Consider the following 57,671-nt stretch of genomic DNA (forward strand, 5'->3'; position numbering starts at 1 on the left):
ACGGACGCTTTCCGTGGGGTGAGTGATGAGCCTTCACCGCCGCTTGCGCGTACGTTGTGAAGTCTCATCTTACTCAGGCAGAGGAACAAAGGCTAAGAACGCCACATCGTGTGGCAACGCCTTCGTGACCAACATCGTGTTGGCCTCCATTGATTTTCGCCGCCCAGCAGTGAAAATCAATGGAAATTGCTAAAATATTGGGATCCTATATTAACAATAAATGGTTGAACGCGACAATCTCCCTTTGAACACGGCAAACTAGTCGAGTAGATGCCGGCCAGACGTGTTCGGCGGGCTTTAAGACATATAATTCCTATAATAGGTCGGAATTATAGTTGTCTCACATCGAGTAAAGAGCCTTTTTGAGAATTGGTCGCCTTCACGAGTAATTTGGTTGCTCTCGTGCTGAATTGGTTGCTTTCACGAGTAATTTGGTTGCTTTCGTAGTAGAACTGGTTGCTCTCAGTGATCGGTTGGTTGCCCTAAGCCATTTACTGGATGCATACAATGGAAAAACTGGGAAATTTTTTGTTTTTTCAACTGGTCTGCACTGATAAGTATGTAGTATCCATTAATTTTCACTTTAACCGGTGGATGTCGTCCTCCCGGCAGTGAAAATCTTAGCGGTTAATAAGATGCTCTATCTCAATAATACGTCTCAATCCTAGTAAACTTGCCATTTTGAGAATTGGTTGCCTTCACGAGTAATTTGGTTGCTTTCGTGTTGATGTAGTTGCTTTCCACATAGAATTGGTTGCTCCCAGTGATCGGTTGGTTGCCCTAATCCATTTATTGGATGAATCCAATGGAAAAACTGGTTGAAACTTTGTTTTTTAATGGGATGGTATTGATAATTGGGTAATTTCCATTGATTTTCGCTACAGGCGTCGACTCCTACCGGATAAGTGAGCAAAATGAGACATCCCAACGTACGCCTAAGGGCGGCGGGGATGGCTCATCGCTTACCCGGTGGAAAGCGTACGACTGTAGCGAAAATCCTTGCGGTCACCTTACCACGCAGTATCCCTATACTGCGCGAGCTAGCCAGTTAATATTGATTGTTACTTTCTTATTCTGTTTTTTTACGAAATGTTGCATTGTATGGTAAACTAGGGAAGATTCTTTTAAATCGGGGGAATTTGATGTGTGGAAATTTTATGGACTAGCGGCAATTGTCATTGCCCTTGATCAGTGGACGAAATGGTTAATTGTTAAAAACATGGAACTATACGAACGTATACCTATATGGGACCCGTATATCGCACTACTTTCCCATAGGAACAAGGGAGCGGCATGGGGAATGCTTCAAGGGCAGTTTGGTATATTTACCATTGTTACGGTTATCGTCATTATCGGGATCATTTATTATTTTCATAAAGAAGCAAAAGGCAAGCCGATGTTTCAAGCCGGTTTAATGATGCTACTTGGTGGCGCAATAGGAAATTTTATCGATCGTTTATGGAGAAAAGAAGTAGTCGACTTTGTCGATGTGTTAATACCAATCATCAATTATGACTTTCCAATTTTTAATGTGGCGGATGCGGCGTTATCAATCGGTGTTGTGATGGTAATACTATTCATCATAAAAGAAGAACGAGCAGAAAAGAAAAAGGTGAAGTAATGGAAGAACTTACATTTGTAATAGAAAAAGAACAAGAAAAAGAGAGAATTGACAAAGCACTAGCCACTTTTGATACGGATTGGTCACGAACGCAAATCCAAAACTTTATAAAAGATGGACATGTGTTGGTTAATAACGACACGGCTAAATCGAATTATAAAGTTAAAGAAGGGGACGTTATTGTTGTTGCGCCTCCTGAAGCAATTCCACTTGATATTGTTGCGGAAAACTTGGATTTACACATTGTCTATGAAGATGAGGATGTAGTCGTTGTTTATAAACCACGTGGAATGGTCGTTCATCCAGCGCCAGGTCATGTAAGTGGTACGCTTGTGAATGGACTTATGTATCAAGTAAAAGATTTATCGGGCATTAACGGCGTATTACGTCCTGGAATTGTTCACCGTATTGATAAAGATACGACTGGATTATTAATGGTTGCCAAAAATGATGTGGCACATGAATCATTAGTTGATCAATTAGTGAAGAAAACAGTAACACGTAAATATACGGCACTTGTACACGGACATATACCGCATGACAAAGGAACAATCGATGCTCCTATTGGACGTGATAAAAAAGAGAGACAAAGCATGGCGGTAGTGGACAACGGGAAGCATGCAGTGACGCATTTCCGAGTATTAGAACGTTTTAATAAATATACACTAGTAGAGTGTCAATTGGAGACGGGCAGAACACATCAAATCCGTGTGCATATGAAATATATTGGGCATCCATTAGCAGGAGATCCAAAATATGGACCGAAAAAAACAATCGACTTTAACGGTCAAGTGTTACATGCAGGCGTATTAGGATTTATACAGCCAAAAACAGGAGAGTATTTAGAATTTTCTTCTCCACTTCCGGAGGATTTCGAAAATTTGATACAAGATTTGAGAAAACAATCCTTGCTAAAAGAAGACTAGTAGCTTATACTGAAAAAAAGAAAATCGAATAGCTTCACCTTTAATAACAGTCCAGAGAGGCTGAGAAGGTATATGTGAAAGTGATTCACTATAGGTCTGCGGACTTTTTTAGTGTAATTCACCCTATTTAATTGCGCGCATACAACCTCTTGGGCAACTCTTGCTCAAGAGGTTTTTTATATTTTTAAAAGGAGGAAATGATTGACCATGGCAGAAAAAGCAAATATTTTAGACGAACAATCGATTAAACGAGCACTTACACGAATTGCACATGAAATTATCGAACGAAACAAAGGGATTGAACAGTGCATTCTCGTCGGGATTAAAACAAGAGGCGCCTTTTTAGCAGAACGACTTGCCAAAAGAATTGAACAGATAGAAGGCACAGCTATCAAAACAGGAGAACTCGATATAACTTTATATAGAGATGACTTATCATTAAAAAATGGTACAGACGAGCCATTAGTTCAAGACGTCGATATCACACATGATGTGACGGGAAAAAAAGTAATACTAGTGGATGATGTGCTATACACGGGACGAACGGTTCGAGCAGCGATGGATGCAGTAATGGATTTAGGGAGACCTGCACAAATCCAGCTAGCTGTTTTAATAGACAGAGGACATAGAGAGCTTCCTATTCGGGCTGATTATGTTGGGAAAAACATTCCGACATCTAGCAGTGAACGAATTATTGTCAAAGTTTCAGAAAAAGATGGTATAGACACTGTCACCATTTTTGAGTAATAAATCTAGGAAAAGGTAGGAAGAATACATGTCAAATACCATATTAGATGTAAATGAAAAACCGTCTGGAGGTCAACTGATCACATTAAGCTTCCAGCATATGTTCGCCATGTTCGGTTCCACCATATTAGTACCACAGCTAGTGGGCTTAAGCCCTTCTATTGCACTACTTACGAGTGGTATAGCGACAATCATATTCTTACTGATTACGAAATTTCAAGTCCCTGCCTATTTAGGATCATCGTTTGCGTTTATCGCTCCTATTATTATTGCGACAAATGGTAAGACAGAACCGGGTAACGCGATGATTGGCGCCATGTTTGTTGGTTTAGTATACGGAATCGTGTCCCTTATTATTTGGAAGAGTGGATATAAATGGATCATGAAGTTATTGCCCGCTATTGTAGTTGGACCGGTAATTATGGTTATTGGTTTAGGTCTTTCAGGGGTTGCGGTAGATATGGCGATGAATATTCCTGTTGAAGGCACAGATTTAAAGGAATATAGTTTTCTACACTTCTCAGCAGCCTTAGTAACACTGTTTACGGCAATCTTCTGTACAATCTATTTTAAAAATATTTTAAGTACAATGCCGATTTTAATCGGATTAGTAGTCGGATATATTTACTCCATAATCATTGGGATCGTTAATTTTGAACCAATAAAAGAAGCAAAGATATTTGCTTTGCCAGACTTCTTAATACCTGGAGTGCATTATGAATTTGAAGTGACTTCTAAGATTCTTCTAGTCATGGTACCGATTGTTATCGTAACGATTTCAGAACATATCGGTCATCAACTTGTACTCGGGAAAGTGGTCAATCGTGATTATATTAAAGAACCGGGTTTACATAGATCTTTGCTCGGTGATGGTTTTGGTACATTTGTCAGCGCATTAATCGGTGGTCCACCAAAGACAACGTATGGTGAAAATATCGGTGTACTAGCAATTACACGAGTGTACAGTGTATATGTCATCAKGGGTGCAGCGGTAATCRCTATCTTACTATCATTCTTTGGAAAAGCAATGGCAGTTATTGCAACCATTCCAACAGCAGTTCTTGGTGGAGTTTCCATTCTTTTATTCGGAATAATAGCTGCAAGTGGTCTAAGAATGCTAGTAGAAGCAAACGTAGACTTTGGTAATAGTAGAAATTTAGTTATCGCATCTGTTATTTTAGTAATCGGAATCGGTGGAGCAAAATTCGTTGTGTCTGAATCTTTAAGCATAGAAGGTATGGCACTAGCCGCGATCATTGGGGTTTTACTAAACTTATTATTACCAGGGAGAAAAGAAGCAGAAAGACAGGATTTAAGAAAAACTGAATAAATAACCTTTTAATGAGTTGAACAGAGAGTCAACAAAAGGTTCGGATAGATTGGTTGGAACTTCACTAAGAGATTCCTAGACTTATCTATGCTTAATCGAACCTTCTTGAGACTTCTCAAGAAGTTTTTTTTATAAAAAAGAGGGGGATTAAGATGGAAAACTTAGTATCGATGAAAGATTTATCCGTAGAACAAATAATAGCTTTATTAAAACGTGCAGAGGATTTTCGAGATGGCGCTACCTCGACTTTGAAAAATAACTATACAATGGCAAATTTATTTTTTGAACCGAGTACTCGGACGAAAATGAGTTTTGAAATGGCAGAACGTAAATTGCAGCTAAATGTGCTCCCTTTCGATTCAGGATTTTCAAGTACATTAAAAGGCGAGACGCTTTACGATACAGTGAAAGTTTTAGAGGCAATTGGAATAGATGCTTTAGTAATCAGACATGAACAAAACAATTTTTTTGAAGATTTAGTAGGGAAAACGAAAGTAGCTATTATAAACGGAGGGGATGGGACTGGGAATCATCCAACCCAAAGCCTTCTCGACATCTTCACTATGTGGGAAGAATTTGGGACAGTACAAGATAAAGTTATTACGATAGTCGGAGATATAGCACATAGTCGAGTAGCAAGATCGAATGCGGATGCCTTAACAAGACTTGGAGCAAAAGTACAATTAGTTTGTCCGACCGAATGGCAAGGAGAGTTCGACTGCCTTCAAAGTTTCGATGAAGTAATTGAATCTAGTGATGTTGTGATGATGCTTCGGGTACAACATGAAAGACATGTAGGAAATGGGATATTTTCCAAAGAAGACTATCATCAAGCATTCGGTTTAACAGTGGAAAGAGAACGAAAAATGAAAGATGGCGCGATTATCATGCATCCAGCTCCATTTAATCGAGACGTTGAAATCGCGAGTGAATTAGTAGAATGTGACCGGTCCAGAATTTTTAAGCAAATGGAAAATGGTGTGTACGTCCGTATGGCAATCACAGAAATGATTTTGAAAGGGAGAGAATAACATGACAAAAATTATTCAAAACGTTCAAATAGTCAACAATGCAGGAGACTTCGAAAAAACTTCGGTTGTTATAAAAGAAGGAAAAATTGCAGAAATCGGAGCAAATGTAAGGGCTGAACATGCAAATGTCATTGATGGAAAAGGAATGCTTCTCTCTCCCGGATTTATCGATGTTCATGTACATTTACGAGAGCCAGGTGGCGAGCAGAAAGAAACGATAGAAACCGGAACGAAAGCCGCTGCTAAAGGTGGATATACAACGATTTGTGCAATGCCGAATACACGACCTGTACCTGATACTGCAGAAAACTTTTCACATGTACTAGATTTAATAGAAACAAATGCATTAGTACGAGTACTGCCATATGCATCGATTACGATACGTCAGGCTGGAAAAGAAAGAACAAATATTGAAGCGTTGAAAACTCTTGGTGCCTTTGCATTAACGGATGACGGAGTTGGGATACAAGCGGCAGGTACAATGCTTGAAGCAATGGAGGAAGCAGCGAAATTTAATATCCCGGTTGTTGCACATTGTGAAGATAATACACTTATTTATGGTGGTGTCATGCATAAAGGAAAAAGAAACGAGGAATTAGGGTTAAAAGGAATCCCTTCCGTTTCAGAATCAGTACATATTGCACGAGATATTTTACTGGCAGAAGCAGCAGGAGCCCACTATCATGTGTGCCATGTAAGCACTAAAGAATCAGTGCGCGTGATAAGAGATGCTAAAAAAGCCGGAGTTCATGTAACAGCAGAAGTAAGCCCTCACCACTTGCTACTTAGTGAAGACGATATTCCATCCAATGATGCTATTTGGAAAATGAATCCTCCGCTTCGAGCAAAAGAGGATATGTTGGCACTTCGTGAGGGTTTACTTGACGGAACGCTAGATTTCGTTGCGACGGATCATGCACCACATACAGAGGAAGAAAAAGCAAACGGCTTTGAGAAGGCTCCATTCGGAATTGTCGGACTAGAGACGGCTTTCCCACTTTTATACACACATTTCGTCAAAACGGGAGAATGGTCATTAAAGCAATTACTCGAATATTTTACGACGAAACCATCGGACGTTTTCGGCTTTGAGTTTGGGAAGCTAGAAGTTGGAGCACCAGCAGATTTAGTTTTAATAGACTTAGAAAAAGAACAAGCAATTGATAAAGAGGCATTTTTATCTAAAGGGAAAAACACACCGTTTGACGGATGGGTATGTACGGGGTGGCCGCAAGTAACCATTTATAAGGGAGAAATCGTTTGGCAGGAGGAGCGCGTATGCCAGTGAGATATTTGCTACTAGAAGATGGAACAGTTTTTAAAGGGAATGCATTTGGAAGTAAAGAAGGAACAGTCGGAGAAGTTATTTTTACTACTGCAATGACTGGCTATCAAGAATCCATTTCGGATCCATCAAACTGTGGACAAATATTAACTTTTACGTATCCAATGGTCGGCAACTACGGGGTTAACCCGGAAGATATTGAATCTATTGATCCTGCACTTTCAGGAGTCGTAGTAAGAGAGCTTGCAGCACAGCCGTCCAACTTTAGAAGTCAAAATACATTACATGAATTTTTAGAAGCAAAAAATGTCCCGGGAATTGAAGGAATAGATACACGTAAATTAACACGTATTATCCGCAATCACGGTTCTTTAAAAGGAAAGCTTACAAAAGCTGGAGAAGAAGTGAATATAGCGCAAGAAATAGAAAAATTAAAAGCAACAGTTATTCCAACAAATGTCGTTCAACAAGTTTCCATCACTCGTCCATACCCAAGTCCAGGCCGTGGAAAAAGAGTCGTGTTAGTTGACTTCGGTATGAAACACGGTATTTTAAGAGAATTAAATAAACGAGATTGCGACATTATTGTTGTTCCATATAATACATCTGCAAAAGAAATTTTAAGCATGTTCCCAGACGGTGTGATGCTATCAAATGGACCTGGAGATCCAACTGATATTCCGGAAGCAATAGAAATGGTGAAAGAAATTATCGGGCAAGTTCCGATTTTCGGAGTATGTCTTGGGCATCAGCTAATTTCTCTTGCAAGTGGGGCTACTTCATTCAAACTGAAATTTGGGCACCGCGGAGGCAATCATCCGGTAAAAGATTTGATAACCGGAAGAACAGAGCTTACATCTCAAAACCATGGCTATGCAATTGATGCAGAATCTATTGCGGGTACTGGTTTAGAAATTACCCATATTGCCTTAAATGACGGTACTGTAGAAGGAGTAAAACATAAAAAATTCCCAGTTTATTCTGTACAGTTCCATCCAGAAGGTTCATCTGGCCCTGAAGATTCTACGCACTTATTTGACCAATTTATCGAATTAATGAATGCCAATGAGCAAAAGGGGAGTTCTTATGCCTAAACGTAAAGATATCGAAACAATTTTAGTAATTGGTTCTGGACCAATTATCATCGGTCAGGCTGCAGAATTTGACTACGCTGGAACGCAAGCCTGCATTTCATTGAAAGAAGAAGGATACCGAGTAATTCTTGTAAACTCAAATCCTGCCACGATTATGACGGATACAGAAATTGCAGAAAAAGTATATATCGAGCCAATTACTTTAGAGTTTGTAAGCAAAATCATTCGTAAAGAACGACCGGATGCAATTTTACCTACGCTAGGTGGTCAAACAGGATTGAATATGGCGATTGAACTTGATGAATCTGGTATTTTAGATGAATTAGGGATTGAAATTTTAGGTACGAAGCTAGAAGCAATTCACAAAGCGGAAGACCGTGATTTATTCCGAAAATTAATGAATGAACTTGGGGAACCGGTACCAGAGAGCGATATTATTCATAATATGGACGAGGCCAAAGCATTCGTTGAACGAATCGGATACCCAGTAATCGTACGTCCTGCTTTCACTCTAGGTGGAACAGGTGGCGGTATTTGTCATAATGATGCAGACTTATTAGAAATCGTAACAAGCGGCTTAAAGTATAGCCCAGTAACACAATGTTTACTTGAAAAGTCAATCGCAGGATATAAAGAAATAGAATACGAAGTAATGCGCGACTCTGCGGATAATGCAATCGTCGTGTGTAATATGGAAAACGTCGATGCAGTAGGAATTCACACAGGAGATTCAATCGTAGTTGCTCCGACGCAAACACTATCTGACCGTGAAAACCAAATGCTGCGTAATGTATCACTAAAAATTATTCGAGCATTAAAAATTGAAGGTGGATGTAATGTGCAATTAGCACTTGATCCGCATAGTTTCCATTACTATATTATCGAAGTGAACCCACGAGTTAGCCGATCATCGGCACTGGCATCAAAAGCAACGGGTTATCCAATTGCAAAACTTGCGGCAAAAATTGCAGTTGGGCTGACATTAGACGAAATGATGAACCCTGTTACAGAAAAAACATACGCATGTTTTGAACCGGCACTAGACTATATCGTAGCGAAGATTCCAAGATGGCCTTTCGATAAATTCGAGTCAGCTAAACGTAATTTAGGAACTCAGATGAAAGCTACTGGAGAAGTAATGTCTTTAGGTCGTACTTTTGAAGAAGCAATTTTAAAATCAGTTCGTTCGCTTGAAACTGGACACTTCCATCTCGAGATGAAAAATCCCGAATCCATTACAGATGAGTGGATGGAAAAGCGTATTCGCCGAGCTGGTGACGAGCGATTATTTTTCATCGGTGAAGCACTTCGCAGAGGAGTATCTGTGGAACAAATTCATGAGTGGAGCCAAATCGATTTATTTTTCTTAAATAAACTTCAAAATATTGTGCAGTACGAAAAAGAAATTCAAGCAAATCCATTTGATCAAGAAGTCTTATACAAAGCAAAACGTATGGGCTTTGCAGATAAAACAATAGCAAAATATTGGGATGTAGATGAGATTGAAGTGTATAACTTTAAAAAAGAAAATGGCATCGTTCCCGTTTACAAAATGGTGGATACTTGTGCAGGAGAGTTCGAATCAGAAACCCCATACTTTTACGGAACGTATGAAGAAGAAAATGAATCCGTCCGCACAGAAAAAGAAAGTGTCATCGTACTTGGTTCAGGTCCGATTCGCATAGGTCAAGGGGTGGAATTTGACTACGCTACGGTTCACTCTGTATGGGCTATTAAAGAGGCAGGATACGAAGCAATCATAATAAACAACAACCCAGAAACTGTTTCGACAGACTTCTCCATCTCAGATAAATTATACTTCGAACCATTAACGGTGGAAGATGTCATGCATATCGTAGACTTAGAACAACCAAAAGGTGTAGTCGTACAATTCGGTGGGCAAACGGCGATCAACTTAGCTGCTGCTTTGGAAGAAAGAGGAGTAAAAATTTTAGGTACAGCACTCGAAGATATTGACCGTGCAGAAAACCGAAATGAGTTTGAAGCTGCTTTACATGAAATGGATATTCCTCAGCCACTTGGTAAAACGGCGGTTTCAGTAGAAGAAGCAGTAGTGATTGCAAATGAAATTGGCTACCCGGTTCTAGTTAGACCTTCTTATGTACTTGGTGGACGCGCCATGCAAATCGTCTACACTGAAGAAGAGATTAAACATTATATGGAGCATGCAGTAGATGCAAGTCCAGAAAAACCAGTGTTAATCGACCGTTATTTAACTGGTACAGAAATCGAAATAGATGCCATTTGTGATGGAGAACATGTATTAATACCAGGAATTATGGAGCATATCGAACGCGCAGGAGTCCACTCTGGTGACTCGATTGCAGTTTATCCGCCACAAAAGCTGTCACAGCAGCATGTTAATACACTAGTGGACTATACAACGAGACTTGCAAAAGGGTTAAAAATTGTCGGGTTAATGAATATCCAGTACGTCATCTCAAAAGATGAAGTATATGTCATTGAAGTAAACCCACGTTCGAGCCGCACTGTACCATTTTTAAGCAAAATTACATCCATCCCAATGGCCAATATCGCAACAAAAGCGATTTTAGGTCAATCCATTGTCGAACAAGGCTACACTCCAGGACTCGCACCGAATAGACAAGGTGTATATGTAAAAGTACCAGTATTTAGCTTTGCCAAGCTTCGCCGAGTAGATATTACGCTTGGACCAGAGATGAAATCGACTGGGGAAGTAATGGGGAAAGACATCACGCTAGAAAAAGCATTATATAAAGGCTTAGTAGCAGCTGGTATGGAAATAAAGGATCACGGCTCCGTTTTAATGACCATTTCAGATAAAGATAAAGAAGAAGGAACGGAAATCGCAAAAAGATTCCATAATATTGGCTTCCGCATAATTGCGACAGCTGGAACTGCAAAAGCAATTCAACAAGCGGGTATTCCAGTAGATATCGTTGATAAAATTGGGTCCAAAGGGACAACAATATTAAATGTTATTCAAAAAGGAGAAGCCCAATTTATCATCAACACATTAACCAAAGGAATGCAACCAGAACGTGATGGTTTCCGCATTCGAAGAGAATCGGTTGAAAACGGTATTCCATGCTTAACATCTTTAGATACGGCTGAAGCAATGCTACGTGTCATTGAATCCATGACATTTTCAACAGAAACAATGAAATTTGAGGAGGTTCGTTCATGATTAGACAAGGACAAATGCAAGTCGTCAAGCAGCAGCAAATTGCGACGAACATATTCGAATTAACATTAATTGGACAACAAGTATTAGATATGAAGCAACCAGGTCAATTTGTCCATTTACGTGTGTCTGATCAAATGGAACCATTGCTTAGAAGACCGATTAGTATTTCGTCCATCGATAAAGAAACGTTAGAGTTTACAATGATTTATCGTGCAGATGGAAGAGGAACGATGCTTCTTTCAGAAAAAAAATCAGGAGACCAAGTCGATGTACTTGGTCCTCTTGGAAATGGGTTTCCGATAGATGGGATAGAACCTGGTCAGACTGCCTTACTAGTTGGAGGAGGAATTGGCGTACCACCACTTTATGAGTTATCGAAAAGACTTGTAGAAAAAGGCGTAAAACCAGTTCATGTACTCGGATTCCAATCAAAAGATGCAGTGTTTTACGAAAGGGAATTCAGGCAGCTAGGAAAAACGCATATTGTAACAGCTGATGGTAGCTATGGTCATAAAGGGTTTGTCACAAATGTATTAGAAACACTTGAAGATGATTTTGCCGTTTACTATAGTTGTGGACCAACGCCAATGCTTAAAGCACTTGAAGAAATGTATCCAGGAAAAGAAGGATATTTATCTTTCGAACAGCGCATGGGTTGTGGAATTGGTGCTTGCTTTGCATGCGTATGTGAGACGACAGAAAAGACAAAAGCCGACTATGTAAAAGTTTGTTCAGATGGTCCAGTATTTCAGTCAGGAGTGGTTCGAGTATGAATAGATTAGCGGTTGAATTGCCAGGACTATCATTGAAAAATCCAATCATGCCAGCTTCTGGTTGCTTTGGTTTTGGAAAAGAATATGCAAAATTGTATAATCTATCTCAGCTAGGTGCAATTATGATCAAAGCAACAACATTAGAAACAAGACTTGGAAATCCGACACCACGTGTAGCAGAAACACCTGCGGGAATGTTGAATGCAATCGGGTTACAAAATCCAGGTTTAGAAAAAGTAATGGAGAATGAACTTCCTTGGTTAGAGCAATATGATGTGCCTATTATCGCAAATGTAGCTGGAACATTAATGGAAGACTATGTTGCTGTTGCGAAAAGCATTTCACAAGCACCGAATGTGCATGCACTTGAGTTAAATATCTCTTGTCCAAATGTGAAGCAAGGTGGCATTACATTTGGAACGGACCCAGTAGTTGCAGAAGAATTAACTAGGGCTGTGAAAGAAGTTTCATCTGTGCCGGTTTATGTAAAACTTTCACCGAATGTGACAAATGTACATGAAATTGCAAAAGCAGTTGAAGCAGGTGGAGCAGACGGAATTACGATGATTAATACATTACTTGGCATGCGTTTAGATACGAAAACAGGTAGACCAGTTATAGCGAACGTAACAGGAGGATTATCTGGTCCAGCCATTAAACCAGTTGCTCTACGTATGGTCTATGATGTGGCAAAACAAGTGTCGATTCCGATTATAGGAATGGGCGGAATTTCAACGATTGATGATGTAGTAGACTTTTTATCTGCTGGAGCAAGTGCGGTTGCAGTAGGTACAGCAAACTTTGTCGATCCATTTATTTGTCCGAATTTGATCGAACAGCTTCCAGAAAAATTAGATGAACTAGGATTTGAAACAGTTTCAGAATTAGTTGGAAGGAGTCATCGATTATGAAAAATAGTCCAATTATTGCATTAGATTTTGCTTCAGCAGAAAGTGCATACCAGTTTTTATCCCCTTTTGGGCAGTCGTTATTTGTGAAGGTAGGGATGGAACTTTATTTACAAGAAGGTCCTGCTATCGTCTATAAGTTGAAAGAAATGGGACATGATGTGTTTCTCGATTTGAAATTGCATGATATTCCAAATACAGTAGGGCAGGCCATGAAAGGGCTCGCTCGATTAGGAGCAGACTTAGTTAACGTCCACGCTGCTGGTGGTGTGGCAATGATGGCCGCAGCTCGAGAAGGAATAGAAGCAGGCACAACAGCTGGCAATAAAAGACCATCTATTATCGGTGTAACACAGCTAACGTCCACATCTGAAAAACAAATGCAAGAAGAGCAACTGATTCAAACAACAATTGATGCATCCGTAGTCCACTACGCGAAATTAGCAAAAAGTGCTGGTTTAGATGGCGTCGTAAGTTCAGTTCTTGAAGCGAAGAAAATTGTGGAAGCATGTGGCAATGAATTTTTGAGAGTAACACCAGGAATACGTTTAGCAGAAGGGGAGGCACACGATCAAATTCGTGTAGCGACACCGTCAAACGCTAAAACACTAGGTTCATCGCATATCGTCGTAGGGCGTGCAATTACAAAAGCAGAAAATCCTGTACAAGCTTATGAAAACATATTAAAGATGTGGGAGGAACAAGCATGACATTAGAGAACACAATAGCAAAAGCATTGCTCGAAGTAGGAGCAGTCGAATTAAAACCAAACGATCCTTTCACATGGGCATCCGGCATCAAATCACCAATCTACTGTGATAACCGTATTACGATGTCATCTCCTGCAATTCGCAAAGAAATTGCAAAAGGGCTAGCCGAAGCAATCGAGAAAAACTTCCCAGAAACTGAAGCGGTAGCAGGCACAGCGACAGCGGGTATCCCACATGCAGCATGGGTAAGTGATGTATTGGAACTCCCGATGATGTATGTTCGTTCGAAAGCAAAAGAACACGGTCGCGGCAATCAAATTGAAGGAAAAATCATCGTAGGACAAAAAGTAGTGGTTATTGAAGATTTAATTTCAACTGGAGGAAGCAGCTTAGTAGCCGTAGAAGCACTACAAAAAGAAGGTTTCGAAGTGCTTGGAGTAGTAAGCATTTTTACATACGGACTTCCGAAAGCAGAGCAAGCTTTTAAAGAAGCAGGCATTTCATTTGTGAGCTTAACGAATTATGATGCATTAACAAACGCTGCCAAAGATGCGGGTACAATTGCAGAATCAGACTTGCCAATGCTTTCAAAATGGCATAAAGATTTAAAAGAAGGATTGTTGAAATAAATAGTAAAGACATTCACTTATAGACTGGTGAATGTCTTTTTTTAGATTGTAAATTATTCTATTAGATAATAATAAAAGAAACTAAACTTAATCGAACATTTTTCCAAAATGTAGTATAGTGAAAGAGAAGATTATAGAAAATATGGAAGTATGTTATAAGGTTCTTATTGAATTAAATACAAAATAAAAAATGGGGGAATGTTTGAAAATGTCGACACCGAAAGTATTAAAGTGGGTAACAGGTGGACTTGAAGCACTTTTAGGTATACCAATTCTAGGAGCTACCATTATAATAAGTTTTTTATGGACACCTTTGCTTCTTATGCTAATACTTCATATTATTACGCTAGTTTTCACTAAAAAGGAAGACGGATCCATAACAGGTAGTGTATTAGGCATTGTTACGTCTTGTATTGCATGGAGTCCATTTGTTGGGATGATTATGCATATACTTTCTGCAATATTTTTAATGATTGATGCTGCTAAACCGGAAAATAGGAATACTGATTTTGCATAACATGGTACTTTTATAGAAAAGAAAAAGACGTTCACTAGCTTCATTTTTGAACGTCTTTTTTGCGCTTCATTTATTAGCTATTGACTTACCTATGCTTCGAGATGTTAAAGAATCATTTAAAAATAGGCAATTTCTTTAACACAGCACAAACTGGAAGAGCTATACACATACCTACAACAACTTGAACTAGATTTCCAGGAATAGAACCTAATGGTATAATCCAACTACCAAATATAACCCGTTCGCAAATATAATATACTGCTAACATAAAAGGAACCGAACAGATTGTTCCGACTAGATTGAAGACATAACTGTTTCCATTACGGCCATTTGACCAAGCAATTTTCCCCACAATATATCCTTGTAAACCGCGAGCTACAATAGTGAAAGGCGCCCACAATGTCCATCCCATCATTAAATCGAATAACCCCATCCCAACAGCTCCCGCAATTGCCCCTTTTTTAGGCCCAAATAAAATAGAGGCGATAAAGAGCATGCCAGTTCCAAGATGAACTAAACCGCCGTTTGCTGAAATAGGCAATTTAATATTTAATAAAACTGTTGCAACAAACACGAGCGCAATTAACATGGAAGTGATGATTAAGTCGGTCGTATTTGATCTCGAATAAGTTTTTATAGTGTTCATAATTTTATACCTTTCTTTCCTTTTGTRTTTGTCAATAACTTTATCAAAGTTTTGGCACTTGTAAAAGCGTCAGTTTGAAACAAAACTTAATGGTCAGTTTTTTCATCCGATGAAATAAAATCATTTTTAAAACAATTAAAAAAGCGAGATATTCAACAATTAACTTGTCGAATATCTCGCTAAAAAAAGCAGTATTATTTTGTGTAGTTATCAAAATAACCTTGGATGAAAACGATAGGCGTCCCTTTGTCGCCGCTTCCAGAAGTTAAGTCAGATAAGGAACCGATAAGATCTGTTAGCTTTCTAGGAGTTGTCCCTTGTGCTTCCATCGATCCTACAAGATCTTCATTTTTGTTGTTAATAAACTCAGAAATAGCTTGTTTCAGTTCTTCGCCTCTTAAATCCGCAAAATTATTATCTGCAAGATATTTTAATTTCACTTCATTTGGTGTACCGTCAAGACCTGCTGTATAAGCAGGGGATACAACTGGATCTGCAAGTTCCCAAATCTTACCCACTGGATCTTTAAATGCGCCATCTCCGTACACCATAACTTCTACGTTTTTACCTGTTTTTTCTTTTAGTATTTGCTGTATATTATCAACGAGTGGTTGACAATTACGCGGGAAAAGTTTCACGCTATCTTCTGTTGATTTATTTGATCCTAGTAGACCATATGCTTCATTAAATCCACTACCATCAATAGATGTTGATAAGATGTCATCAAGGCCGAAAATTTTCTCTCCACCATTTGCTTTCAAAATTCTCTTCGTTCTGAATCTTGTGTGGATATCACAAGTAAGTACATTTTTTGTGTAATCTAAAATGGTTTTCGCATTATTGGAGAAAATAACTTCACAATCCACACCGAATTCTTCGATTAATGATTTATAATACTCAATATAATCGACTCCAGTAAAGGTATGCTTAATATAGCCAAAATGATCACGGAATTGTTTTTCAGTTAGAACATCCGTCCAAGGATTAATGCCCTTTTCGTCAAGTAAATCTATGTCTACCAAGTGATTGCCAACTTCGTCCGATGGATAGCTTAGCATTAATACAACTTTTTTAGTACCTTTCGCTATTCCGCGAAGGATGTTTGCAAATCGATTACGACTTAAAATAGGGAAGATAACACCAACTGTTTCCTCTCCAAATTTCGACTGTACATCTTGTGCAATATGATCAATCGTTGCATAATTTCCTTGTGCACGAGCAACAATGGATTCTGTTAATGTAACGATATCTTTATCTTGAATCGTAAATCCTTCTACCTCTGAAGCTTTTAGCACGCTATCTACAACGATTTCTTCGATTTGATCTCCCTGATTGATAATTGGGCAACGAAGGCCTCTTACAACTGTTCCAACAACTCTTTCCAAAATGATCGCTCCTTAATAAGCATAAAAGTAAAAGCCTCCGGCGAATGCCACAGGTTTTTCTCGAGCAAGATCAAGAAAAATTTGGGCGGCAAATACGCCGGGGCACATTTGATTAATTCCTACTTGTACTATACATGAAATTAATGGTATAAGTAAAATGAATATATAATATAGTAGATATAAGAGGTGCTTATATGGTAAGTAAATTAGATTTATATAAAGTGTTTTTTAAAGTCGCTCTTTGTAAAAGCTTTTCAAAGGCTGCAAAAGATCTCTATATGACACAACCAGCTGTTAGCCAGTCCATCATGCAGCTGGAAAGAGAATTAGATATCCGTCTTTTTAATCGAACACCAAGAGGAGTAACATTGACAAATGAAGGGAGTCTTCTATTTGAGTATGTGAGCTCCGCTATGAATTTAATCGATGTTGGGGAAGAAAAGATGTTTGAATTTAAGCATTTAACAGCTGGGGAATTGAAAATAGGCGTCGGGGATACTATTTCTAGATATTATTTGCTTCCATATTTAGAAGCTTTTCATATGAAGTATCCGAATATTAAGTTCAAGATTGAGAACGGCACGACACTGGAGCTTTGTTCGCTATTAAAATCAGGAGCAGTTGATATTGCGATTTGTAATTTTCCCCTGGAAGATTCTACATTAGAACAAATTCCATGTATTGATATTCATGACGTGTTTGTGTGTGGAGAAAAATATAATAAGCTATTATCTCACCCAATAAGTCTAGAAGAAGTTGTGAAACTTCCATTAATATTGTTGGAACCAAGTTCAATTTCTAGAAAATATGTGGAAGATTATATATTATMCAAAGGGATAAAAATAGCTCCTGAATTTGAATTAGGATCTCATGATTTATTATTAGAATTCGCTCGAATCAATCTAGGGATAGCATGTGTAACAAAAGAATTTTCCAAGGAGTATATAAACAAAGGATTATTATATGAAGTACCTTTAGTGGAAAAAATTCCAAAAAGAAATATTGGTGTATGTTATTTAAAGAGTGTGTCCTTATCCCAAGCGTCGAAAAAGTTTGTGGAGATAATAGAAAATAGACAGACTTAATAAAGTGATGCAATAGGTTATTCATGTTTTAAGTACTTGTAGAGTATACTTTATTAGGGTATTATTACTAATATTTAACGGGGAATTTAGAAGGCGAGAGAGATAAATATGAAAATCATAACAGTTGAAAATATCGTCCGTACATTTTCATTTAATGTGTTAACAGGATTGGATCAGTTACATCGTGTACTGAAAAAATCGAAAGTCCGTCGACCAGGGTTAGAGTTTATGGATAAATTCGATTTTATAGCCAATGAACATGTCCAAATATTAGGGAAAAATGAAATTAATTATTTACATACACTTTCAGAAAAAGAGTGCAAACTACGCATTGGCAATATCGTTCAATACGATCCGCCGTGTATTATCATCACATCCAATCAAGAAGAGCCACTTGGATTAATCCATTATTGTGTGGAAAAAAAGATTCCAGTATTACGAACGAAGGACTCGACAAGTGAGGTAAGTGCGAAACTAGATGCTTATGTGGTAAAAGCGATGGCAGAAGAAATTGCCATTCATGGTGTTTGTGTGAATGTAGCTGGAATGGGTATTTTGTTGCGCGGCAAATCAGGTGTTGGGAAAAGTGAAACGGCTCATACGCTAATCGGACGTGGGCATCGTTTAGTAGCAGATGATATCGTCGTGTTGAAAAAGCTAAGCCCGCAAACATTACTCGGCTCGCATAATGAAAAAAACAAAGAATTTCTTGCTTTGCGAAGTATTGGTTTACTAAATGTCGTACGTTTATATGGAAGAGCTGCATTCCAAGATGAAACACGAATTGCACTAGATATCGAGTTAACTAAATGGGAACATAATGCATTAAATAACGAACTAGAATTGGAAACGAAATTTATAGAATATATGGGAGTACAAATTCCACATATTCAAATTCAATTACAGCCAGGTCGGGATGTTGCTGGATTAATAGAAGCAGCGGCAAATAACTGGTATTTGAAGCAGCAAGGCTATAGCGCGGCCGAAGAATTCGTGAAACGTTTAGAGCAAGATTTCGATAAGTAAAGCAAATTGTAAATAAGATACTAGACAAAAGGATAAATCAGTAAATACTTTCTAAAACGGGACATCCTCGAAAGTGCGGGATGTCCCGTTTTCTACTTAATCAACTGTAACGGAAAGTTCTTTTACTCGTAAGGATGGGGAACCGTAACCGCCCGGCCGGAAATTTAGGTCGGATCCAATCTCTTCGATATCATTGATAAAATCGAAGAAGTTACCAGCAATTGTCATCTGTTTAACAGATGTTGAAATTTTGCCGTCTTTAATATGGAATCCGGCTGCAGCAACCGAAAAATCTCCAGAAACCGTATTTGTACCCGAATGAAGTCCCGACAAATTCGTAATGAGAACTCCGTTTGCTATGGATGCAATTAGATCAGCCTTGCTTTTTTTACCTGGTGCAATGTACATATTCAGCGGTGCTATAGTGAGTGTGCTTTTATAAGATGCTTTATGTGCATGACCTGTTGTTTCTACACCATCTAATTTTGCCGTTTTTCGATTATGGAGTAGTGTTTCAAGAAGGCCATTTGAAACTATATTCCTTGTTTTTGCAGCCACACCTTCTCCATCGAAATTCGATCCAGCAAAAGCGTCTGGGTGGAAGGGATCATCGAGCAATGTAAAGACATCAGATGCAATTTTTTGCCCGACTTTTCCTTTTAAAAGCGATTGATCTTTTTGCGTGTTTTCAGCTGAAAAAATTGGTGTAAACGTTGCAAGTAACGATGCGGCTGCGTCATGTCGCATAATAATTGGATATCTTCCAGCTGGAATAGATTGCTCGCCAAGATTAGCCAAAGCTTCTTCTGCCGCTTCTTTTGCAATGTTATCTGCATCGAGAGAACTAAAATCACGCGTCAACTTAATGAAACTACCTGTTTTCATTTCTTCTCCATCTTTTACGACTGTGGATAGGAAAATGACTAATCCATTCTTTTTTTCTTTCAATGAAAGACCTTTATTGTTTGCCAGCATGCGGTCTCCTGAGAAATCTTGTAGAACGCAGTAGTTCAGAGTTACAATCCGAGGATCGTATGCGAGCACTTTCTTTTCAATAGACTTAATAAGTTCAATCTTTTCTGGAATTTGAATTTTGGCAAGTTCTTCACTGTAAAACGAATGATTATTGTATTTTATACTGCCTCCGAAAATATCTGATCCATCGTCTTCATCAAGGACGTCTGCATTTGCTTTTGCACTATCAATTAAAAATAGGATTGAATCTTCATCAATTTTTTCCGTATAGGCATAGCCCATTTTTCCGTTATAAAGGCCTCGCAACCCAAGACCGCCATCTTCAGAGGTTTCGTAGCTATCGATTTCTCCTTCAAAAATCATACATTGGAATGATTCCGAACGTTCATAATACACTTCAGCTTCCTTGAAACCAGCGTCTATTGCCTTACTTAGTAATTTTTCTTGAAACTCAGTGATATGCATGTTTTATTCCCCCTTTGTCCCACCGACTGTAATTTCACTAATGCGAATCATCGGCTGTCCGACATTTACTGGAAGGCTTCCACTTATAGACCCGCACATTCCTGCACCATGGGCAAGATTATTGCCGACTTTATCAACTAGCTGCAATGTTTTCGCTCCGTTTCCAATAAGTGTTGCCCCTCGTACTGGGCGATCAATTTTCCCGTTTTTCACAAGGTAAGCCTCCGAAACAGCGAAATTATAATCTCCTGTTGCTGGATTTACGGAGCCTCCACCCATATATTTTGCATATAGCCCCTTTTCAGTCGATGTAATAATTTCTTCTGGGGTCGATGTCCCCGGTGCAATATACGTATTTGTCATACGAGATGTGGGGTTGAATCGGTACGACTCACGTCGGGAAGATCCAGTTGCTTCTGCATTCATACGACGGGCATTAAATTTATCGATAAGATAACCTTTTAAAATGCCGTTTTCGATTAAGACGTTTTTGGGTGTCTTTTCGCCTTCATCATCGATATTTAAGGAACCCCATTCATTGGGTAGAGTACCGTCATCAATGTAGGTCACGATTTCGGGCGCAACTTTTTCACCTATCCGATTTGCGAAAACAGAATTATTTTTTGCAACAGAAGTAGCTTCTAGTCCGTGTCCACACGCCTCGTGAAAAATAACGCCACCAAATTCATTATCAATAATGACAGGGAATTTTCCACTCGGACATTCATCCGCTCCAAGCATCGTTATAGCAATGCGTGATGCTTCTCCCGCATAATGATCTAAATCTAATTTTTCGATAAATTCAAATCCTGCATGTGCTCCTGGTCCGTAAAATCCTGTCTGCATTTCCACACCGTCAGAAGCAGTTGCTTGTATAGATAGTCTACTATGGACTCGAGTATCTTCCACAAATTTTCCTTCTGAATTAGCAATTAGTACATGTTGTTCTTCGTCTATATAGCGTAGCCCAACTTGTCGTATTCGTTCATCGTAATTTCTAGCAATCTCGTTTGCCTTTCTCATTACGGCTACTTTCCTAGCATGTTCCACAGTTTTTGGCATTTGTTCAATTTGGTGAATAGGCTGGAATATTTCTTTTCGGAGTGGGTGAAGCGTTCCATTTACTCCATCTTTAATAGCAAGTGCTGCCCGTTTTGCTGCTAGTAGCAAGCCTTCTTCTGAAAAATCAGTCGTATAAGTGTAGATACTTTGCAGACCTGAAAAAATACGAATGCCAACTCCAAAATCACGACCAGATATACTTTTCTCTAACTTTCCGCTTTGCAATTCCAGTCTGTTTACATACTTATCTTCTATGAATACTTCCGAAAAATCACCGCCATTGGAGAGTGCGGCTTCTAACACATTTTCAATGATGGATTGTTTGATCATATTTGTTTCCCCCTTCAACTTATAATTATAGCTCAATGCTTATATGAAAACACTTAATAGAAATATAATTCAGTATTTTCAGTTACTATGTGTTGTGGTTTTAACGCTTTCTTTTTCAGTTTCGTCGCTTAATTCGATTTGAGCTTTCCGGAAGAGGGGGAGCAGTTGTGGTTAATTGTAGATTGTAGCACGGCGGTTTTCTTTTAATGGACTATCAGAATCCCGCCATGTCTCTTCAAAAGAAATCATACATATTTGATTTTGCTATTACTTCAGTCATTGGAATTCCCAAGTGTTGCGCCGTCTCTTGATAGGACATTGGACAGGAGCTTGAAACTAGTTCATGAATATAATCCATTTGGGATTCCCATTCACTAGTATCCATCCTATCATATCTATAAAAATACACTTCTTGCAATGCAGCATGATATTCTGTTGCTTCCGTTTTAACATCGACGGAAAACTTTTCAAGAAATTCATGCCCTAGGAAATTCGAATCCTTTACTCTTACTACTTCCATTTTCATTGAAAACTCCTCCTCTTTTTCATTATTATAGAACACACATTCCATTTATTCGAATATTTCGACATATACATATTTAAAAAACATGCCACCTCAATTTACGGTGACATGTTTTTTTGTTATTGAAGAATATTTGGGGTAGTTGTGTTTTTAGCAGCTGTTTTGGATGCAGCGTCTATTACAGAAGAATCAATTGTTATTTTTGCGTCAGTTTTTTGCGTGTTATTACTATTTGGGGAAGTGGCTTGCTTTTTTGCATTGTTGTTTGAAGCTGAAGTTGTTTTCGTATAGTCCGCATTTGCAGAAGCATTTTTGTTACCAGTTGAGGATACATTTGCGGTATTCTGTGTGCTAGCATTCGCATTAGAAGTCGTTGTTTTGTTCGATGTTCCGCTCGTCGCAGCTGCTTGTTTTCCACCGCTATTTCCTCCAGTAGCATTTGGGGATCCAGCCATAGATGCTACATCGTTTATCATTTGCCCAACTTTCGGTGCTACAGTTTGAGCCATATCACCAATTGTTTGAGCAGCCGTACTACTCGCCATTTGTTGGGACGAATTTGCACTGGTTAGTTTTTGAGCGATATTCCCGACCATTTGCATGAGATTTCCACCCATTTGCCCAGTACTGCTATTGGAAGCACTTTGTTGGGATCCTGTTGTGCTACTCATGGATGCCCCGGCTCCAGCAGAAGCACTTTGCGAAGTATTCTCACTCATCATTTTGTCCATCATAGTACTCATCGCTTTTGTTGGACAAAATTTAGTGGCGCCTTCTGCCGCTTTCATGGAACCAAATAAAACAAGCATTCTCCCTATTCTGCTTTTAGGATCCCGCAATAATTTAACAGTACCATAAGCGGTTAGGACGGAGCCCAACATGAAACGGGTATAGGCAGTACTTGGACTAAGGTTTTGTTGACTTTTTGTCATCTGTGTAATTCCTCCATTCTGTATTTAAACCATGTTTTCATTGCCTTATTCGTTTCAACTTTATAGTCCCCAATCCTATATAAATTATGTGTTTTTGTTCGAGAAGCGTGTTGCTCATTCATTTTTCATCATTTGTTCTTGTGCCATTCTTATCATTTCTTTCACCATACTGCCACCAATTGGTCCGCCTATTTTTCCGGCTTGTTCAGCTGTAAGTTTGCCGTTATATCCCTTTTTTAATGGAATACTTAGTTCTTCTGCAATTTCGTATTTAACATCATTTGGTTTGTCCATATTTACATCGTAGCCTTGTTCTTTCATCACACGAGCCTTTAGTTTGTCTAATTCTTCTCGAGCAGAGGGAACTAATATTTTATTTCTATTTGCCATTTGTTTCACTCCTTTGCTTATTAGTATTTCCGGTAAATGAACGATTACACGTATTTTAATAAAAGGATGATTAATCTTTCCTTCTTTTGATAATTATGATTAACTAGTTACATAACTTGAAAAAAAAGAATGCGAAAGGAGCGAAACTAATGGAGAAAACTACATTTGCAATAATCGGAACAGGAGTTGTGGGAGAACGTATTATTAATCAGATTATAGCTCATCCTAATTGCGAAATCGTATCTGTATTTGATGAAAATAAAACAAGGCTAGATGAAATTTCAACAAAGTACCAGCTTCCGATTGCAGAATCTTTAGAAATGCTTCTATTAACGCGTCCAGATTGGGTTTATATCGGTACTCCTCCTGTAAGCCACGCGCCTCTATCCGAACAAATAGCAGCATATGGATTGAACATTCTTTCTGAAAAGCCACTTGCTCATGACGTGAAGGATGGGATGCGGATGGTAAAAGTAGCAGCTGAAGCTAATGTACAAACAGCCATGCATTTTCCGTTAATGTATAGTCCGGTTGTACATAGTCTCAAGAATACATTAGCTACAAAAGAACTTGGTGATATCGTTCGCATTGAATTGCATACATACTTACCAAACTGGCCGAGAAAATGGCAACAAAATCCTTGGATCGGCACAAGGGAACAAGGTGGTTTCATAAGAGAAATATTTCCACATTATCTTCAACTTATGTATCATCTTTTCGGAAACATCACAATTTCCTCGCATATGACGACTTATCCAGCAGACGTCGATCTTTGTGAGACGGGTGTAACAGCGTTAGCTAAAACAGAAAGCGGAATACCAATTGTTCTAAATGGTTTGTCTGGAGTTGGACAAGAAGAACGTCTTGAATTTAAAGTTTTTGGAACAAAAAAAGTAATGACTATACGAAATTGGTCAGAACTTTGGGTCAGTGAAAAAGATCAAGAAGCTGTTCCAGTCAATCCTAGCATTGAGCCTAATAGTCTAATAGATACATGTCATCATACAGTAAATGGTAAAGAATCATTCATAGTATCGTTTCAAGAAGGATTGAAAGTGCAAGAGTGGATTGACCAATTATTGAATTGAATACTTTCCCTGTGTACCAAACAACTTAGACATAATGCATAGTACCGTCTAAGTTGGCATGTCACAGGGAATAACAATCATGACAGCTTTAGCATAATAAGCTATAATAAGTATCGTTGCAATCGCCCTTCAAATAATAGAAAGGTGTTTTTTTTATGATTCAATTACATAGTGTAACTAAAAATTATGCACATTTTCGGGCTATTAACTCCGTGACTATGAAGATTAATAAAGGAGAAATCTATGGAATTATCGGAGCAAGTGGATCGGGAAAATCCACTTTACTGCGACTAATGAATTTGCTGGAAATTCCCGATGAAGGGGAAGTAGAAGTAAATGGGCAAATTTTAACTAATTTGAAAAGCAAACATCTACGAGAAGCTCGGAAAGCTGTTGGGATGATCTTCCAACATTTTAATCTAGTGGCGAATAAAACTGTTTTCCAAAATGTAGCCGTGTCTTTAGAATTGGCAAATTCCCCTAAAAAAGAGCGTCGAAATCGGATTATGGAATGTCTTCAATTTGTTGGGCTAGAAAATTTTATATCCAAATATCCAGCGCAATTAAGCGGTGGTCAAAAGCAACGTGTCGCAATTGCAAGAGCGCTAGCAAATAACCCGCAAGTTTTGTTATGTGATGAACCAACCTCTTCACTTGATCCTCATACAACTTCGGAAATATTGGAAGTATTAGAAAAGGTAAATAAAAGTTTTGGTGTTACAATTGTTCTTGTTAGTCATGAAATGGACGTGATTAAAAGTATATGTAATCGCGTAACGGTAATGGCAGATGGAGAAATATATGACACGATACCAATTAAGCCAATAAGTATGCTAAGTACAGACAATAGTCCAAAGTACTTTGTTGAACAACTAACAAAGGATGGAGGGATGAACCATGCCTGAAATATTAGTTCAATATGAAGCTGAAATTTGGTCCTCTATTGGAGAAACTTTTGTAATGGTTGGTGTTTCTATTTTAGCTGCCATTGTATTAGGGCTCCCGGTTGGAACATTGCTTTTCCTTTGTAGGAAGGGACAAATACTAGAGAATAAAGTCATTTTCTCATCATTGAATTTATTGGTAAATATTATACGTTCTTTTCCTTTCCTATTATTAGTTGTTTTTTTAATTCCATTCACAAGAGTCATCATTGGGACTGCCATTGGCACAGCGGCAGCAACCATTCCATTAGCTATAATAGCCATTGCGCATTATTCGCGATTGGTCGAGCAATCTTTACTGGATGTACCAAAAGGGGTACTGGAAGCAGCGATTTCCATGGGGGCGTCTGTGAAGGAAATTATTTATAAATTCCTATATGTGGAGGCACGCTCGGGGCTCGTTCTTGGATTGACAACATCTATTATTAGTTTTATTTCCTATTCAACTATTATGGGAGTGGTAGGAGGAGGCGGTATAGGAGACTTTGCTATACGATATGGTTATCAACAATTTAAAACAGACTTAATGATGTATATGATAATTATTATGGTCATTCTTGTGCAGCTCATTCAGTTTATTGGAACTACTGTATCAAGAAAAATAGATAAAAGATAAATGGAGGAACATAGTTATGAAAAAATTATTATTTTTAATAGCCGCACTACTACTCATCTTAGCTGGTTGTGGTCAAGAAAATAAAGAGGCAAAAAATGAAAGCCCGCAAAGTAATGACAACGAAGAAGTGACACTGAAAGTAGCTTCCTTAATACCACCAATGACAGAAATTCTCGAGCTTGTGAAACCAAAACTAGCTGAAGAAGGGATTAATCTGGAAGTGGTCGTATTAGGCGATAATGTACAACCAAACAGTGCGCTTGCAGCAAAGGAAGTGGATGCAAACTTTTTCCAACATGTCCCGTATATGGAGCAATTCAATGCCAACAATAATTCGGAACTAGTGCCAATTGTACCTATTTATTTTGCGAATTATGGTGTGTATTCGAAAGAGTATAAGTCAATGGATGAACTACCGCAAGACGCTGTTATAGCAATTGCCAATGACATTTCTAATATTGATCGCTCTTTGACTTTGTTAGCACAGCATGAAGTCATTACGTTAAAAGAAAAAACAGATACATATTATACGTTAGCGGATATTAACGACAATCCTAAAAACTTGAAGTTTGAAGAGGTAGATTTGTTAATGTTAGCGAGAATGTACGATGATGCAGATGCGGTAGTCATGACACCTGCTTATGCTGCCCCACTAGGATTGACACCAAAAAGTGATGCACTCCTTACAGAAGGAACAGAAAATGATTTTGCTATTACATTAATCGCACGCAAAGACAACGCGGACTGGGAACCGATCCAAAAATTGGCCCAAGCGATGACAAGTCCAGAAGTACGCAAATTTTTAGAAGAAAATTATGAAGAAACAGCAATTCCAGCATTCTAACTACGCTCCTTCTATTTGTATCAATTTGGACAGAGCTAATATTAAAATGGAGGATTTAAAATGGATCTCATAACTCAAACACATTTCGAAAATTTAGAAGCAAAAGACAAAGATCTTCAGTATGAAGCATTCGGGTATATTAATGATGCTACAAAAGAAAAAGTGGATTGGGCTTATGAAGTTTGGGGTCAATTAAAAGAATGGCTGACAGATCCTAATAATCACCGTAGATCAAGAGGTGCTCAGTTTCTCGCTAATTTAGCAATAAGTGATCCTGAAAAACGGATGCTAGAAGACTTTTCAGCAGTATGGCAGGTGACAAAAGATCCAAAGTTTGTAACTGCAAGGCATAGCCTGCAATCCATTTGGAGAGTCGCATTAGCAGGGCAGGAACAAAGAGAAATGGTCTTAAAAAGCTTTGTAGACAGGTTTGAAAATGGTACGGAAGAAAAGAATTATACATTAATCCGTTTTGATATTATTCAAGGACTTCGAAATTTGTATGAGGAAACAAAAGATGAGAAAGTAAAGCAAACAGCTTTAAATTTGATTGAAAAAGAAGTGGATCCCAAGTATAAAAAGAAGTATGCGTCTGTTTGGAAAAAGGCATAAAACAACTAAAATACGATAGTTACAACGAGGAGTACGGCATTTATGATGTCGTACTCTTTTATTTTAATCATACAGCAGGTTAAATTTTTCCTCTATTGGATAAACTTATTTTATTAAAGATTCATTTCAGAATTCCTCCAAGTTCATATTTCGGTATGAAGAAGTACTAATTGGAATATAGTAATGTGATGATGACAGCTAATGATCCAGTTTAAAAGGAAAGAGGTGACCAAATGAGCTTTAAGATGGGCATTCTTATTTGTTTAATCATAATGGTTTTTATGGCTTGTATTATTTATTATTTAGGAAAGAAAGTAGCCCCTAGTTTAATGAAATATATTCCCGTTTTTTCTTTTGTTTCCGGTGTCATTTTTTATTATATCAAACTCAACTTTATGACTTATCAACCAAATTCTTTTGATAGTATTTACGATATGATTACATTGATTGTACTTACTATTGTAGGTATTATTGCTTTATTAGAGACGGTCATCATTGATATTGTAGAAAATAGCGAACTATTTGGGAGATGCTATAATGCAGTACGAAAAGCAATTAAATTAGAAAATGTAAAGAAAGTATTTAGGCTTAAAATGCCCGGTGGAATTCTCAAGAAAATTAGAGGATAAGTATAATTCGGGTGTCATAGGAACGATAGAAGCTCTGAATAGGCATAAAAGATTAAAGCCCTCAGTGTTAACGCACTGAAGGCTTTTGTCATGTAATCCTTTATTGATCTGCTAACTTTTCATAAATATAATCCTGCTAAAAAAATCCCTAATGCCTCTTCATAGATTTCATTAAACTGAGTAAGTGGCAGTGGATTTGTTCCTGATCCAAGTTCCACCGTAAAGCCGGGTCTTCGCCAGTCTTGTATAAACCAATCTTTATAACCAGCGTAGCTCTCGATTGTTTGAACGGGTTCGTATCCGCTAACTCTACTAAATTCTGTGACCATTGCTTCGGTTTCCGGCGGTTCGAGATTTTCAAATCCCCAGTAAATAACTCTCCCTTGTGTATGAAAAGCTAGTACTCTAGCAAAATCTTTGGCTTTAGTTAGATCCGCCATTGCGATTGCTTCTGGTTCCGATAAAGGACTTTCCCCTCCGTAATCTCTTGGACCAGGAGTTTTAGGATTCCGAGCTCGTTCACGTTCCCACTCCGCAGGGAATTGATCATTCAAATCTACTCCGCGAATATTCGCTTTCCATCCTGAAAAGTCCAAGCTATCCTTATTCCATTCGATCACATTGCTTCTGGATGGTTCTTCAGTAGGGGGGCCGTTTAATACTAAGTCCACACCATCCGGGTTGACCATTGGAACAATGGAAAGTGTCGTTTGGACATATAATGGAGCAGTAACAAGTCCCCGGATTGGGCGCTGATTCGTTAAGGACAGTAAGTAATCATTTAAAAAGGTCAAAAGGATAGGAGTTGTAATCCATTCATTGGCATGAAAGGAAGCATTATAATGCACTTGTTTTTCTCCGTTCCCAATTTCGATTTCAGGGATATCCTTGCCTAAAACGGTATTGCCTATCGAAGAAACTCGCAAAAATGGATAAATGGTCTGCAATCGTCTAATGTCAAACGTCATCGTATCGTAATCATAATCTTGTTTTCCACTAACAATTCTCCAGTCCACTCTTAGAGGAAGCTGAATCGTCTGTCCAATTTGCAAATAGTTTGGATTAAGATTGGGGTTTAGAAGAAGAATTGCATCAAGGGGAAGGTTACGACTCTCCGCCAAGCTCCAAAGTGAGTCCCCCGGTTTAATTTGATAATTGACCGTAACAAATCCAGGAATTTGAATGAGTTGCCCAACTGACAGCGTTTGAGCATTGACGCTCCGATTCGAATGAATAATTAGTTGCAAAGGAATCATAAATAATTGGCTATAGTAATAGAGAGAGTCACCACGTCTTACATGAACCTCCATATCTTTCCTCCTCCTCATTGAAGACTACAAATATAGAAGTATATGTGTTTTAAAAGTGTATTATTAATAGATGTCTTGATAAACTGCTATTGTTTTTTTTCAGTACAATAAATGCTCACTTTTATGGAGTTATGTTTGGCCCAGTAAGAATAAAAACCTCTATCTAGAGCAAATTAGACTTTAGGAGGTGATGATCAATGAGTAAAAATAATAATAAAACAATGAATGTTCGAACGCATAATGGATTCGAACTGTATAAAAATCCTACAAATAATCCGGACGAAGAATTTTCTGAGGAATTTATTGAGATATCTAAAAACAAAGTAACGAAAGAAATAAATAAAAATAAACCTAAAAAAAGGGATTAATTCAGTACAGGAAGAGGTGAGTGTTTAAATGCTTACCTCTTCCTATAATACGGAAATATACATACTAGCTAACTAAGATATTATTTAATTAACTTCCTCGTTCATCCATTTGGTGAAATGATATAGCTATTATATAATAGCAGCAATAACGCTCAGATAAATCTAATTGGGAAATTATCCATAAATTCGATTCGTCTGAATGTGATTTATATAATGAGTTTCTTCTATTTTATTGTCTTATTGATACTGGTGGTTATTTTGTTGTGTATTTCTTCCTTTAGCTTGATTTAAATTATGTTCTTTGGCAAATTCTTCACGCGTGTTTTTTCTAAAATTAGGTTCTTTCTTTTTAAAATTTGGTTATTTTTCTTTGCCATGATATCATCACCTCCTAAGATTTAATGTGCTCAGTATAGATGGTCTTATTCAACATGATTACTACTTTACAATTATTGAATGAAATTAGATAAAGAAACGCTGGACTTCAAGCAATTTTCACTTGGAAGGATGTTAAAGTATTGCATGATTTTCAAAGAGGAGGCTTTAAAAATGAAAAATAATAGAAAAACATTAACGGTAATATTTACCCTCGTATTAGTCATATTGGTTGCTTGTGAAGACTCGCCTCAGAATAGAGGTGACAATTCTTCAGAAGGTGCTGATAACACTGTACTAAGTACTGAAAGTAAAAAGGAAGAATATCTCAAGAAACTGAATGAGATGGAAGAAGCAGATAGAAACTTAGAAGCTGGAACAACAATGGTAGAGTTGAAGGAACAAGAGGCGGAGAGATATAAAAAGTGGGATGTGAAGTTAAATGAAATTTACGGAGTGTTGAAAGAACAGCTCAGTACAGAACAGATGGATACATTAAGAGAAGAACAACGGAACTGGGTAAAAAACAGAGATGAAGTTGCGAAAGAAGCATCACTAAAATATCAGGGTGGTTCGATGGAATCATTAGAATATGTGGCGACGCAAGCAAGTCTGACAAGAGATAGATGCTATGAGTTAGTTGCAAAGTATATGAAGTAATTGGTTCTCCATTTGAAACCATTCATCCAACAACAAGATGAAACAAAATACGAACATATTTAAACAAAAATTCCCACTTCTCCCTCTAACGTTTAACGATATAGGAGGTGCTTGATGACGCAATTTGAAAAATTTATATATGAGCATGGAACAGATAATATACAAAGGTAAGCGCCAAATAGACGCTTACGTAAATAAGTCGAAAATATAGAGGAACAAAGCCTTCTATATTTTCGACTCGATAATGCAGTACAGGTTTATCAGTTGCACCTGTACTTAAATGTAGGTTCTGTCTGAATATAAAAAGCATTTCTGACTTGTGCACACCAATTTGCAAAGGCCGATTTCCATTCGGGTGTTTTAAAAAACTGCTCAACAGTTTGTGTTTCAGAATGCCAAACTATAAATAGGTTGAGTGGGGCAATTCCTCCTGCCCAAATTCCGTTATTTGCGTCGGTATCTTCTTCCCTTACTAATAAAAGGGGTAGTCCAAATTGAAAAGCCATGGAAGGTTCTACTTGTGAATAAACTGAACCTTCCCAGACCGGAGTGGAGGGTGGAAGGGGGCCGGTATTGACTTCGACTGTTTGAATTTTAAAACGACGAAGGTTTATTGCCAACATTCCATAGCTTGATGAAACTAAGCGACGAATATCAGTTAATATGGATTCCGGATAACTTTCGCTTAAGGGTAATGTTCGCGGAAAAAGCAAAGCATTCTCAATTTCCAAAATTAGACGGTTTAGAAACCGTTGTTGGTTGTTATTTAAATGTGTTGTCGTACTTAAAAATATGGGAATACGATAAGCACGGTCAATACACTGTTGGTGTGCTGATTCTATTTTTTCTTTATCTTTATCCTGGCGTAAATCGTTATATCTATCATTATTCATTTTCTCACCACCTTCTTTATTAATATATGAAAAAGGAATAAGGGGGCTTAGACATAACAACTGAATTCTAGATAGAGAGAAAAAAGGGATAGTATATCTTTACACATCGTGTGTATGCTGAATTTGATGACCAAATCGAATGGACTGTGAAATCTAGTGCAAGTAAATATATCCTAGTTTTCGAGAAATGATCCGAGAACGGTATGGAAACCCCAAGATGGTACGAGAAAATTCAAACTTGATATGAGTCTTATTGAAAGCAAATTAAGAGAAATCTAGTATCGATATTATTAAATTTCTAGCAATTTTGAAAACTCAGTTGTATTAATATACATTATTAGTTATGATTATAATAATTTAACGAATATATAGGAGTGAGTGCTATGAAAAGAAAGAATATTATTATTATAGGTGCTGCAGGAAGAGATTTTCATAACTTTAATACGTATTATCGTAATAATGAAGCATATAAAGTTGTTGCTTTTACAGCGACACAAATTCCAGATATTGATGGACGTAAATATCCAAGTGAATTAGCAGGTGAGCTATACCCAGAAGGAATTCATATTTATTCACAAGACCAATTACCAGAACTAATTAAAGAGTTGCAAGTGGATGAATGTGTATTTGCATATAGTGATATTGGTTATGAGGATCTGATGGGTGTGAGTGCAATCGTGAATGCAGCAGGTGCCAACTTTACATTATTAGGTCCAAAATCCACCATGTTAAAAAGTAATAAGCCTGTCATTTCCGTTTGCGCTGTACGAACTGGAACAGGAAAAAGTCAAACATCGAGAAAAATTATCGAGAAGCTGTTGGAGCATGATTTAAAAGTTATTGCAGTGAGACATCCAATGCCTTATGGCGATTTAAATGCACAGCGTGTTCAGCGTTTTGCAACAGTGGAAGATTTAAAAGAACATCATTGTACGATTGAAGAAATGGAAGAATATGAACCACATGTGGCACGCGGCAATATTGTATATGCTGGTGTCGATTATGCAGATATTTTGGCAGCGGCTGAAAATGATCCGGACGGCTGTGACGTTATTTTATGGGACGGGGGAAATAATGATTTTTCTTTCTTCGAACCTGATTTAGCAGTTACGGTATTAGACCCACACCGCCCAGGTCATGAGCTGAAATATTATCCCGGTGAAGTATGTTTAAGAACAACCGACGTGGCCATCATCAACAAAGTAGATAGCGCTGCAGAGGAAGCTATTCAAATAGTAGAAAATAATATCAAATTTGCAAATCCAAGTAGTACGATAATTAAAGCAGAATCAAAGATTACTGTCGATCAGCCAGAGAATGTAGTAGGAAAGCGCGTGTTAGTCGTGGAAGATGGTCCTACATTGACACATGGAGAGATGAAACTTGGAGCAGGTACAGTTGCAGCAGAACGTTTAGGTGCCAAGGAAATCATTGACCCTCGCCCATTTGCAGTAGGTACACTAACCGAAACGTTCAACAAATACCAACATATTGGAAACGTCCTACCAGCCATGGGATACGGCGAACAACAGTTGAAAGATCTAGAAGAAACAATCAATAATGCTGACTGTGATGCAGTAATTATTGGGACACCAATCGATTTATCTCGCATCATTTCGATCAATAAACCGTCTACACGTGTACACTATGATTTAGATGAAATTAGTGGTCCGAATTTAAGTGATATATTAAAAGATTTTATCCAAGAACATAAACTTGTGCAATAAGTATCAAGCAGCCATTCAACCTATTAGAAAAAGACTAGCGACAGATCAGTTGCTAGTCTTTTTTAAACCCCTGCATCCTAAATATAATTCTCCGGAGGTATAAAACGATGAAAAAAACCTTATATTTTGGAATAGTCGGTAGTGGAAGTATTGTAGAAACACATATTAGAAGTATTCAAGAAGTACCGAATGCGGAAGTAATAGCTATTTTTTCTAGAAATAAGACAACCGCTGAAAAATGGGGAAATCAATACAACATTCAAGTTTACAGTGATTATGAGGATTTTCTAAGAAATGATAAAATCGATATTGTCACGATTTTAACGCCAAGTGGGACACATGCTGATTTTGGGATCTTAGCAGCGAAAAAAGGGAAACATGTCGTTGTTGAAAAGCCAATCGATACGTCACTAAACAAAACGAACGAACTTATTTATGCTTGTAAAGAAGCGAATGTTATTTTGAACTGTATTTTTCAACATAGATTTGATGATGGGATAGTGGATATTAAAAATGCAATGGATCTAGGAGAATTTGGCCAATTGAATTTTGGAGCAGCGCGTACTACCTGGTATCGTTCACAAGAATATTATGATAGTGGTGAATGGCGGGGAACTTGGAAGCTGGATGGTGGTGGCGCATTAATGAATCAATCGATTCACTATATCGATCTTCTTCTATATTTAATGGGCCCGGTCGAGGAAGTTCATGCGTATTGTGCAACTCGCTCGCATGAAAGAATAGAAGTAGAAGATATCGCGGTTGCAACCTTAAAATTCAAGTCAGGTGCCCTTGGACTAATTGAKGGAAACACTGCAGCCTATCCAGGATATAGTGTAACTCTTGATATATTTGGTAATAATGGAAGTGTAATCATTGAGAATGACCAAGTAAAAGAATGGAATTTTAAGAATGGCAATGAATTTACAAAGACTTCAAAAGAAGTAGTGAATACAAGTGCTTCAACAAGCAAAATGTCTTCTTATGAGTCCCACAAAAGACAATATGATGACCTTGTTCATGCAATTTTGGAGAAAAAAGAACCACTAGTGACAGGGGAAGAAGCAAGAAAATCACTCGAATTGATTTTGGCTATTTATGAATCCGCTAGAAGTGGAAGTCCTGTTAAGTTATAAAAAGAAAAAACGTAGCGCCTTGATTATCAAAAGGGTTACGTTTTTTTTAGATAAGCATATAAGATTACCGAGAAAAGAGAGGCTGGTCGTGACGGTAGTCAGAATAATAAAATTACAACCGATCTTTTTCCAAACCTAAAAAAAACACAAGTTTTTCATAAAAAATAAACATTCTAACAATTCAGAATAAAAAGTAACATGTAAAGAGTAAGAAGAAGTAAACGCTTTCTTGAGGAGGGAAATTATGAATCTGATTAAAAGACTGTATTCACTCATTGATAATATATTTGAAAATTTCACCCTATTATCACTCATTTTATTAGTATTCATCGTCACAATGCAAGTCATCACAAGATATTTTTTCAACTTTGTCTTCTTTTGGTCAGAAGAAATMACTTTACTTTTATTAGTGTGGTTTGGATTTATGGGAATAGCCATTGGATTTCGTGAATATATCCATTTAGGAATTGATTCATTTACTAATCTTTTCCCAAAAATATTTAATAAAGTGCTAGATAAAGTGATTCTTACCGTTGTCTTTTTATTTGGAATCTATCTTGTAGTTCAAGGTTGGCAATTTACGGTTCTTATGTTGGAATCTACACTACCCGCAACAAAACTACCAAGCAGTATCACCTATGTCGTCATGCCAATAACCGGACTCATGATTTGCTTATATGCACTTCTACAATTATTTAATATCAATACAGCAAAGTATAAAGACATAGAGGAGGGGCATTAGTATGACAAGTACCAGTATTGCAGTCACCATTTTACTCGTAAGTTTTGTTGTCCTTATCATGTTACGTTTTCCAATTGCTTTAACACTTGTTATATCATCCCTGCTAACGATTATTTTTCTAGACATCCCATTACCCATTATTGGACAGCAGATGATTCAAGGTGTGAATTCTTTTTCCCTTCTTGCAATACCATTTTTTATCCTAACTGGTCAAATAATGAGTACAGGTGGTCTGGCTACTCGGATTGTAAATTTAGCAATTTTATTAGTAGGACGAATCCGCGGAGGTTTAGCTATGGTAAACAGCGTGGCCTCGCTATTTTTCGGTAATATATCTGGCTCTGCTGTAGCGGATGTTTCATCTGTTGGTTCGGTGATGATTCCCATGATGAAAAAGAATGGCTATGAAGCAGATTATGCGGTTGKAGTTACAATTGCATCCGCAATACAGGGGGTAGTAGTACCGCCAAGTCATAATCTTGTTTTGTATTCTTTAGCAGCGGGTGGCGTTTCAATCGCTAGCTTGTTTATGGCTGGTATCGTTCCTGGTGTCATCATGCTAATCGCACTATGTATTACAGGTTATATAATTGCAAGAAAAAGAGGTTACGAAAAAGCAGCTCCCGTGCCAAAATCACAAATTGGAAGTACGCTTTTACATGGGGTGTTATCTCTAAGTCCAGCAGTTATTATATTGGGTGGGATCATGAGTGGAGTTTTTACTGCCACAGAGTCAGGGGCTTTAGCTTGTTTGTATTCATTTATTCTAGCATTTGTTATTTATAGAGAAGCACCACTTTCCAGTGTGTGGCCAATATTAAAACGTACGTTGAAAACGGTTTCGATGGTTTTTTTCCTAATCGCTGCTTCCGCTGCATTTGGTTGGGTATTGGCATACTTACAAATTCCATCTATGATGACTAGCTTATTATTAAGTATTTCTGATAATCCACTTATTATATTATTGATCATTAATATATTATTACTTCTCTTAGGGGCACCAATGGATATGGCACCAATGATTTTAATTATGACACCGATTCTTCTTCCGGTTGTCACAAGCTTTGGTATGGATCCAGTACACTTCGGGATTGTGCTTATATTAAATGCTGGAATAGGTTTATTGACCCCACCTGTTGGGACCGTTTTATTTGTTGGTTGTGCGATAGGAAAGATCTCCATCGCACAAGGTACGAAAGCAATGATGCCTTTTTTTTACGCTCTACTAGTAGTTCTGTTAATTATCACCTATATACCTGAGGTAGTAATGTGGCTTCCAAATTTGATGGCTGACTAATCTCGGGAATGGGGAGAAATTATAAAAAAATATTTGAGGGGGTTTGCGATAGTGAAGAACAAAAAAATGATAGGATTATTAACTGCTGTGCTGTTTATTACAATAATTTTAGCAGCATGTGGTAAAAAGGAAGAGGTTGCAGTAGAGAAGGATGAAGGCACCAAATCGGAAGAGCCAAAAATTACTTTACGTTTAGCAGACAATCAACCAGCTGATTATCCGACGGTTATTGGAGATCAAAAGTTTGCTGAGTTAGTTAGTGAAAAATCCAACGGCCGAATTACCATTGAGGTGTTTCCATCTGGGCAGCTGGGCGATGAAAAATCCGTATTAGAACAGGTTCAACTTGGAGCTATTGACTTTGCTAGAATCAATGCAAGCCCACTTGCCGAATTTAATGATGATTTCACCGTTTTCTCTGTACCCTATTTATTTAACAGTGATGAACATTTGTGGAATTTCCTCAATGGGGAAAAAGGTACGGAATTGTTAGATGGTCTTCAAGCTGCGAAAATGCAAGGTCTTGCTTATTACGATTCAGGTTCTCGTAGTTTTTATTCTACTAAGCCTTTAACAAGCATTGAAGATTTAAAAGGACAAAAGATTCGCGTTCAGCAAAGCGAAATTAATATTAAATTGATGGAGGCATTAGGAGCCAGTGCTACTCCAATGCCATATGGAGAAGTATTTTCTGGTCTTCAGACTGGTATCATTGATGGAGCAGAAAATAATCTGCCGAGTTTTGACTCGTCAAACCATTACCAAGAGGCAAAATATTTGATTATGGATCATCATACTAGAGTGCCAGAAGTAGTATTAATGAGTAAAACGGCTTGGGATAAGCTTTCAGATGAAGATAAAGCGTTAATCAAACAAGCAGCACAAGACTCAGTCGAGACCCAAAGAAAAGCTTGGGCTGATTATGAAGAAAAATCACTAAATACATTGAATGAGGCGGGAGTAACCATTACAGAAGTGGAAGATATATCACCTTGGCAAGAAGCGGTTAAACCTATTGTGGATGAATTTTCTAAAGACTATCCAGAGTTAGTCGATGCCATCAATTCTGCAAGTCCATAATCTCTCGAAAACTATGTGTGATTGGTATTAGCATTTTACCCTACCTAGTTGAGTGAATATTTACTAGGTAGGTCTTTTCCATTAAGATTAAAGAGGATATAATACTCATCAATACTTAGTGGAAAGGAACTGTGATGAAAAATCTGTGGAGTAAAATTTCTGAATTTTTAAAATCTTATATTCTATTTGGAAATCAGACACTTATGGTAAAACTTTGTGTATTTTCTAGTGTGCTAGTTATATTACCAGTACTTTCTGTTGGAATCATCACTTACAAGTATTCATCTTATGAACTAGAGGAAGAGTTCAAGCAATCAAGTCAGAAAATAATAGAACAGGTAGAATTACATGTGGAATATTATTTGCAAGACTTTGAAATAACGAGTTTAAAAATCATTAACTCACCTGAAATGGGAAGTTTATTAAGACAAGAAACAAATAGCAATGAATATGAGCCTACACTTACGGAACAAGCATATACAGTTCTGAAAAATTCAGAATATTCAAGAAGTGATATTTCGAATATTACGGTTTCATTAGATAACGGCATTATTATTGACTCATTGCGAGAGCGAAATTACTATCCAGCAACAAATATTAAAGAGGAATATTGGTATTCATCCGTCCCACAAAACGGGATGGTATTACTTGTGAGTAGGACATTGAAATTGAAGGACAAGGAGCTTCCGGTAATTTCTTTAGTTAGGCGCTTATATAATCCACATACACTAAAGCCCGTTGGTATGCTCATTATTGATATCAATTTTAAGAGAATTGAAGAGATATCTAAAATGGTGACTTTCGATAAGAATGGTTATTTTTTCATTTTGGATGCTAATGGGCATTATGTCTATCATCCTAATTATACAAAACTTGGAAACAAGGTGGAATTCAAGCAGTTAGACCATCTTGAAAGCGAAAAAAGCGGGTCAGTGCTGATCGATAACAATCGTAAGGAGTTTGTTTCCTATTCTTTTTCCCAAAACATCGGATGGAGCTTTTTTACAGCTGCTCCATACGAGGATTTGCGGGTCGGTATCCAACAAATAAGGACCGCAATAATATGGACAATTTTTATTTCTTTAGTATTTGCTTACTTCGTAGGTTTTTATAGTATATCCAAAAGTATCGTTCGTCCTATTCATCGACTTCGATCATTTATGAAAGAAGTTGAAATTGGTCATTTAAATGGAAGAGTTAAGGTGGAGTCCGATGATGAAATCGGCCAATTGACAGCTGGGTTTAATAAGACTGTGGAAAGACTATCCAATTTACTGGAAGAAGTGTATATTTCCAAGTTGAAGGAAGCTGAAATGACGCTTAACAAAACAGAGACTGAATTAAAAATGCTACAATCACAAATCAACCCTCATTTTTTATACAATTCTCTTGAAACAATTAGAGGAATGGCTTTAGAAGAGGGCAAAGAGAACATAGCTAATATGTCATCTTCTCTAGGGAAACTTTTACGTTATAACCTTAGAAATAGTATACCAACTGTAAATTTACGAGAAGAGATTAAGTTTTGTGAGATGTATTTACAAATTCAAATGTTTCGTTTCGAGGACCGATTTGACTATATATTTGATATACCAGATTACTTAATGGACTTTGAGGTTGTAAAATTTTCTCTCCAACCAATTGTTGAAAATTGTTTTATGCACAGTATTGGAGAAAACTCGAAGAAAATAACAATTACGATAACCGCACAACTTCTATCTGAATCCTTGTTCGTCATTCGAATTACGGATACCGGGGTAGGAATAAAGGAAGATGTATTAAAAGTATTAACGGAGAAATTAAGAAAAAATTCAGCTACCTTGGGTGGACAACATATTGGGATTATGAATGTTCATCAGAGAATTCGCTACGTGTTTGGCTCAGAGTATGGAATAACAATCACTAGCACGAGAGGTGTAGAAACTGAGGTTAGTATTCATTTGCCGATTGTAGATGTTAAGGAAGTGGAGAAAGAATGAAAAGAGTTTTACTAGTGGACGATGAGAGATGGGTAAGGAAAGCTCTTATGTGGTCGATTAGAAAGTTGAACTTATCCTTACAAATCGTACATGAATGCGCAAATGGGTTAGAGGCGCTTGACTGGATTAAACAAAACGAGGTTGATTTGGTTTTAACTGATATTCGTATGCCAGTTATGGATGGAATTTCTTTGGTGAAGGAGCTTAACGGATTAGATAGAGACCTGGATTGTATCGTAATTAGTGTTCATGATGAGTTTCAAATTGTTCAACAAGCAATCCGGAGCGGGGTAACAGATTATCTTCTTAAGCCAATTGAGGAAGAAGACTTAAAAATTTGCTTGGAAAAATGGCTTAATAAACGAAAAGGAGTAGGGGAAGAAAGTAAAGTACCTACCATTGATGATGAGGTAATTCCTACTTCTACAATAGATCAAGTATTGGCTTATATTGAAAAAACGCCATTAAAACAAGTAACGCTAACCGACGCAGCAAAAAGTGTGCACTTGAATCCAAGTTACCTTAGTCAACTGTTTAAGCAGCAACTAAATACTAAATTCGTAGATTATTTAACAGAACTTCGCATTCAAGAAGGGAAACGCTTATTGCTGAACACTACATTAAAGATGACCGAGATTGCCGAAAGAGTGGGGTACTCGGAAGTGGCATACTTCAGTAATAACTTCAAAAAAATGACAGGATATTCTCCGTCTGAATTTCGTAAATCTACAAAATCAAAAAAGTTATACGAGTAAGCATGACTGAAATTTTTCGGAAAGCAGGTGAAAGACTTGAAAAAGTTTATGGACGAAACCTTTTTATTGTCAACCGAAACAGCTATGGCTTTGTACAATACATTTGCAAAGGATTTACCGATTATCGATTATCACTGTCACTTAAGCCCAAAGGAAATCTATGAAAATAAAACATTTCAAAACATTACTGAAGCTTGGCTATATGGTGATCATTATAAATGGAGAGCGATGAGAGCTAATGGGATTGATGAAGCGTTCATTACTGGGGATGCAACCGATTATGAGAAGTTTTTAGCATGGTCCGAAACTATTAAGATGACTATTGGTAATCCCTTATACAATTGGACTCACTTAGAACTTCAACGCTTTTTCGATGTATATGATATTTTAAATGAAGAAACTGCGCCAATTATTTGGAAGGAAGTAAATAGAAAGCTTACCAGTGGAGGCTTTGGAGCAAGAGATTTAATGAAGATGTCAAAGGTTGAAGTGGTTTGTACAACGGATGATCCAATCGATACATTGGAATATCATCAGAAATTAAAAGATGATTCCGATTTTGATGTGAAGGTGCTCCCAAGCTTTCGACCTGATAAAGGATTAGAAATTAATTCGGATGGATATTTGGAATGGGTTCAGAGACTAGGAGAGATATCGGAATTTCAAATTTCGACCTATGATGAATTCTTAAATGCATTACAGTCGAGAGTGGATTATTTTCATTCAAATGGCTGTCGTGTTTCGGATCATGGGCTAAATACGTTGATGTATGAGGAAACTACGAAAAAAGAAGCGGCAAGTATTTTTACAAAAGCATTAGCGGGAGAAAAAGTATCATCAGATGAAGAAAAAAAGTATAAGTCGCACACATTATCTTTTTTAGGAAAACAATATGCCAAACTTGGATGGGTGATGCAATTTCACATGCAAGTATTGCGAAATACGAATACTAAAATGTATAAACAATTAGGAACTGATACTGGTTTCGACAGCATTAATGATGGGCAAATAGCGTTACCTTTAAGTCAATTGTTAGATGGTTTGGCACGAGAAGATGCACTTCCAAAAACGATATTATATTCTTTAAATCCAAAAGATAATTTTGTGATTGGTAGTTTAATTGGTAATTTTCAAGGAGAAGAGCCCGGGAAAATCCAGTTTGGTACTGCATGGTGGTTTAATGATCAGAAAGATGGCATGCTCGAACAAATGAAAGCGCTAGCAAACCTTGGTCTATTTAGCCGTTTTATCGGAATGCTGACGGATTCAAGAAGTTTTCTTTCCTACACAAGACATGAGTATTTTAGAAGATTAGTATGTGAATTGATTGGAGGCTGGGTAGAAAATGGGGAAGTGCCAAATGATATGAACAGGTTGGGTAGTATTGTTCAGGGAATCTGCTATCAAAATGCAAAAGAGTATTTTAATTTTTAACGAATAAAAGAAATTGTATACAAACATTTAGTTATGAAAGAGGGAGGAAATATATGGGTTCAATTTTGGGGAATCTAATGAAAGACAAGAAATCTAAAAAGGCAATAACTGGTGTCCTTGCATTATCACTTATTACATCAATCGGTATTCCACAAGTAGCGGCAAATGAAAACTTAGGGTATGTAGATCCAAGCACGAATACAAACCCTGGACATTCAGGGACGAACGTGGAGACGTATCGTATTCTAGCTAATAATGAAACCGGTCAACCGGAAATCGAAGCGGCGAAAAAAGGCGTTCTTACATTAGACGGGAAACAGTTCAAAGACTTAAATGGTAATAAAAGTTTAGATCTCTATGAGGATTGGAGAAAACCGGTTAAAGGGCGGGTGGCCGATTTAGTATCAAAGATGACACTAGCTGAAAAAGCGGGACTAATGCTAATCAATACACATACTCCAATCGCGAATCCGACTGATGGAAAGTATGTTAAATCAGATGATCCATTAATTGTAGGAAAGAATATGCGATACGTCATTTTCCGTCAAACTCCTACTGTTGACGTTATCGCAAAATATACAAACCAGTTACAAGAATTGGGAGAGGATTCAAGATTAGGGATTCCGGTAGTTGTCACTTCGAACCCAAGAAACCACGCTTCTACGGACTATACAAATATTGCAGCAAGCGAAGGCCAACATTCATTTTGGCCTGGACCCTTAGGATTTGCGGCAGCGGGTGACACAAAAGCGGTGAAGGAATTTTCCGAAATTGCGGCAAAAGAATGGAGAGCAGCAGGTATACGTAAAGTCTACGGATACACGGCTGATATCGCTACGGATCCACTTTGGGCAAGAATTGAAGATACTTTTGGTGAAAATCCGAAAGTTGCTTCCAATATGATTTATAATGTCGTTAAAGGATTTCAAGGAGATAAGCTTGGTTCAGATAGTGTTGCCATAACGGTAAAACATTTTCCTGGTGGTGGAGCGCGTGATAACGGGTTAGATCCTCACTTTGTAGAGGGAAAATTTAATCCTTATCCAACGGAAGGAAGTTTACTTAAGTATCATATTCCTCCTTTTGAGGCTGCGATTAAAGCGGATGTATCCTCGATCATGCCATATTACGCGTATCCGAGCAATGAAAGTGCTGATCAAGGATTGAAATGGTATAAAAAAACTCAGCAATTTGAAGAAGTTGGCTTTGCATTAAATGACGCTATTTTAGATGGCTTCTTACGTGACGGACTTGGATTCAAAGGATATGTTAACTCTGATACTGGTGCTGTTGGAGATAACGCTTGGGGTGCTGAGAGTTTAACAAATGAACAAAAGTTTGCAAAAGCAATAAATGCGGGGACAGATATTATTTCTGGATCATCTGAACCACAGTTCATTATTGATGCAGTAAATAAAGGCTTACTAGCAGAGGAAGCAGTGAACGAATCTGTAACCTTATTGCTAACTGAAATGATGCATTTAGGTCTATTTGAAGACCCATATGTAGATGCACAACAAGCACTTGATGTGGTGGCTAATCCAGAAGCTCAAGAACTAGCATATGAAGCACATCTTAAGTCACTAGTTCTTTTACGTAATGATAAAAACATTTTGCCTTTAAAGGATGCAAAATTAAAAGAAGTTAAACTGTATGTAGAAATGTTCCCTGGAGGTACTGATGGAGCAAGCACAAAGGGGTTAATAGAGACAATTAAAAAGCATGATTCTTCTATTACAATCACCAATAAACTGGAAGATGCAACACATGCGTATATTTATATAAAGCCTGTTCAATCGAACTGGGATAATAATCCGCGTATTACAGTAGGAACTGAAACAGGAATTACAAATGTTGATCGAATTGTTACTATACAAAAAACGGTTCCAACAATTACGGCAGTAAATATGACGAATCCATGGGTACTTGATAAAATTGAGCCAAATGCTGCGGCATTAATCGGTACTTTTGGAACAAAAGCCGAAGCTATTATTGATGTTATTCGTGGTAAATATAATCCAACCGGAAAACTTCCATTTGCACTACCAGCAAGTATGAAAGCGGTAGACAATGAAATCGGAGATGTCCCTAGCTTCGCACCAGAAGAAGATTCTTCGTATTCCTATGTAAATAAATCTGGCGATGTGTATAAATATGGGTTTGGTCTTTCTTATAATCAAGGGAAAGCAAAAGGGAAATCTAATAAGAAATAAACTATATACTCACTTTCCTAATTGGCCAAAAAAATGGCAACAAAATCGGCGAATAGCTGAATGATAGGATAAATTAACCCATCCGAGTTTTAACTCAAGGATGGGTTAGTTTTATTTATTGAACTCTTGCAAATCCAAAACCAGAAGCGTAGTCATCAGCCATTGAAGCACCAATACCACTTTTTATATCTACTGCTTTTGCTCTGTTTTGAAGACTGGTCCGAAGTTGAGTGTTTGACCAAGTTGGATTTTGTGCCTATATTTCCACCTGTAGGATAAGGTTGAAATAATTATTAATACTAAAAATGCAATAAGAGAGTTTTTAGAAAGATCTCTCTTAGATAGAATGAAATAACTCGCAGAAAATATATAGGCTTATCGATTTAGGTTAATTCGCTTAATCTCCATCGATAAGCCTGTTTTTAATAACTATAAAGGATAAAAATTATTTGTGGTGAATATATCTCGTGTAAATAATTAAATATTCAAACAAGGGGGAAAATCATGAAGAAAAAATGGTCGGCCATGGTAATGACTTGCATGTTGGTAGTGAGCATGCTCAGTTTTCAGCCTGCTGCTCAAGCAGAAGAAAGGGTAAATGAAACATTAAGTGATTCGATAACTAGAATAGTAGAAGAAAAACTAGCTGGAGCAGACGTAAGTATTACAGTAAGAGACCGAATTTCCGGAGAAATGATATATGACTACAATGGTCTTACAACAGTAAAACCTGCATCTAATATGAAACTGTTCACCACAGCGGCAGCTTTAGATGTATTGGGAAAGGATTATCGTTTTAACACTAGCCTTTATACTACTGGAAAGCTGTCAAACGGTGTTTTAAAAGGGGATGTCTATTTAAAAGGACAAGGTGATCCAACACTATCTATTGAAGACTTACAAAAGTTCGCAGAAGAGTTAAAAGCACAGGGTATTCAAAAAATTGATGGCAGAATTGTCGGGGATGACAAATGGTTTGATAACGATTTATTAACACCTGGAATTTGGGTTGGAGACGAATCTTATTATTACGCTGCACCTATTTCAGCTTTAACTACTTCTCCAAACACAGACTACGATTCAGGTACGATAATCGTAGAAGCATTTGGGACATTAGTTGGAGATTTACCGTCTATTAAAGTTACGCCAAATATTGGTGATTTACAAATAATAAATGAAGCAAGAACAGTGGAAGCTGGAAAAACCAATACCGTAACGATTGAAAGATCATATCAAACAAATCAGATTGTTATTAGTGGGAATCTTCCTATTGATAAAACGGTAAAAGAATGGGTTACTGTCCAACATCCAACGACACATACATTGACAATGTTCCAAGTAGTTTTAGAAAAAGCTGGAATTGATCAAACAAAAGAGAAAGTATTTCAAGCCGCAACACCAAATAGTGCACAACTCATTGCAATGAAGCAGTCGATGACACTAGAGCAACTGCTAATCCCCTATATGAAACTAAGTAATAACGGAATTGCCGATATTTTAGTAAAAACAATGGGTAAAGTGAAAAATCAACATGGTAGCACAAAGGCTGGTTTAGAAGTTATAAGAGAATATGGAAAGTCAATTAACTTAAATATGGCAGATTGGCAATTTGAAGATGGCTCTGGAATGTCTCATGAAAATAGCATTTCGAGTTTACTTGTGAGCGAACTGCTATTTAAAGTGCAAGGAGAAGATTGGTTTTCTACTTATTTTACTAGCTTGCCAGTAGCTGCTAATGCCGATCGAATGGTAGGAGGTACTTTAAGAAATCGATTAAAAGATCCACTTACGGCAGGAAAAGTCTATGCAAAAACAGGCTCATTAACTGGTGTCAATACACTTAGTGGTTATTTAGATGCAAGCAGCGGGCAATCGTACATCTTTAGCGTATTAGTGCAAAATAAATCGGGTACATCCTCTGTAATTGATGAGATTGTGAAAGAAATAGCGGAGGAATTGTAGGGATTTAGGTTAGTTAAGAAACTGCTAAACTTGAACAAAATGGGAAGGGGGTGTTTTATTGTTACGACACAAAAAAAATTGGTTAATTGTTTTCAGCGTAGTGTAATTAGCTCAATAGTTAGTTTGCCTTCTAATACGAAGGCATCAGGCAGTTTTATCGCTGGATCCTATGGTGGAAAGACCTATAAGTTGTATGTGCCGAGTCAATATGACGCTAGTAAAAGCTACCAATTATACGTCATGTTACATGGGTGTACACAAGATGCTACTCAGTTTTCTACAGCCACAAAAATGAATGTCCTTTCAGAGGAGAAAGGATTTCTTGTGCTATATCCGGAACAAGACGCTAGTTCTAACTCCACTAAATGTTGGAATTGGTTTGAAACAAGTCATCAATCTCGTGGAAGTGGTGAACCTTGCGTGATTGCTGGCATGGTGGAATCCATTAAAGCTAGTTATTCTATTCAGAATGATCAAGTGTATGTTGCTGGATTCTCAGCTGGAGCTGCAATGAGTGTCATTATGGGAGCAACTTATCCAGACGTTTTTTCGGGGATAGTAGTTGGATCAGGGTTAGAATATAAGGCTGCAATTAATATGACGCAAGCTTTTATTGCGATGTCAAGTGGGGGACCAAATCCAATTCAAAGAGGTAGAGATGCTTATAAAGCAATGGGAAATAGTGCAAAACCATTGAAGGTAATCGTTTTTCATGGAACTTCTGACTACACAGTTAATAAAGTAAATGGCGATCAAGTCATTTCCCAATGGCTAGTAACAAATAGCCTAGCGGCGACTGGGACGGAAGGTTGGCTAGATAATCAAGCGGATTACATGCATAATTTACAGATACCATCAGGAAAAAGCTATACGGTATATGTCTATAAAGCACAAGATGAAAAGGTTTGGATGAAAAAAGTAAACATACTAAATATGGGGCATGCATGGTCTGGAGGAAGTTCACAAGGAAGTTATACAGATCCTCAAGGTCCTGATGCGAGTCGTATGATGTGGGAATTTTTTCAATCTGACCTAGAACCCCCCGAAGATATACCTGGATTTCATTAATACACATAGATATTAAAACAGGGGTATTCGGAAATAGTTCTACAATCGAACAAGCTGATTATGCCAATTCAGCTACCCAATCTAATATAAGTAGTGTCTCAATTGATGAAGGTGAATATATGGAAATTAATATACCAGCCGATAGTTTATCTCACATAAACTTGAACGGTAAGACGCAATTCCGATTAAAGGCAGATACTACAGCAGGTTTCAACGCTAATTTCATCGAATTTTATGGAGGTGAAACTGTCCAATATGCACCTGTACTAATTATTAATAGTAGTAATTAAATGGTTTAGTAAAAACACGGAGGCAAATTTTAGCCTGCGTGTTTTTAGTAATCTTTATTATATTCCTAAAAGGAGTTCTTATCGATTCTTCTCGTTATTTTGTTGTGCGTTATTTCGTTTAGCTTGATTTAAATTATGTTCTTCTGCAAATTCTTCGCGTGTGTCTTTTCTTGAATTAGGTTCTTTTTTCTTAAAGTTTGGTTTATTTTTCTTTGTCATGGTATCTTCACCTCCTAGAGCTTAATGTGCTCAGGAGTGATGGTCTTATTCATGTTCATTATGTTGTAGGACAATGTACAGAACGAAAAAATAGTCCATGCTTTTTCTGTTGACTAAGGACAGCGAAATAGTGGAGTTCTACTGAATAGAAAGTGATTTTTTTAAAAGCGTAACACAAATGGAGATAGAAACAGTTGTCCAAGGATATAGGTAAGTGGAGACTCTTATGTCATGCCTCATAATCTGTCCCCATGACCATTATTAAGATAATGACTAGCCTCTGGATCTAAAGTTTACTTCTTTTATAAATATTTTTCTTAATAATTAAGTAGTTCTTAATCTCGAAATTTAAATAAAATAGATTTGCTCTGATTTCAAATTCTTCCCTTGTCTTCGGTAATTCTGTTTCACGTATGGATTCTTCGTACTCCTCTAATTGCTTTAATGCAATGGTTGTATCTCCTGAATCAACGTGTTGACTGATATTCAGAAAGATATTAGCAAGCATTCCTTTTTGTTTAACATCTAACTCTGATGAAGAAACAATGCTTAGAATGGCTGCCATCTGTTTTAAAATTTTCAGTTGATCCTCTCTCATTTCGAGATAATAATAATCTTTATTTTCTTTTCTTAACAGATGATTTTCTACATCTTGTATCGCAATGTTTTTAGCCTGATTAAGGATATTTGCTACTTCGACTAACTCTTTTCCATCCCACTTCTGCTCACTATCTTTTAAAAATGTAGAGAATTGGTGAAGAATAACGCTGAATTTCTTTTCAATTTCCGTCTTATATTTTTCAATTTCTTTCTTAAAGCTTGGCATAATACTGTTCACGAGTATGGCGATTCCTATACCAATGAAAATAATATAGAGTTCATTTAATAAGTTTTCTAGGTTGGCTTCCTTAACTATATAAATATGTAAAACAACAACTATACTTGTGACTAAACCTTCCTGAATTCGCATTTTTACAAGGATTGGGACAAACAATAAGATAAATAGAGTTAAGACAATGGGATTATATCCTAATAATTCAAAACATATGGATCCAAGCATTATAGATAATAAAGATGCAAAAAACTTTTTTTGGATGGAATGTAATGTCTTTTTCTTTGTTTTCTCAATACACATAATAACGATAATTGCTGCAAATGATCCAAACTCCAAATCAAATAAACTAGCAATCCAAATTGCTAACCCTGCCCCTATTGCAGTTTTAATTGTCCGATAACCCATTCCAACCATAATCATCACCCTATTGTATTTTATACATTCATTATACCCAAGTTCTAACAAAAAATCATGCGCACGTAAAAGCCATAGGAAGCTTCCGCTGACTTCATGGGTAGGGGGAATTTGATGCTTCTGTAACAAGCATTATCGCTTTAAATTATATTTCAGAACAAATACCAGGAAAATTAAAGACGATTCTGGTTTAAGAAGCTAATTTTTAGAAGAATTCTAACGATTATTCCTAGTGTTTGAAAGGAAGAGGTTTATAGAATACAATTGGCAGAGAAGTGAAGAGTGGTTCAACCATTTTAAACAACTATCAAAAATTGAAGGAGCTTAAAGTAATGAAAAGAGTTTATTTAGCTAGCCCATTTTTTAATGAGAAAGAAATTGAATGCTTAGAACAGGTGGAGAAAATTTTAGCGGAAAAAGGTTTGCAAGTATTCTCCCCGTTGAGAAACCMAATTGATGAACGTGTTGAGGTTGGCTCACGTCAATGGTCAATTGAAACATTTATGAATGATATAAAACATATTAAGTGGGCGGAAATCGTCGTAGGTATCTATCATGGCAATTATTCGGACAGTGGAACAGCATGGGAACTTGGTTATGCTTATGCCACGGACAAGCCTGTTATTTTAATCCATCTTGGCCAAAACAGTAATTTAATGGTACATGAAGGTTCACATGCAAATATTACTTTAGAGGAACTAAAAGACTTTGATTTTGACCAATTAGCTAGCTCTTTCTATACTGGTCCAATGCTTTAATGTTTCAATTGAAAATCTTCTTTTGCTTTACCGTGGAGAAGCGTACCATAAGTAAATGAGGTTAATAAATAGAACCACCTAGAACGTTGAATTCACAACGCTTTAGGTGGTTCTGTTTTTTATTATGTTAACAGGTACAGGACACATCCTAAAAATAGTAGCTTAATCCAATTTTTTAAATTGTGTGAGTCCCTGGCACCTTTCTCTATCTAGGATTATTTTTAAATTGTGTTAATCTATTAACAGATGAATAATCTACTAAAATAAACGTTGTCTTAGAAATGGAGATTATGATAATGGTTAACACAGGGTTTCGTATAGAAAAAGATTTTTTAGGGGAAAAAGAAATTCCGAAAGATGCGTATTATGGTGTTCAAACCATTAGAGCAGTAGAAAATTTTCCGATTACGGGATATCGAATTCACCCGGAACTTATAAAATCTTTAGGTATTGTGAAAAAAGCTGCAGCGTTAGCAAATATGGAAGTTGGCATGTTGGAGAAAGAAATCGGACAATCGATTATTCAAGCATGTGATGAAGTCATTGCTGGAAAATGGAATGCCCAATTTATTGTCGATCCTATTCAAGGTGGTGCAGGAACATCGATTAATATGAATGCAAACGAAGTCATTGCAAATCGTGCTCTTGAGTTAATGGGAGAAGAAAAAGGGAATTATACCCTCATTAGCCCAAACACCCATATTAATATGTCCCAATCAACAAATGATGCATTTCCAACGGCTACACATATCGCAGTGTTGTGCTTAATGGATCAATTACTCGAAGCTACTAAAACGATGCAAAAAGCATTTGTTTCAAAAGCAAAAGAATTTGAAGGTATTATTAAAATGGGTCGCACTCATCTTCAAGATGCCGTGCCAATCTTACTGAGTCAAGAATTTGAATCATATAGTCGTGTCATTTCACGTGACATTGATCGTATTTCACTTTCGAGACAACACTTGTATGACATCAATATGGGTGCAACTGCCGTTGGTACAGGATTAAATGCGGATCCTTTATATATTAAATTAGTCGTTCAAAATCTTGGTGGATTAAGTGGCTTACCATTAAAATGTGCCGAACATTTAGTGGACGCTACTCAAAATACAGATTGTTATACGGAAGTATCTGCAAATTTAAAAGTTTGTATGATTAACATGTCAAAAATCGCAAATGACCTGCGCTTGATGGCCTCTGGACCACGTGATGGTTTATTTGAAATCAAATTACCTGCTCGTCAACCAGGGTCATCGATCATGCCTGGGAAAGTAAACCCCGTAATGGCTGAAGTCGTGAACCAAGTTGCTTTCCAGGTCATGGGGAATGATTTAACTATTTCTGCAGCTTCTGAAGCTGGCCAATTTGAACTAAATGTAATGGAACCGGTTCTATTTTATAATTTAATCCAATCCATTTCGATCATGAATAATGTATTTACAGTATTTACTGAAAAATGTCTAGTAGGTATTACGGCGAATAAAGAACGTTTAAGAGAATACGTTGAAAAAAGTGTAGGAATTATCACTGCAGTAAATCCACATATCGGCTACGAACTTGCAGCTCAAATTGCAAAAGAGGCCATTGCTACCGGGGCTTCTGTACGTGAACTTTGTATACAATCTGGCGTTTTAACGGCCGAACAATTAGATATAATATTAGATCCATTTGAAATGACGCATCCTGGTATTGCTGGTGGTAGAACACTTGTAAAGAGTTGATTGCAAAATTTTAGTATGAAATAGATGTAAAATGAGTTTCTAATCAGATGATAAGTGTGGGCATTGGTGGACATATTTTCATTTGATAGAAAATATCCTGAACGATAAATCCACATGATGAATTCTGCATATAGCCGGAAAATCTCCGCTTATTTTACTTTAGCTGGTTACTTAAAACACAGCTCTAAAAGAAAAAGGTTTACTGAATAGTTAAATAAAACCTTCAATGTGCTTCAGAGTGGAGCATTTGAATCTGGATATCAAATAGTAATTTTTATGTATCTACCGTTTATTAATCATTCCTACCCCTAAAAAGTTACAAAAAAGGTTATCAAAGCGACTAACAAAGCCGCTCTGATAACCTTTTCTCATTTCTTCATCTGTCTAATCTTCTCCTCATCCGGAGTAACAAACAGCGTAGTCTGCTCAAAATAAATCACAAACCCCGGCTTAGCCCCGCTAGGCTTTTTCACTTGCTTAATCACTGTATAATCCACCGGCACCGAAGCCGATTCCCGAGCTTTACTAAAATAAGCGGCAAGATTTGCTGCTTCTAGTAGCGCAGTTTCAGATGGATTGTCCGAATGTATAACGACATGGGATCCTGGGATATCCTTAGTATGGAGCCATGTGTCTGATTTCTTGGCTAGTTTGAATGTGACGAAATCATTTTGTTTATTGTTTTTACCAACAGAAATTTCTGTGCCGTCAGAGGCGATGAATTTTTCAGGTGTTGGTTTCAAAGGTTTTTTCTTCTTTTTCGATGCTCTTGCTTTAAGTAAGCCTTGCTCCGTTAGTTCTTCTCGAATTTCTTCGATGTCGGTTGGAGATGCTTGCATGACTTGTTGAAGTAGTAATTCGAAATAGGCAATATCGTCTTTTGTTATTTCGAATTGTTGTTCAATTTTTAGTAATGCAGTTTTTGCTTTTGTGTAACGATTGTAATAGTTTTGTGCGTTTTGGGTTGGTGTTTTTCGGTTGTCTAATGGGATGATGACTGTTTTTTCATCTTCATCATAGTAATTCACCAGCTCGACTTCTTTTAACCCTTTTTCCATTGCGTAGGCATTTGCCATTAATAGCTCTCCGTACAATTGGAATGTATCTAGTTTTTCGGCTTGTTCAAAATCTTTTTGGAGTTTTTTCATTTTTAGCTTCAATTTATTTAATTCGTTTTGGAGCCATCTTTCTAAGTCTCCAGCTTGTTGTTTTACACGGTCTCGTTCTGCTTTGGCGAAATATACTCGGTCTAGTAAATTTCCTAGCGTTACTTCGCTAAATTTGTCGCCGTCTAAATGAGTTAACTCATTCGGAGAATAATACGTTTTTCCGCCAGATTCGACAATTTGTTTGGCGGCTCCACCTTGCTCAAATTCTTTCATATACTCCTTGTATAAATCGACACGATTTGCGCCACTTTGGAAGCGATGCAATAATTCTTTTGCGTGTAAAGGAGAGAAGCCGGAAATTTGCTCAACGATTTCTTTGGATTCATTAGCTGATTGAATCACATTTAGCAGTGCCTCTGAATATTCTAAGGGATGGAGCTTATTTTGGGCAGGAGGTGCGATATAAGGCTGCCCAGGTAAAATCGTCCGGTAACTATTCATGGAAGGAGATAAATGCTTAATACTTTCCAAGATCAGGTTGCGAGTTGGATCTATTAATAGGAGGTTACTGTGGCGACCCATTATTTCCATATGTATTTCTCGCGTAATGTCGTCTCCGATTTCGTTTTTACTTTGAATGTGGAAAATAATAATTCGGTCTGTTTCATGTTGTCTAACAGATGATATAATTCCACCTTCTAAATGTTTGCGTAGCACCATGCAAAATAGCGGAGGTTGTGCAGGGTTATCGATTGTTTCATTTGTAATTTGTACACGAGAATAGGATGGGTGGACAGAAAACAATAATTTAAAGTTTTGCCCCTGTGCCCGGATGTGCATTAAAATTTCTTGTGCATTTGGTTGATGTATTTTAGAAATACGTCCTGAAACTAATTGTTGCAGTTCTTTTGTCATTGCAATTGTAAATAAACCATCAAAAGCCATAATTGTTTCCTCTTTCAAAACTTTATCGTCGAACTAGCCTATTGCCACACTTTAGGCAATATCGCTTTTCTAATATGATATCATTTTAAAGGAAACTTGTGTTATAATCAGTTAAGTATATATTGCAACAAGGAAACGGAGTCAGCATATATTTGAAGGAGACGTTATGCGAAGAGAAAAAGGTATATTAATCGTTTTATCAGGTCCATCTGGAGTTGGTAAAGGGACAGTGAGAAAAGAACTGTTTTCCGAGCCTGGCACAAATTATGAGTATTCCATTTCTATGACTACAAGACTTCCAAGAGAAGGCGAAGTAGACGGAGTGGATTATTTCTTTAAACAGAAAGAAGAATTTGAACAGTTAATCGGACAAGGGAAGTTATTAGAGTATGCCTCTTATGTCGGCAATTATTATGGTACTCCCATTGATTATGTAAATGAAACACTAGATTCTGGGCGTGATGTATTTTTAGAAATCGAAGTACAAGGAGCAGCACTTGTACGAGAAAAAGCACCAGATGCACTTTTTATATTCCTTGCACCTCCTAGCTTGTCGGAGTTAGAGCAACGACTAATAGGTAGAGGGACGGAAACGGAAGATGTGATCAATTCAAGAATCCTAGCTGCAAGACAAGAGCTTGAAATGATGCATCTGTATGATTATGTAGTGGAAAATGATGAAGTCACAAAAGCTTGTGCGAAAATAAATGCCATCGTTGCTGCCGAGCATTGTCGACGTGAACGTGTTGAAAAAAGATATTTAGCAATGTTGGAAGGGGAATTTTAAATGTTATATCCATCAGTAGACCAATTAAAAAATAAAATCGATTCAAAATACTCGTTAGTAAGTGTGGCTTCTAAAAGAGCAAGACAGTTACAAGAAGAAGGCGGCGAACGTTTAACTTCATACGTATCTGCTAAACAAGTTGGGAAAGCGTTAGAAGAAGTTGCAGCTGGCGAACTGGCGATTGAGTCATCTAACGAAAACATAATTTACGAAGACGAAGTGTAATAGTTAACTTTATGCAGCAGTTTGGAGAAACAACTGCTGCATAAAGTTAAGCCTCCGGCGGATGCCATAGATTTTGTAAAGGTGTTCATCTGGGCAAGCCGGATGCAAAATCTGGGTCAAATACGCCAAGGCGAATTGGTTTATACAACCTCCCAAAGAATGTAATCTTTGGGAGGTTGTTATTTAGAGGGGAGAAATTAAGATGTTAACTTCTAAAAAAATTATTGTTTGTGTAACTGGTGGGATTGCTGTTTATAAAGCGGTCGCACTAGTCAGTAAACTTACGCAGGCGGGTGCAAATGTCAAAGTGATCATGACAAAATCCGCGATGGAATTTGTCCAACCATTAACTTTTCAAGCGATGTCTAGAAATGATGTGTACTTTGATACATTTGATGAAAAAGATTCAAGCGTAATTGCGCATATTAATCTGGCAGATTGGGCAGATTTAGTCATTGTGGCACCTGCGACAGCGAATGTGATCGGTAAACTTGCCAACGGAATTGCGGACGATATGGTGACGACAACTTTACTTGCGACTACTGCAAAAGTTTGGATTGCACCGGCGATGAATGTACATATGTATGAAAATGCAGCGGTTATACGTAATATAGAGCAACTTTCAAAAGACGGATATTCATTCGTAGAGCCTTCTGAAGGTTTTTTAGCATGTGGTTATATTGGAAAAGGTCGACTGGAAGAACCGGAAAAAATTGTCCAACTTGTAGAAGACTATTTTTCGCCAAAGGATTTGCCTCTTAAAGGGAAAAAGGTTGTTGTCACTGCTGGTCCAACGAGAGAAAGAATTGACCCGGTTCGCTTTTTAACGAATTTTTCCAGTGGGAAAATGGGCTATGCAATGGCGGAAGCAGCGGCAGATTTAGGTGCGGAAACGATTCTTATTTCAGGACCTGTCAGTATAAATCCACCTGCAAATGTGCAATTTATTTCGGTAGAAAGTGCGAAAGAAATGTATGAAGCCGTTCTAGAGCAGTTTGAAACAGCTTCTATTGTTATTAAAACAGCTGCAGTTGCAGATTATAAACCGAAAGAAGTACATGACCAAAAGATGAAAAAGCAACCAGGAGAAGCGACGATTGTATTAGAACGGACAACCGATATTTTGGCATCGCTTGGTGAAAGAAAAACGACTCAGTTATTGATAGGGTTTGCTGCAGAAACGAATGATGTCACTCATTATGCAAAAGGGAAACTAGCAAAGAAAAATGCGGATTATATTATCGCAAATGATGTAACAGAAGCAGGTTCAGGATTCGGAACGGACACAAATTCCGTTACCTTAGTTGGAAAAAATGATGTGGAAATCCATTATGATCATTTGCCTAAAAAGGAACTGGCGCTTCAATTACTACAAACGATTATGAAATTAGAAAAGCCTGAGTCTAAATGATTGTAGAAGTAATTGTCGACGTTTCTGCCTATCCAATTGATCGTCCTTTTGACTATATTGTCCCTGCGGAATTGGAGACTCTTGTGGAAAGAGGAAGTCGTGTGCATGTGCCTTTTGGTCCTCGAAAAGTGCAAGGATTTATAACGAATATTAAAGAAGAAACAGATTTAGATCAATCGAAGCTAAAAGAAGTGCACTCCATTATAGATGTGGAACCAGTTGTAAATGAAGAGCTTTTGCAATTATCCAAATGGCTGACCAATAAAACACTTTGCTATGAAATAGATGCCTTGCAAGTAATGCTTCCAGCGGCTTTGCGTGCTTCTTATAAGAAAAATATTAAGTTAATAGATCCATCAGCACTGGAAGAAGATTTTTTATCTTTATTCGGTAAAAAAGAGGTCATTTCTTATGAAATGATTGAAAAAGCTGGTTACTTGCGTGCGATGAAGAAATACTTAACTAGTGGGGCTGTTCAATTAGAAACAGTTATTAAACAGCAAGCCAAAGCAAAAACAATTGTGAAATATAGCCTAGCATCAGATAAAGAATTTATTGTTAATCAGTTAAATAATCTAACGAAGCAAGCAGTGAAGCAGAAAGAGTTAATTGAATGGCTATTACAGCAACAACAAAGTCCTTTTACGATGCAACAATTGATTGAACGAGCAAATGCTAGTAATAGTACAGTAAAAGCATTAATCGAAAAAGGTATTTTAGGGAAAGAAAAAGAAGAAGTGTATCGAGAGATTTCTTCCCTAGAATATGATGATAAAGATAAACGATTCCAGCTCACGGAAGAACAAACGAATGCACTTACAACGATTAATCATGCACAAGAACATGCTGGAAATACGACATTTCTCTTACATGGGATTACCGGAAGTGGAAAAACAGAAATATATTTAAACGCTATCGAACATTCTATTTTAAAGGGAAAGCAAGCGATTATGCTTGTGCCTGAAATTTCGTTAACACCCCAAATGACTCGTCGTTTTAAGCTTCGATTTGGTGATCAAGTTGCAGTCATGCACAGTGGTTTGTCTATCGGAGAGAAATATGATGAATGGCGAAAAATATGGCGCGGCGAAGTAAAGGTTGTTGTCGGAGCTAGATCTGCCATATTTGCTCCATTCAAAGATTTAGGGATTATCATTTTAGATGAAGAACATGAATCTACTTATAAGCAAGAGGACAACCCTAGATATCATGCAAGAGATGTAGCGATTTGGCGTAGTGAATTTCATCAATGCCCCGTCATTTTAGGAAGTGCCACACCTTCTCTTGAATCTTACGCGCGAGCATCTAAAGGAGTTTATTCTTTATTGACATTGAAAATGCGTGCAAAAGAACAAGCTTTACCTACCGTAAACGTTGTAGATATGCGCGTAGAGTTGAAAAACGGAAATCGTTCTATGTTTAGTGTAGATCTTGCAGACGCGGTAAGAGAAAAACTAGATAAAAAAGAACAAATTGTCCTATTTTTAAATAAACGAGGGTTTTCCTCTTTCGTATTATGTCGAGACTGTGGAACAGTAGTGGAATGTAAACAATGTGATATTTCCCTGACCTATCACCGCGCGGGAGAACAACTAAAATGTCATTATTGTGGACATGAAGAACCAGTTCCGACGAAGTGTCCGGA

Annotated in this window: 52 protein-coding genes and 1 pseudogene (1 of these 53 running past the window's edge); 40 read left to right on the forward strand and 13 right to left on the reverse strand. The window is 37.4% G+C overall.

The window, feature by feature from the left end:
- The first annotated feature begins 1,144 nt into the window (after positions 1 to 1,144).
- The 13 genes from lspA (at position 1,145) to AC1DFT_RS02810 (ending at position 14,761) form a co-directional block, all read left to right on the forward strand.
- Positions 1,145 to 1,621, forward strand: a complete 477-nt coding sequence (gene lspA, locus AC1DFT_RS02750) for a signal peptidase II (protein WP_477917393.1) — start codon at positions 1,145 to 1,147, stop codon at positions 1,619 to 1,621.
- Positions 1,621 to 2,547, forward strand: a complete 927-nt coding sequence (locus tag AC1DFT_RS02755; RefSeq protein ID WP_477917395.1) for an RluA family pseudouridine synthase — start codon at positions 1,621 to 1,623, stop codon at positions 2,545 to 2,547. The genes lspA and AC1DFT_RS02755 overlap by 1 nt, the downstream gene beginning before the upstream one ends.
- Positions 2,548 to 2,754: 207 nt before the next feature.
- Positions 2,755 to 3,294, forward strand: a complete 540-nt coding sequence (gene pyrR / locus AC1DFT_RS02760) for a bifunctional pyr operon transcriptional regulator/uracil phosphoribosyltransferase PyrR (protein ID WP_477917917.1) — start codon at positions 2,755 to 2,757, stop codon at positions 3,292 to 3,294.
- Positions 3,295 to 3,322: 28 nt separating this feature from the next.
- Positions 3,323 to 4,624, forward strand: coding sequence for a uracil-xanthine permease family protein (locus AC1DFT_RS02765; RefSeq protein WP_477917396.1), 1,302 nt, complete (start codon positions 3,323 to 3,325; stop codon positions 4,622 to 4,624).
- 152 nt (positions 4,625 to 4,776) lie between these two features.
- Positions 4,777 to 5,655 carry an aspartate carbamoyltransferase catalytic subunit gene (locus AC1DFT_RS02770; RefSeq protein ID WP_477917398.1) on the forward strand — a complete coding sequence of 293 codons (879 nt, stop codon included), beginning with the start codon at positions 4,777 to 4,779 and terminating at the stop codon, positions 5,653 to 5,655.
- A gap of 1 nt (position 5,656) precedes the next feature.
- Positions 5,657 to 6,943, forward strand: coding sequence for a dihydroorotase (locus AC1DFT_RS02775; protein WP_477917400.1), 1,287 nt, complete (start codon positions 5,657 to 5,659; stop codon positions 6,941 to 6,943).
- The gene (locus AC1DFT_RS02780; protein WP_477917402.1) at positions 6,934 to 8,034 is read left to right on the forward strand and encodes a carbamoyl phosphate synthase small subunit; all 1,101 of its coding nucleotides are present in this window, start codon (positions 6,934 to 6,936) and stop codon (positions 8,032 to 8,034) included. Before AC1DFT_RS02775 ends, AC1DFT_RS02780 begins: the two co-directional genes overlap by 10 nt.
- Positions 8,027 to 11,224: a carbamoyl-phosphate synthase large subunit gene (gene carB / locus AC1DFT_RS02785; protein WP_477917404.1), complete on the forward strand. Its 3,198-nt coding sequence runs from the start codon at positions 8,027 to 8,029 to the stop codon at positions 11,222 to 11,224. The genes AC1DFT_RS02780 and carB overlap by 8 nt, the downstream gene beginning before the upstream one ends.
- The gene (locus tag AC1DFT_RS02790; protein WP_477917406.1) at positions 11,221 to 11,997 is read left to right on the forward strand and encodes a dihydroorotate dehydrogenase electron transfer subunit; all 777 of its coding nucleotides are present in this window, start codon (positions 11,221 to 11,223) and stop codon (positions 11,995 to 11,997) included. Before carB ends, AC1DFT_RS02790 begins: the two co-directional genes overlap by 4 nt.
- Positions 11,994 to 12,908: a dihydroorotate dehydrogenase gene (locus AC1DFT_RS02795; RefSeq protein ID WP_477917407.1), complete on the forward strand. Its 915-nt coding sequence runs from the start codon at positions 11,994 to 11,996 to the stop codon at positions 12,906 to 12,908. The genes AC1DFT_RS02790 and AC1DFT_RS02795 overlap by 4 nt, the downstream gene beginning before the upstream one ends.
- Positions 12,905 to 13,615: an orotidine-5'-phosphate decarboxylase gene (pyrF, locus tag AC1DFT_RS02800; protein WP_477917409.1), complete on the forward strand. Its 711-nt coding sequence runs from the start codon at positions 12,905 to 12,907 to the stop codon at positions 13,613 to 13,615. Before AC1DFT_RS02795 ends, pyrF begins: the two co-directional genes overlap by 4 nt.
- A complete protein-coding gene (gene pyrE, locus AC1DFT_RS02805) occupies positions 13,612 to 14,244 on the forward strand; it encodes an orotate phosphoribosyltransferase (protein WP_477917411.1) in 633 nt (210 codons plus the stop codon). Before pyrF ends, pyrE begins: the two co-directional genes overlap by 4 nt.
- Positions 14,245 to 14,452: 208 nt before the next feature.
- Complete coding sequence (locus AC1DFT_RS02810; RefSeq protein WP_477917919.1) at positions 14,453 to 14,761, forward strand: hypothetical protein; 309 nt, start codon at positions 14,453 to 14,455, stop codon at positions 14,759 to 14,761.
- A 112-nt stretch (positions 14,762 to 14,873) separates the two neighbouring features.
- Here the strand turns inward: AC1DFT_RS02810 and AC1DFT_RS02815 are convergent, their stop codons facing one another.
- Both AC1DFT_RS02815 and AC1DFT_RS02820 read right to left on the reverse strand, forming a co-directional pair.
- On the reverse strand, positions 14,874 to 15,407 hold the full coding sequence (locus tag AC1DFT_RS02815; protein ID WP_477917413.1) for an ECF transporter S component: 534 nt from the start codon (positions 15,405 to 15,407) through the stop codon (positions 14,874 to 14,876).
- 194 nt (positions 15,408 to 15,601) lie between these two features.
- Positions 15,602 to 16,792 (reverse strand): coenzyme F420-0:L-glutamate ligase, encoded by a 1,191-nt coding sequence (locus tag AC1DFT_RS02820; protein WP_477917414.1) that lies wholly within the window; start codon positions 16,790 to 16,792, stop codon positions 15,602 to 15,604.
- 194 nt (positions 16,793 to 16,986) lie between these two features.
- On the opposite strand from AC1DFT_RS02820, the gene AC1DFT_RS02825 reads away from it, so the two are divergent.
- Positions 16,987 to 17,877 (forward strand): LysR family transcriptional regulator, encoded by an 891-nt coding sequence (locus AC1DFT_RS02825; RefSeq protein WP_477917416.1) that lies wholly within the window; start codon positions 16,987 to 16,989, stop codon positions 17,875 to 17,877.
- Between the two features lie 108 nt (positions 17,878 to 17,985).
- Positions 17,986 to 18,903 (forward strand): HPr(Ser) kinase/phosphatase, encoded by a 918-nt coding sequence (hprK, locus tag AC1DFT_RS02830; RefSeq protein WP_477917417.1) that lies wholly within the window; start codon positions 17,986 to 17,988, stop codon positions 18,901 to 18,903.
- A gap of 96 nt (positions 18,904 to 18,999) precedes the next feature.
- On the opposite strand, the gene AC1DFT_RS02835 is transcribed toward hprK, so the two are convergent.
- The 5 genes from AC1DFT_RS02835 to AC1DFT_RS02855 form a co-directional block, all read right to left on the reverse strand.
- Positions 19,000 to 20,343, reverse strand: coding sequence for a TldD/PmbA family protein (locus AC1DFT_RS02835; RefSeq protein ID WP_477917419.1), 1,344 nt, complete (start codon positions 20,341 to 20,343; stop codon positions 19,000 to 19,002).
- A 3-nt stretch (positions 20,344 to 20,346) separates the two neighbouring features.
- A complete protein-coding gene (locus AC1DFT_RS02840; protein ID WP_477917421.1) occupies positions 20,347 to 21,735 on the reverse strand; it encodes a TldD/PmbA family protein in 1,389 nt (462 codons plus the stop codon).
- A gap of 235 nt (positions 21,736 to 21,970) precedes the next feature.
- On the reverse strand, positions 21,971 to 22,261 hold the full coding sequence (locus AC1DFT_RS02845) for a hypothetical protein (RefSeq protein WP_477917423.1): 291 nt from the start codon (positions 22,259 to 22,261) through the stop codon (positions 21,971 to 21,973).
- Positions 22,262 to 22,377: 116 nt separating this feature from the next.
- Positions 22,378 to 23,190 (reverse strand): hypothetical protein, encoded by an 813-nt coding sequence (locus AC1DFT_RS02850; RefSeq protein WP_477917424.1) that lies wholly within the window; start codon positions 23,188 to 23,190, stop codon positions 22,378 to 22,380.
- Positions 23,191 to 23,304: 114 nt separating this feature from the next.
- On the reverse strand, positions 23,305 to 23,580 hold the full coding sequence (locus AC1DFT_RS02855) for a small, acid-soluble spore protein, alpha/beta type (RefSeq protein ID WP_477917426.1): 276 nt from the start codon (positions 23,578 to 23,580) through the stop codon (positions 23,305 to 23,307).
- A gap of 149 nt (positions 23,581 to 23,729) precedes the next feature.
- Between AC1DFT_RS02855 and AC1DFT_RS02860 the strand changes: the two genes are divergently transcribed.
- The 6 genes from AC1DFT_RS02860 (at position 23,730) to AC1DFT_RS02885 (ending at position 28,313) form a co-directional block, all read left to right on the forward strand.
- Positions 23,730 to 24,668, forward strand: coding sequence for a Gfo/Idh/MocA family protein (locus AC1DFT_RS02860; RefSeq protein WP_477917428.1), 939 nt, complete (start codon positions 23,730 to 23,732; stop codon positions 24,666 to 24,668).
- A 155-nt stretch (positions 24,669 to 24,823) separates the two neighbouring features.
- Entirely contained in the window at positions 24,824 to 25,573 is a 750-nt protein-coding gene (locus AC1DFT_RS02865; RefSeq protein WP_477917429.1) for a methionine ABC transporter ATP-binding protein, read from the forward strand.
- Positions 25,566 to 26,228 (forward strand): methionine ABC transporter permease, encoded by a 663-nt coding sequence (locus tag AC1DFT_RS02870; protein ID WP_477917432.1) that lies wholly within the window; start codon positions 25,566 to 25,568, stop codon positions 26,226 to 26,228. The genes AC1DFT_RS02865 and AC1DFT_RS02870 overlap by 8 nt, the downstream gene beginning before the upstream one ends.
- A 16-nt stretch (positions 26,229 to 26,244) precedes the next feature.
- Positions 26,245 to 27,072 (forward strand): MetQ/NlpA family ABC transporter substrate-binding protein, encoded by an 828-nt coding sequence (locus tag AC1DFT_RS02875; RefSeq protein ID WP_477917434.1) that lies wholly within the window; start codon positions 26,245 to 26,247, stop codon positions 27,070 to 27,072.
- A gap of 60 nt (positions 27,073 to 27,132) precedes the next feature.
- Positions 27,133 to 27,684, forward strand: coding sequence for a hypothetical protein (locus AC1DFT_RS02880; protein WP_477917436.1), 552 nt, complete (start codon positions 27,133 to 27,135; stop codon positions 27,682 to 27,684).
- 233 nt (positions 27,685 to 27,917) lie between these two features.
- The gene (locus AC1DFT_RS02885) at positions 27,918 to 28,313 is read left to right on the forward strand and encodes a hypothetical protein (RefSeq protein ID WP_477917437.1); all 396 of its coding nucleotides are present in this window, start codon (positions 27,918 to 27,920) and stop codon (positions 28,311 to 28,313) included.
- Between the two features lie 119 nt (positions 28,314 to 28,432).
- Here AC1DFT_RS02885 and AC1DFT_RS02890 read toward each other — a convergent pair whose 3' ends face one another.
- Positions 28,433 to 29,623 (reverse strand): M14 family metallopeptidase, encoded by a 1,191-nt coding sequence (locus AC1DFT_RS02890; RefSeq protein WP_477917439.1) that lies wholly within the window; start codon positions 29,621 to 29,623, stop codon positions 28,433 to 28,435.
- Positions 29,624 to 29,820: 197 nt separating this feature from the next.
- On the opposite strand from AC1DFT_RS02890, the gene AC1DFT_RS02895 reads away from it, so the two are divergent.
- Entirely contained in the window at positions 29,821 to 29,991 is a 171-nt protein-coding gene (locus tag AC1DFT_RS02895) for a hypothetical protein (RefSeq protein WP_477917441.1), read from the forward strand.
- Positions 29,992 to 30,540: 549 nt separating this feature from the next.
- Positions 30,541 to 31,026 carry a lysozyme inhibitor LprI family protein gene (locus AC1DFT_RS02900; protein ID WP_477917442.1) on the forward strand — a complete coding sequence of 162 codons (486 nt, stop codon included), beginning with the start codon at positions 30,541 to 30,543 and terminating at the stop codon, positions 31,024 to 31,026.
- Positions 31,027 to 31,286: 260 nt separating this feature from the next.
- On the opposite strand, the gene AC1DFT_RS02905 is transcribed toward AC1DFT_RS02900, so the two are convergent.
- Positions 31,287 to 31,919, reverse strand: a complete 633-nt coding sequence (locus tag AC1DFT_RS02905; protein ID WP_477917444.1) for a hypothetical protein — start codon at positions 31,917 to 31,919, stop codon at positions 31,287 to 31,289.
- Between the two features lie 383 nt (positions 31,920 to 32,302).
- Here AC1DFT_RS02905 and AC1DFT_RS02910 point away from each other — a divergent pair, with 383 nt between their 5' ends.
- From AC1DFT_RS02910 to AC1DFT_RS02950, 9 genes are all read left to right on the forward strand, one after another.
- Positions 32,303 to 33,646 carry a cyclic 2,3-diphosphoglycerate synthase gene (locus AC1DFT_RS02910; protein WP_477917445.1) on the forward strand — a complete coding sequence of 448 codons (1,344 nt, stop codon included), beginning with the start codon at positions 32,303 to 32,305 and terminating at the stop codon, positions 33,644 to 33,646.
- Between the two features lie 107 nt (positions 33,647 to 33,753).
- Positions 33,754 to 34,782 carry a Gfo/Idh/MocA family protein gene (locus tag AC1DFT_RS02915; RefSeq protein WP_477917447.1) on the forward strand — a complete coding sequence of 343 codons (1,029 nt, stop codon included), beginning with the start codon at positions 33,754 to 33,756 and terminating at the stop codon, positions 34,780 to 34,782.
- A 244-nt stretch (positions 34,783 to 35,026) separates the two neighbouring features.
- Positions 35,027 to 35,524: a TRAP transporter small permease gene (locus tag AC1DFT_RS02920; protein WP_477917449.1), complete on the forward strand. Its 498-nt coding sequence runs from the start codon at positions 35,027 to 35,029 to the stop codon at positions 35,522 to 35,524.
- A gap of 1 nt (position 35,525) precedes the next feature.
- Positions 35,526 to 36,821, forward strand: coding sequence for a TRAP transporter large permease (locus AC1DFT_RS02925; RefSeq protein WP_477917451.1), 1,296 nt, complete (start codon positions 35,526 to 35,528; stop codon positions 36,819 to 36,821).
- 51 nt (positions 36,822 to 36,872) lie between these two features.
- The gene (locus AC1DFT_RS02930) at positions 36,873 to 37,901 is read left to right on the forward strand and encodes a TRAP transporter substrate-binding protein (RefSeq protein WP_477917453.1); all 1,029 of its coding nucleotides are present in this window, start codon (positions 36,873 to 36,875) and stop codon (positions 37,899 to 37,901) included.
- Between the two features lie 203 nt (positions 37,902 to 38,104).
- Positions 38,105 to 39,880, forward strand: coding sequence for a sensor histidine kinase (locus AC1DFT_RS02935; protein WP_477917455.1), 1,776 nt, complete (start codon positions 38,105 to 38,107; stop codon positions 39,878 to 39,880).
- The gene (locus tag AC1DFT_RS02940; protein WP_477917457.1) at positions 39,877 to 40,635 is read left to right on the forward strand and encodes a response regulator transcription factor; all 759 of its coding nucleotides are present in this window, start codon (positions 39,877 to 39,879) and stop codon (positions 40,633 to 40,635) included. The genes AC1DFT_RS02935 and AC1DFT_RS02940 overlap by 4 nt, the downstream gene beginning before the upstream one ends.
- A gap of 48 nt (positions 40,636 to 40,683) precedes the next feature.
- Positions 40,684 to 42,069 carry a glucuronate isomerase gene (gene uxaC / locus AC1DFT_RS02945; RefSeq protein ID WP_477917921.1) on the forward strand — a complete coding sequence of 462 codons (1,386 nt, stop codon included), beginning with the start codon at positions 40,684 to 40,686 and terminating at the stop codon, positions 42,067 to 42,069.
- A gap of 53 nt (positions 42,070 to 42,122) precedes the next feature.
- Complete coding sequence (locus tag AC1DFT_RS02950; protein ID WP_477917459.1) at positions 42,123 to 44,282, forward strand: glycoside hydrolase family 3 protein; 2,160 nt, start codon at positions 42,123 to 42,125, stop codon at positions 44,280 to 44,282.
- A 115-nt stretch (positions 44,283 to 44,397) separates the two neighbouring features.
- On the opposite strand, the pseudogene AC1DFT_RS02955 reads toward AC1DFT_RS02950, so the two are convergent.
- Positions 44,398 to 44,538, reverse strand: a pseudogene (locus tag AC1DFT_RS02955) (S8 family peptidase); the annotation flags it as partial.
- Positions 44,539 to 44,786: 248 nt separating this feature from the next.
- Between AC1DFT_RS02955 and dacB the strand changes: the two are divergent.
- Together dacB and AC1DFT_RS02965 are read left to right on the forward strand one after the other, a co-directional pair.
- Positions 44,787 to 46,244, forward strand: coding sequence for a D-alanyl-D-alanine carboxypeptidase/D-alanyl-D-alanine endopeptidase (dacB, locus tag AC1DFT_RS02960; RefSeq protein ID WP_477917461.1), 1,458 nt, complete (start codon positions 44,787 to 44,789; stop codon positions 46,242 to 46,244).
- A 123-nt stretch (positions 46,245 to 46,367) separates the two neighbouring features.
- The gene (locus AC1DFT_RS02965; RefSeq protein WP_477917463.1) at positions 46,368 to 47,312 is read left to right on the forward strand and encodes an extracellular catalytic domain type 1 short-chain-length polyhydroxyalkanoate depolymerase; all 945 of its coding nucleotides are present in this window, start codon (positions 46,368 to 46,370) and stop codon (positions 47,310 to 47,312) included.
- A 368-nt stretch (positions 47,313 to 47,680) separates the two neighbouring features.
- Here the strand turns inward: AC1DFT_RS02965 and AC1DFT_RS02970 are convergent, their stop codons facing one another.
- Positions 47,681 to 47,821: a hypothetical protein gene (locus AC1DFT_RS02970; protein ID WP_477917464.1), complete on the reverse strand. Its 141-nt coding sequence runs from the start codon at positions 47,819 to 47,821 to the stop codon at positions 47,681 to 47,683.
- Positions 47,822 to 48,107: 286 nt separating this feature from the next.
- Entirely contained in the window at positions 48,108 to 49,070 is a 963-nt protein-coding gene (locus tag AC1DFT_RS02975) for an aromatic acid exporter family protein (protein ID WP_477917466.1), read from the reverse strand.
- Positions 49,071 to 49,402: 332 nt separating this feature from the next.
- Here AC1DFT_RS02975 and AC1DFT_RS02980 point away from each other — a divergent pair, with 332 nt between their 5' ends.
- Both AC1DFT_RS02980 and aspA read left to right on the forward strand, forming a co-directional pair.
- On the forward strand, positions 49,403 to 49,828 hold the full coding sequence (locus tag AC1DFT_RS02980) for a nucleoside 2-deoxyribosyltransferase (RefSeq protein WP_477917468.1): 426 nt from the start codon (positions 49,403 to 49,405) through the stop codon (positions 49,826 to 49,828).
- 296 nt (positions 49,829 to 50,124) lie between these two features.
- Positions 50,125 to 51,549, forward strand: coding sequence for an aspartate ammonia-lyase (gene aspA, locus AC1DFT_RS02985; protein ID WP_477917470.1), 1,425 nt, complete (start codon positions 50,125 to 50,127; stop codon positions 51,547 to 51,549).
- A gap of 368 nt (positions 51,550 to 51,917) precedes the next feature.
- On the opposite strand, the gene AC1DFT_RS02990 is transcribed toward aspA, so the two are convergent.
- On the reverse strand, positions 51,918 to 53,603 hold the full coding sequence (locus AC1DFT_RS02990; protein ID WP_477917471.1) for an Rqc2 family fibronectin-binding protein: 1,686 nt from the start codon (positions 53,601 to 53,603) through the stop codon (positions 51,918 to 51,920).
- A gap of 166 nt (positions 53,604 to 53,769) precedes the next feature.
- Here AC1DFT_RS02990 and gmk point away from each other — a divergent pair, with 166 nt between their 5' ends.
- The 4 genes from gmk to priA form a co-directional block, all read left to right on the forward strand.
- The gene (gene gmk, locus AC1DFT_RS02995; protein ID WP_477917473.1) at positions 53,770 to 54,390 is read left to right on the forward strand and encodes a guanylate kinase; all 621 of its coding nucleotides are present in this window, start codon (positions 53,770 to 53,772) and stop codon (positions 54,388 to 54,390) included.
- Complete coding sequence (rpoZ, locus tag AC1DFT_RS03000) at positions 54,391 to 54,615, forward strand: DNA-directed RNA polymerase subunit omega (RefSeq protein WP_477917475.1); 225 nt, start codon at positions 54,391 to 54,393, stop codon at positions 54,613 to 54,615.
- Between the two features lie 202 nt (positions 54,616 to 54,817).
- On the forward strand, positions 54,818 to 56,026 hold the full coding sequence (gene coaBC / locus AC1DFT_RS03005) for a bifunctional phosphopantothenoylcysteine decarboxylase/phosphopantothenate--cysteine ligase CoaBC (protein WP_477917477.1): 1,209 nt from the start codon (positions 54,818 to 54,820) through the stop codon (positions 56,024 to 56,026).
- Positions 56,023 to 57,671, forward strand: the 5' portion of a protein-coding gene (priA, locus tag AC1DFT_RS03010; RefSeq protein ID WP_477917478.1) for a primosomal protein N'. The gene runs 763 nt beyond the window's last position; 1,649 of the gene's 2,412 nt are visible here — the first part of the coding sequence; it begins with the start codon at positions 56,023 to 56,025; its stop codon lies off the right edge, out of view. Before coaBC ends, priA begins: the two co-directional genes overlap by 4 nt.

This window comes from Psychrobacillus sp. 05T411, assembly GCF_056396485.1.

Excerpts from the sequence above, each read along its gene's own strand:
- AC1DFT_RS02755 (WP_477917395.1), top strand. The coding sequence starts at position 1,621 with ATGGAAGAACTTACATTTGTAATAGAAAAAGAACAAGAAAAAGAGAGA.
- pyrR (WP_477917917.1), top strand. The coding sequence starts at position 2,755 with ATGGCAGAAAAAGCAAATATTTTAGACGAACAATCGATTAAACGAGCA.
- AC1DFT_RS02770 (WP_477917398.1), top strand. The coding sequence starts at position 4,777 with ATGGAAAACTTAGTATCGATGAAAGATTTATCCGTAGAACAAATAATA.
- AC1DFT_RS02775 (WP_477917400.1), top strand. The coding sequence starts at position 5,657 with ATGACAAAAATTATTCAAAACGTTCAAATAGTCAACAATGCAGGAGAC.
- AC1DFT_RS02780 (WP_477917402.1), top strand. The coding sequence starts at position 6,934 with ATGCCAGTGAGATATTTGCTACTAGAAGATGGAACAGTTTTTAAAGGG.
- carB (WP_477917404.1), top strand. The coding sequence starts at position 8,027 with ATGCCTAAACGTAAAGATATCGAAACAATTTTAGTAATTGGTTCTGGA.
- AC1DFT_RS02790 (WP_477917406.1), top strand. The coding sequence starts at position 11,221 with ATGATTAGACAAGGACAAATGCAAGTCGTCAAGCAGCAGCAAATTGCG.
- AC1DFT_RS02795 (WP_477917407.1), top strand. The coding sequence starts at position 11,994 with ATGAATAGATTAGCGGTTGAATTGCCAGGACTATCATTGAAAAATCCA.
- pyrF (WP_477917409.1), top strand. The coding sequence starts at position 12,905 with ATGAAAAATAGTCCAATTATTGCATTAGATTTTGCTTCAGCAGAAAGT.
- pyrE (WP_477917411.1), top strand. The coding sequence starts at position 13,612 with ATGACATTAGAGAACACAATAGCAAAAGCATTGCTCGAAGTAGGAGCA.
- AC1DFT_RS02810 (WP_477917919.1), top strand. The coding sequence starts at position 14,453 with ATGTCGACACCGAAAGTATTAAAGTGGGTAACAGGTGGACTTGAAGCA.
- AC1DFT_RS02815 (WP_477917413.1), bottom strand. The coding sequence starts at position 15,407 with ATGAACACTATAAAAACTTATTCGAGATCAAATACGACCGACTTAATC.
- hprK (WP_477917417.1), top strand. The coding sequence starts at position 17,986 with ATGAAAATCATAACAGTTGAAAATATCGTCCGTACATTTTCATTTAAT.
- AC1DFT_RS02835 (WP_477917419.1), bottom strand. The coding sequence starts at position 20,343 with ATGCATATCACTGAGTTTCAAGAAAAATTACTAAGTAAGGCAATAGAC.
- AC1DFT_RS02840 (WP_477917421.1), bottom strand. The coding sequence starts at position 21,735 with ATGATCAAACAATCCATCATTGAAAATGTGTTAGAAGCCGCACTCTCC.
- AC1DFT_RS02845 (WP_477917423.1), bottom strand. The coding sequence starts at position 22,261 with ATGAAAATGGAAGTAGTAAGAGTAAAGGATTCGAATTTCCTAGGGCAT.
- AC1DFT_RS02850 (WP_477917424.1), bottom strand. The coding sequence starts at position 23,190 with ATGACAAAAAGTCAACAAAACCTTAGTCCAAGTACTGCCTATACCCGT.
- AC1DFT_RS02855 (WP_477917426.1), bottom strand. The coding sequence starts at position 23,580 with ATGGCAAATAGAAATAAAATATTAGTTCCCTCTGCTCGAGAAGAATTA.
- AC1DFT_RS02860 (WP_477917428.1), top strand. The coding sequence starts at position 23,730 with ATGGAGAAAACTACATTTGCAATAATCGGAACAGGAGTTGTGGGAGAA.
- AC1DFT_RS02865 (WP_477917429.1), top strand. The coding sequence starts at position 24,824 with ATGATTCAATTACATAGTGTAACTAAAAATTATGCACATTTTCGGGCT.
- AC1DFT_RS02870 (WP_477917432.1), top strand. The coding sequence starts at position 25,566 with ATGCCTGAAATATTAGTTCAATATGAAGCTGAAATTTGGTCCTCTATT.
- AC1DFT_RS02875 (WP_477917434.1), top strand. The coding sequence starts at position 26,245 with ATGAAAAAATTATTATTTTTAATAGCCGCACTACTACTCATCTTAGCT.
- AC1DFT_RS02880 (WP_477917436.1), top strand. The coding sequence starts at position 27,133 with ATGGATCTCATAACTCAAACACATTTCGAAAATTTAGAAGCAAAAGAC.
- AC1DFT_RS02885 (WP_477917437.1), top strand. The coding sequence starts at position 27,918 with ATGAGCTTTAAGATGGGCATTCTTATTTGTTTAATCATAATGGTTTTT.
- AC1DFT_RS02890 (WP_477917439.1), bottom strand. The coding sequence starts at position 29,623 with ATGGAGGTTCATGTAAGACGTGGTGACTCTCTCTATTACTATAGCCAA.
- AC1DFT_RS02895 (WP_477917441.1), top strand. The coding sequence starts at position 29,821 with ATGAGTAAAAATAATAATAAAACAATGAATGTTCGAACGCATAATGGA.
- AC1DFT_RS02900 (WP_477917442.1), top strand. The coding sequence starts at position 30,541 with ATGAAAAATAATAGAAAAACATTAACGGTAATATTTACCCTCGTATTA.
- AC1DFT_RS02905 (WP_477917444.1), bottom strand. The coding sequence starts at position 31,919 with ATGAATAATGATAGATATAACGATTTACGCCAGGATAAAGATAAAGAA.
- AC1DFT_RS02910 (WP_477917445.1), top strand. The coding sequence starts at position 32,303 with ATGAAAAGAAAGAATATTATTATTATAGGTGCTGCAGGAAGAGATTTT.
- AC1DFT_RS02935 (WP_477917455.1), top strand. The coding sequence starts at position 38,105 with ATGGTAAAACTTTGTGTATTTTCTAGTGTGCTAGTTATATTACCAGTA.
- AC1DFT_RS02940 (WP_477917457.1), top strand. The coding sequence starts at position 39,877 with ATGAAAAGAGTTTTACTAGTGGACGATGAGAGATGGGTAAGGAAAGCT.
- uxaC (WP_477917921.1), top strand. The coding sequence starts at position 40,684 with ATGGACGAAACCTTTTTATTGTCAACCGAAACAGCTATGGCTTTGTAC.
- AC1DFT_RS02950 (WP_477917459.1), top strand. The coding sequence starts at position 42,123 with ATGGGTTCAATTTTGGGGAATCTAATGAAAGACAAGAAATCTAAAAAG.
- dacB (WP_477917461.1), top strand. The coding sequence starts at position 44,787 with ATGAAGAAAAAATGGTCGGCCATGGTAATGACTTGCATGTTGGTAGTG.
- AC1DFT_RS02970 (WP_477917464.1), bottom strand. The coding sequence starts at position 47,821 with ATGACAAAGAAAAATAAACCAAACTTTAAGAAAAAAGAACCTAATTCA.
- AC1DFT_RS02975 (WP_477917466.1), bottom strand. The coding sequence starts at position 49,070 with ATGGTTGGAATGGGTTATCGGACAATTAAAACTGCAATAGGGGCAGGG.
- aspA (WP_477917470.1), top strand. The coding sequence starts at position 50,125 with ATGGTTAACACAGGGTTTCGTATAGAAAAAGATTTTTTAGGGGAAAAA.
- AC1DFT_RS02990 (WP_477917471.1), bottom strand. The coding sequence starts at position 53,603 with ATGGCTTTTGATGGTTTATTTACAATTGCAATGACAAAAGAACTGCAA.
- gmk (WP_477917473.1), top strand. The coding sequence starts at position 53,770 with ATGCGAAGAGAAAAAGGTATATTAATCGTTTTATCAGGTCCATCTGGA.
- rpoZ (WP_477917475.1), top strand. The coding sequence starts at position 54,391 with ATGTTATATCCATCAGTAGACCAATTAAAAAATAAAATCGATTCAAAA.
- coaBC (WP_477917477.1), top strand. The coding sequence starts at position 54,818 with ATGTTAACTTCTAAAAAAATTATTGTTTGTGTAACTGGTGGGATTGCT.